Here is a 57,671-nt window from a genome sequence, read left to right on the forward strand (position 1 = left end):
AGATATCAATGGAAATTAAATAAGATGACCCCTGTACAATACAGAGATCATCTTAATCAAGCAGCCTAAGCGTCCTTTTTTATAAATGTCCTTTACAAAGGGTACATTTCAATATTGAAGTTCCCTTTTTCTATTTAACCTCCCGTTACGATCGTTAATTCACTCTAACAATTGAGGCAGTAATCTTTGGACACTTATTCAAAATGCAATTTATAATCTTCTGCTTTAACCATATTTAACTTTTTAGAAAAATAATGAATTAAAGTTACATTTAAGATGATTGGCAAAATGAAGAACATACTTAACATGATAGAAATATTTTTTATTGTCCATCCACCTTCAGCTAGATTCATATAATTCAATGGTCCAACCAAACCAGATAAACCAAATCCGGCGCTATATGGCGTACCTTGAATATTTAAAACGCCGGCTAATGCTCCCAGAATTGCTGCTGTAATTAACATTGGTAACGCAATTTTAGGCTTCATGAAGAAGTTTCTCATTTGAATCTTTGGCGAACCTAGTACGTGCGCTAGCGCTGTTCCTAGAGAGTTTGCTTTATAACTAGCGAAGGCTAAACCGACACCGGCTGCTACGACTCCTAAATTTGCAGCGCCCGAACCAACGCCAGAAAGCATAATAACCGTCGCTACTCCCACTGTTGAAATAGGAGATAAAATGATTAGGCAGAATGCGACCGAAATCAGCGCACCCATTATAATCGGCTGTAAAGTTGTCAATTTCGCCACCAATTCCCCTAGTAATCCAGTCGCGTCTTGAACAAAAGGCAAGATTAAATAACCTATCATTCCAGGTATTAAAATGCTTAAAGTTGGCATTAACAGAATTGAATATTCTTTCAGTCTATTCCCGAGAACTTGTACGAATAATACTGCTAATCCTGCTGTCACCCCTGCGTTAACAACAACACCAATTCCGTTCAGAGTGAACAGGCCGTCAGCTGTTTTTTGGACAACTCCACTCCCAATCATTGTTGCAATTCCTACACTGGCTGTTTGGATCGATGACAATTTGAACGTTATACCGACCATAACCCCAATCATAACAGGTAGCATACTCATTACGATTACCGTCATATCTAAAATACTTTGTAACATAGGATAATGAGGAATAAATAATTTTAAGATTTCCCCTAATAGCGCATTCGGAATTAATGAAACAACAATCCCAATACTCATCCCCGTCAATAGCTTGCTGAAAAAATCCCTCATAAGTTAAAACTCCCATCCATACATATTCAATATCCTTATATAGTTTTATAGTATAGTGAAAATTCAGAAATTAATCAACTTAGATGCTTTATTACTTTAAAGCGAATCCGCGTTAAAACTTTCAATTATTCTTTGATCAGAAAAGGAACATCCAAAATTTTTCCGATTGAACACGTGAAAAAAGGTTAGGATTTATATTGTTCACCCTAACCTTAAGTATTCTTTTCAGTCATTTCTTACCATATAAAAATCAACTAATTTTAAAAACACTCGACCTAAATTCAGCAATGCCCGCTCATCAAAATCAAAGCGCGGGTGATGGTGCGGAAATTGCGTTTCTACTTGTTCATTGCTTGCTCCTACGAAAAAGAATGCGCCCGGCCGCTGTTCTAAGTAGTAAGCAAAGTCTTCTGCTCCAAGGGCAATGCCTTTTTCTATAAAAGCATCGGGTGAGAATGTTTCTGTTACAATCTTCTCAATCAGTAAAGCTTCCTCTTTATGATTCACTAAAACAGGATAACCATGAAGATAATCCAACGAATAATCGATGTGATCGGCTACTTTTATCCCTTCCAAAATGGCCCGGATTTCCGACTCGATTTGCTTTCGTACTTCTGCATTTAAAGAACGAACGGTTCCTTCGAGCACTGCTGTATCGGCGATGATATTAAAGGCTGTTCCGGCATGGAAGCTTCCGATTGTCACGACAGCCGGTTCAACAGGACTGATTCTTCTGCTCACAATCTGCTGCAGATGCCCGACCAGTTGACTGCCGATTGCGACCGTGTCAATGGTTTGATGCGGTCTTGCTCCGTGTCCTCCACGGCCTTGCAACGTAATTTTAAACGCGTCAACCGATGCCATGACAGCTCCGGATCTTGTTGCAATCTTCCCGATTTGATATTCTGTTGCAAGATGACCTCCGAATACATAATCCACACCATCCAAAACGCCATCTTCAATCATAAATTTTGCTCCGCCTGGAGGTTTCTCTTCAGCAGGCTGAAAAATGAAAACAACTTTACCGTTTAATTGCTGTTGTTTGCTGCTTAACACTTTCGCTACCGCAAGCAAACTCGATGTGTGGCCATCATGGCCGCAAGCGTGCATCACACCTTGCACTTGAGATTTATAGTCCGCAGTTTTCTCATCTTGAATCGGCAAGGCATCAAAATCTGCTCGAAAAGCAATCGTTTTGCCAGGCCTGCCGCCTTCTATCACACCAACAACACCATTTCCCCCGACTTTCTCTTTAACTTCAATACCAAATCTCTTTAGCTGATCGGCAATGAATTTCGCTGTATTCGTTTCTTGGAACGATAACTCAGGATTTTGATGTAGGTATCTTCTCCACGCAACCATTTTACCGTAATATTCTTTAAATTCCTCGTAAAAGCTTTCTGCCAAACTATTTCACCTCTTTTATAATTTTAAGGACGCACTCAAAAAGAAATCATCGCTCCACGTTCATCAAATACTGAATCCGGATTCCAAGCAACTTCCCAAAGATTGTTTTCCGGGTCTGAAAAATAAGCGGTTCTCCCTCCCCAAAAGGCATCACTCGCCTGCTTTTCTAATCTCATCAATTGTTGTATCAACTTCTTCAGGTTTATTTACGTTAATAGCAAACGTTACTCCTCGAAAGCTATCTACGTTTTGACTGATTTCAACTCCCGCATCCTTTGCCAATTCCTCAATCGGAAATATGGATAGAATAACACCCGCCGTTTTAAAGGCAGCGTAATGATCAGAACTTATCTCTGTTTCTTCCCATCCTAATTTTTTATAAAACGAACGTAAAACCGGCAAATTGAATGCACCAATCGTAATTAAACTGACTCTCTGCAATACCATTACTATTCCTCCCCATCTTGGATAAGAAATAATTTCAACAAAATGATTTAATAATCCTGCTGTCAGTTCGGATAAGAAACGAAAGACTGCCTTAAAAGACATGACGCCTCCTGCGTGTTCTTCCTTTTTATCATTTCATTGCTTGTAACGTTTCCTTTGTCCAATGATAAATTAATGTTGTATTGTATCTTGTTGAACTTTAGAAATTAAAAAACATCATTTCGCACTATTTTGGCACGAAATGATGTTTTTCTATTGTGGAATTTATTCTACTCCAGAAAGTCTTTTAAACGTTTGCTTCTGGATGGATGACGAAGCTTTCTAAGAGCTTTCGCTTCAATTTGGCGAATACGTTCTCTTGTAACACCAAACACTTTGCCAACCTCTTCTAGAGTTCTTGTTCTTCCATCGTCTAGCCCGAATCTTAAACGTAAAACATTTTCTTCACGGTCAGTTAGTGTATCAAACACATCTGCCAACTGCTCTTTTAACGATTCAAAAGCAATATGTTCTGAAGGCGATGTCGCATCTTGGTCTTCTATAAAATCACCTAAATTTGAATCATTTTCGTCACCAACCGGCGTTTCTAATGATATCGGCTCTTGTGCAATTTTTAAAACCTCACGAACCTTTTCGGGCTCTAAATCCATTACCTTGCCAATTTCTTCAGGTGATGGTTCTCGTCCTAGTTCCTGTAATAATTGACGTTGTACGCGGGTTAATTTATTGATTGTTTCAATCATATGAACTGGAACACGAATGGTACGAGCTTGGTCTGCAATTGAACGCGTTATCGCTTGACGAATCCACCACGTTGCATACGTACTGAATTTGTATCCTTTTTGATAATCAAATTTTTCAACCGCTTTAATTAAACCCATGTTACCTTCTTGGATCAAATCAAGGAATGACATGCCTCGTCCAACATAGCGTCTTGCAATAGATACAACTAGACGCAAGTTGGCTTCAGCTAACCGATTCTTCGCTTCTTCATCTCCTTGTTCAATACGTTTAGCCAGTTCGATTTCTTCTTTTGCAGATAATAAATCTACGCGTCCGATTTCTTTTAAATACATATGAACAGGATCATTAATTTTAACACCTGGAGGAACACTTAAATCATTAAGATTAAGTTCCTCCTCCCTTTGAAACCCTTTATTATCATCATCTTCACCAGATTGATTCATTACTTGAATCCCTTGTTCCGTAAAGAACTCATAATATTCATCCATTTCATCTGATTCGATTTCAAAATTACCAAGTTTCTCAGCAATCTCCTCATATGTTAGAACTCCATTTTTTTTACCTTTTTCTATAAGCTGTTCTTTTGCTTGTTCTAGTGTAATTTCCAATTCTGCGCTTTTAATTCTTGTTGTATTTTCAGCCATAGAACGCCGTCCTTTCAAAATTCACAATAACTTTTATAACTTCTATTTATTTACAGCATGAATATAGTGTACCGTTTCAAATGCTTTTAAATAATCTTCGCGATCATTGAAAAATTGCGATTGAATAGTTTCCGGAGATAAATGTTCAAAAATTAACAAGCCAACTTCTTCTAACAATGATTCCATTTCCTTGTATGTGAAATGAGATTTCATCGGCTCACCACTGGCAGCGGCCAATTTGACCATATTTTCTACACGATTTGATAAACCTTTTTCCTTAAAGAGGTTTTCATTCGCATAATCGAATACAATCGAGCTGCCTTCTGGCATTTCTCGGAAAAGAGAAGTGAGTGTTTGTTTGAGTTCAGTTTTCGATAAATAATAGGACACACCGAGCAAACTAAAGAAAGTTTTTTCTCTTTTTACTCCGTTTTCAAATAAAAAATCGGTTGAAATATTTTTTGTAAAATCGCAAGGAATAAAACGCAAATTAGATGGCAAAGTTAAATCAGATTCTTGTAACCTATCTATTTTAAATTGTTGTGTTGTTGGAAAATCAACCTCATAAATGGATAGTTTATCTTCGAGTTGAGGGTAGCGTAGAGCAAACGTATCCATGCCCGCACCTAAAATAATATATTGAGAAACACCTAATGAAACTTCTTGAAGGAGCACTTTTTCACAAAATGCTGCGCGTGCTAAAGGTGTAGGAGAAAGCTGTACTTGAGTAACCCATTTTAAGATTTCATCCGGCTGATCTTTTAACTTTATAGCCACATCAGCATTAAAAAAGCTAATGCCTTTTGTCATATTCTTTTTTACAGTTTCAAATTCCTGTTCAGATAAAAGTTTAGGGGCAATAAAATCGTCAAAAATAATAGGGGTATCAAAAAGGTGATGATAAGCTCGACCAAAGGCAGAGATTAAGGATGTTAAACTTGCTTCATTTGATTTCATAAATAAAACCCTCCGTTTATTTTTCCACAGAACGATTCTATTATATCACAGCAATTTTTTATTATAACACAAAAATATTTTTTTGTCAATCAAACAAACTTAAATGTTTTCTCCACTTCCTATTATAAATACTCGCATTTATAACATTCCACAAAACTCTTTACACTATATCTCATTAACAGAATAGATAGAGCCAATGTTCTGTGAATTCCTCATCAGTCCATCGGCTCTCCATTTCGTTTTTATATCATTATTTCTTTCACAAGATTCATTAGAGTTCTTGCGTTTTCTTTTTAAAGACAAATATTGAAACAACCACGATTATAATTGCATAGCCTATTACCCACCATAGATGGGGAAACATGCCTTCATAATATCCGTTTAATACAGCTTTTCCGACTTCAACCGCATGGACAAACGGCAATGCATTAGCAATGTTCTTGAAAACTCCTCCTACTAACTCCAAATCAAACCATACACCTGATAACCATGCTGATAGATTAGTAAGGAGAGCGCCACAAATTCCTACTGCGGCTTTTTCACTAAACAATGTTCCACAAATTAGACCAATCCCAATATAAATCAATGCCATAGGTATCAATATGAGAATCACCGCAAAAATTGTTAAGGAAAAATCAAGTCCCAGAAATAAGGAAGCAAACAGACAAAGCGCTACTTGTATGACTGACATTATAACCAAAGGCAGCATGTACCCTAAAATAAAGTTTTGAGATGTCATCGGTGTTGTAAATAATCTCGTTAAAAAAGAACTAGCACGATCTTTTGCTACTACTTGTGCCGTAAATGTTGCCATAAAAGAAAGACCGAACACTGCAATCCCTGGTGCTAATGAAGAAATATTAAATAAGTCTACAGGGATACTACGGTTAATCACTGTTAAAAGTAAAAGTAGAATAAGAGGAAAGGCTAAACCAAAAAATAATGAAATAGGATCTCTAATAATTTCCTTCATTACTCGTTTAGCAAAAATGAGTGTTTTCATACTAGCCCCTCCCTTGTGACAATATTCACGAAGGCATCCTCGAATGTTTCAGTGTTTGCTATGTGCTTCAGTTCTTCAACTGTTCCAATTGCCTTTATTTGTCCATCTTTCATGATACAAATACGATCACATAAAGCTTCTGCTTCTTCTAAATAATGGGTTGTTAAAACAATGGTTGTTTTTTCTTTCAATCTATTAATGAGTGCCCATAATTCCCGGCGTCCTAATATATCTAAACCTAATGTAGGCTCATCCAGAAACAATATTTTCGGTTCTGAGATAAGTGCAAGAGCAATACTGAGCTTCCGCTGCCACCCACCGGACAAAGTTTTACTTTTCTGATTTTCATATGGTTGTAATGAGAAAGCATCAATCATGCTGGCTGTTTTATCTTTCACCTCTGATTTTGAGTATCCATGAATGCCAGCCATTAACTCCAAGTTTTCACGAACTGTTAAATTAGGAGCAATCGCAGTTTCTTGCGGGGAAACTGCGATAATTTCCTTTACTTGTTCTTGATTATTTTTAATATCATATCCAAGTATGGAAGCTTGACCGCTTGCAGGGGTTGTTAAACCGCACAGCATTTTAATTAACGTTGTTTTCCCAGCTCCATTTACACCTAATAAACCAAACAATTCTCCCTTTTTGATTGAAAATGATACATGATCAACAGCCATTTTTTCATTAAATTTTTTGGTTAAATGATCAATTGAAATGGCATATTCCATCATTCATCCCCCTTTTCAAACGGTGTTTTCACGAAATTTAAGAATGCATTCAGCATTTCTTCCGGTACAATGGCCAGGCCTCGGTCTTCATCCCCTAAAATAACGAGAGAATCACCCGGTTTTATTTGAAATAAATCACGCGCTTTTTTAGGTACAACAATTTGCCCGCGTTCTCCCATTTTAGCAACACCAAAAAAATGCTTCCCTTTCGGTGGTACAATTAAGCTGGTATCTTCACCATCAAAGTTCACTAAATTATCAAGAGTCACGTCATACAATTTAGCTAACGCCTGACAATGTCCGAGGTCAGGTGTTGATTCGCCTTTTTCCCATTTCGCAATCACCTGTCTTGAAACATTGATCTCTAAAGCTACCTCTTCCTGTGTCAATTTATGATGCAATCTCAAGTTTTTCAAATTCGTACTTATCATACTTTTCATACCTCCTATTTTTTAGTATGAACCATTTTCACAATACCCTCAACCAACAATCGATAACAGTGATGTTACTATTCGTGGCATAACTTGTTGAAATGAATTAAGTTAATACTATTCATTCCCAATCTATATAGATTTTGCAGTTGTTTTTTTTAATAAGTCTTGGCTTACACAATCGACATAGCGGTATGACATTCCAGTCTTTCACGGAACAACAGCCTTTCTGTCATCCTAATCCTATATACTATAAGCTTTTACTTGAAGCTAACACCACCCTTAGACATTAACAATAAAATAAAGCCCAAACCCTTGATACTGCTAGGTTTGAGCTTTATATAAAAACCATCTGAGATGGATTGTCCCCGACCCCATCCCTGTCAATTTTAAGAATTGTCTTTTATTCAGTACTTTTGCATAAATGCTTTCCATTAAGTCTGTTAAATCAGGGCCGTTATGAGTATTTATGCAAATGGAATCTCTTAATTCCATCGTTTCTAGAAATTCTGTGCAATTTTTGTGCAGTCTGTATAAATGAATTTTCGAGAGATGCGGTAGGGTGTAACTTATATTTAGCTACTCATTCCTTGTATGCGGACTGTATTTAACAATGTGCTATGTATAACTAAGTGGATACGAAGGAAATCAAGGGCCTTTAATAACTTTAGATATTCACATAAAAATTACTTTTTCTGTTAAATTATGAAACTCAAAAATTGCATTTTCACTTGCTTCTACCGTTCTCTTTTGTTTAATCATATGTGATGTGTTATCTGTAAAAAAAGTTGAATAATCAAAGTCATAAATATAAATAGGTGTACTATCTTTTGCACTTCCGGTTTGTTGAATACCATTCAAATAATCCCTAGATATAATACCGCCTTCTTTTCTGTACCATATGTTATGTATTCCCTAAAAGTTCCGTTTTTAGAAGGTAAATAATCTAGTAAATTATAATCTGACATTTTATCTAACTTAATTTCAGAAGTCTTACCACATCCCATTAAAAATACACTTAAAGATGCAATAACAATCAAAATATTTTTCACAAATTCCCCTCACAATACTTTAAAATCTCGGAATATATTCTTTTAGATAAAATCCATTTGCTAATCGTGAAACATGAACAGGTGGTGTTCGATTTGAATTATCCTCAAAATAATATACAGCCTTATTCTTTAAAAACCGATTCCAAATATCCTTTTTTCTGGTCTTATATTCCTTATCGCTTCCCCATGCAACAATAATAGTATCAGCACTCTCTATTGCCGACTGTATAGAGCTGTCGTTCTCCTTACCAATAAAATCAGGTTTTGCAGACAGTTTCTTTGAGTCAGTTTCTATAAAGGCAAATAGATTCACAACTTCTAATGAACCGTAATTATTATCAATACAGAAGTTAAGACAACGGTTAATAGATAAATCATTTTTCAGGACATTTGCTATACTTGGATTAAGCATAACAATAGTTGCTTTCTTTAAGTTCCTATCCCAAATTCTAGTTAATGAATATCTAAAAGTAGGATTTTTATAATTATCAAAAGTTGCATCAAACTCCATTAACATTCCCATATAATCACTCTCCTAGCCTATGAATATAAACTTTCTGTTTCTACACCTTCAAAAGTTGTTTATTCATTTTCTAATGTTTCAAACACCACATTAATTTTGGATTTCTTCCTAACTAGCCGCTTCCAGTACATAAAACTGATATTGATTAGGATCATCCGCTAACAATTTAACAATTCCTTCTCCATGTTCTCAAATCTTTGTTCTTCCAACCCGGCAATCAAGCGCTTAAAAAAATCGACCAAAAATATAGGTCTTATAACTGCTTAAATTAACAGACCAACGTATGAAGTCGGTTGATTTTCATAAAATACGATTCTAATTCATGTAGTATCGAAATACTCATTCAATCAACTATTTTCCTTCAAACTCATCCTTCGCTTCTTTTTTTGATTTTTCTAAAACACCTTTTGCTTCATAAGTTGTTTTTCCATCAATATAATATGCTATTGCAGCTTGTCCAATTGCATAGGTTCCAGAATATGCTATTGCACTGCTAATAACCGATCCTGAAGATGGCACTACAAAATTTAATAATTTGGCCCCTTGTTGTGCAACAAAGCGAAGCGCTACACCTAAAGCAGCTACTCCCCCTACGGCAACAATGAATTCTCTGGCGGCTTTCCCATTAATTTGTTTACCGTTTATATATGCAATTATCGTAACTTCTATAATTTGTATAGGCAATAAAATAGCGATATCACTAAGCGGTATAGGGGTTACAGCAACTGCTGCACTAGCCATAGAGAAGGATTTCACCATTCTATTGGCAATTTTTTTTATCGCTACTTCAATTTTATTGGTAAGTATTAGATATACCGCTGCCCGAAAATCCATATTCTCTTCTAGAAAATTTACTAGTTTATCGATATTATAACGCCCATCAAATTCAATAGTTAATTGACTCTGTTCTTCCCGACTTAATATTTCAGGTTCTTCATGACTCCATTCAATATAAGATGAAACCGGAATGATAAATGAATCATTTATTCCTACTTCATTAAGGACTTTACGTACTTGTTCCTCTTTAATTTTTATATTAGCTTTTTTCTTCTCTGTATAACGGTCAGGCTCTTTTATTCGAGATGGCTCAATATCATCAATTCTAGTGATTACAGTAACTAATGGAACTTCTATTTCAAGGTCTTCGTAAAATTCCTTTAAATAAAGAGAATCTTCTTTTAGAGTAGATCTATCTGCACCATTAGTTAATAATAAAAATGCATCTGGTTCAAACTCTTCTATAACCTTTTTAAAGTCATCTTCTGCTGAAGAGTCTTTGACTTGCAGCGATTCTTTAATCCCTCGAGTATCAATAATTTCAAAAATCACTTCACCGTTTGATTCATAATTATAAGATTCATAAACTTTTGTCCCCACTTCTATCGCACTTGTTTTGGCAAGATACTTACCGAAAATTGCATTGATAAGACTACTTTTTCCAACACCTGTACGCCCTGTCAATACCAATCTTGGTGGTCTTTTTTCTTTAATACCTGTTATGATTTCATTTATTTCTTCTGATTTCATCATCTTTAAAACAGTTTCTTTAACTTTCTTAGGAATTGCAAAATCTAAATTATCTATTAAGGTTTCAACTGATTCTAGTGTTTTAACTATTTGATTTAATCTTGCTTCTAATATTTCTTTATTTTTCATGGCATATCATTCCCTTATAATAGTTTTCAGCTACACAATATTCCTAATACTAGCAATTCCCTATAAAGCTAGTTATATTATACTATATATACCATACCCAGTTTATAATATTCAGGAAACTAAGGATAAAACAACATAAACAGCTGACAACGATGCCAGAAATATATTAAGACCAAATCAATCAGTAAGTCGTAGACAATTACCTGATTCCTAATTGTTTAGCAAGTTAAATACTGTAATCTGTTATCACTTTATAACAAGTTAATATGCATCATTTTTTATTATAGTTCCCTTTCCAAATAGTGGATGTTCAACAATATCTCCTTGAAAATAAGTGAATATTAACAAACACCAAACAGGCGAATGACCTTTTTTAATAAAGATACAAAAAAGCCCCAATCCCTTGCAGTACAAGAAATTAGAACTTCCTAAAAAGTGAAGGTTCCGGCGGGGCTCGAACCAGCGACCTCTACCCTGTCAATCTCAAGAGTTGTCTCTCTTACTTCTATTGTTTCTAGAACCTTTAATGATTGTTGGATTTTTTGGGTCTTCCACTAGTTTTCTTCTAATTTCAGAAAGGGCGCACACCATCCGCTCGTTGCTCAGCTATTTTTCGTTCAACAGCTTCCTTTGAATCATAATTTTTTAAATCCCCTAAAAAGTCCCAACCAAGTGCAATTAGATCCTCTTTTCCCTACTCCCTCATCAAACTATAAGCAGAAATCTTCCTAATCCCTAAAGATACAATCATCGAAACAACATAGCCTAAAACAAGAAGCGCCGCACAAACGATTAGAATATTCGGTAAATGAACGATAAAGTCTAAACGGTTAATACCGGCGCTTGAAAAAACTACAGAAAGCATAGGATTGATGAGAAAATACCCTAATGCCCCGCCGATGGCCACTCCTGCCGTAATTACTGGCAAAAAACTGATGGAAATTTGGTACATAAGTTGAATCGTTGAGTAGCCTATTGCTTTCATGACACCAAATTCTTTTTTGCTTTTAATAATCATCGTTTTGATAACCAAGTATAGGATCATCACGACAACTATAACGGTAATAATCAGAACCATTAACATAACTGCAAACACTGCTGTTGTATACATCGTAATTTGACTCTCAAGCGTTTCATGTAAATCTATTGTATCAACGATATAATCTCCGTATTGTTTCTGAACGTTTTCGATGAAGTTTTTGTTTGATATACCATTCAAATAGACATAAAGGGTCGAGCCTTGATAATCTGAATACATTCGCTGCATGCCGTCCCTCGTTAAGGAGGCTACTTGCCCTGAATGACTCATTGACTGGCTGATACCTGTTACTAGAAAACGCTCTGTTTCCGCTCCATAGTCTACTTCGACTGTATCTCCGAGCCCTTTATTGATTTGATTTGAAACAACCCAAGAAATCGATATTTCATTTTCGTATTTTGGCTGACGACCTTCAAATACTATATTGTTTTCCAATTGGTTAAAGTTATCTGTAATATTTGTCTCTACATTTTGACCATCAACCATTGTTGCAATCGAATCAAGTATAATCACTTTCCTAACATCGTCCATTTTTTCAAGGTTGCTTCGAAGTTCCCGTACATCCGCATCCGGCTTAACGTAGATCATCACATTGGAATATTCCACACCGAATAGGTTCACGAAAGCCGTTTTGTCAGAAGCAATATTGTAATAAAGCACCACTGAAAAAACAGAAGCAAACGTTAATGCGATAATAATGAGCAGGATCATGAAATTTTGTTTAACATTTGACAGCATCGACTTAATAGCAAGCAAAACATGGAGCCCGCCACCCTCTTTCTCCAATGGAAAGTGATTTTTTCTGAAGCTGTGCGTTTGAATACCACCTCGAAGCGCTGCAATAGGCAAAATACTCCGGATCCGGAAAGCAGATAGTAAGGTCACAATAACAACACTTATAACAACTAAAGCAATACAGATAAGATTGATGAGCATATCGAAGCCTACAATCCATATCAATCCGGATAAGGAGGTAATGATTCCGCCAATCATAGGCATTAAGGCGTAGGACAATGCCACTCCTACGACACTTGCACTAAAAGTAATGAACACAAACTGCAAAATAATGGACGATATAATTTGCCTGCTCGTATAGCCGATTGCCTTAAGTATTCCGATATTCGCCATCCCATCTTCAATGCTATTCGATATACGATACTTAATGACAATGAGTGAAACAAGCACGATCATGACGGCGAAAGCCACTAAAATCATGGTCACAATATTAACAGTCATCGTGTTCACACTTTTCACCGTTTCAATGTCTAATCTCCAAATATTTGAAGTCAGTTCATCTACCGGCAAAGGAAACTCCTTCTTAAAGTCATTCATTAGCTTTGTGGATTGTGTTTTGTCTTCCATCACAGCAGATATAATCCAGCCTTTTGATCCATTATCTAGTTCGTCTGCTAATGTTCGATATGAAGCTTCTGGTAACGCAAATTTCATCACGCCAAAATTGGTCATTCCCATCATCGTCGTTTCAAAGAAGCCGGCAATTCGATACTCATAAACTATATCTTGATAAGTAATGTTCAAGTCATCACCTAACTCATATCCGCCATTCGTTTTAAAACTGTAAGGAACAAAAATGTCTTGACCACTTGAATCATTTAATTTTTCTACCAATTTCATCGTTCCGATACTACGATTATAATCTGCATTTAAAATAGAAATCTCATTACTTAATTCACTATTGCCATAAGCAAACTTGGCAAATTCCATGTTGATCATTTCTTCCTTTTCTGTCGATGTTACCCCGGGATAGTTCTTAATAAATGCTTCATAGTCTGATTGAAAACTGGCGTGATCCATGCTGAGAATTACGTGAGGATCTTTTAATTGTTCAACTTTATCATCAAAGAAAGCATTCACTTGAGTCATAACCATTAAACCTACGTTCAACAGCAAAGCAGCAACTAAAATAAAGATAAATAGAGACCCTGTTGCCAATTTACTTTTTCTAATATTAGCAAGAGCTAATTTAATGATTTTCATATTACCACCCCATCTCTGCGAGGAAATGTTTTAACTTTTCATGGCGTTCGACATGCGCTTCCTCACTATACGTACCTAACTGCAAATCACCGCAAATGACGCCATCTCGCAAATATAAAATTCGATTTCCACGTAAAGCGGTTTTCAGATCGTGAGTAACCATGACTATGCTTTGCCCGTTTCGATTGACATCTGTTAAAACATTTAACACATTATCACTCGATGCCGAGTTTAAGGCACCAGTTGGTTCGTCTGCAAAAACGATTTTGGGACGGTTAATCACAGCGCGCACAATGCCGACTCGTTGGGCCTCACCACCAGAAAGCTGCGACGGAAACTTAGACCATGCGTTTTCATTAATCCCTACTTGCAATAATAATTCTTTCGCTCTTTTTACGAGTTCACGCTTATTTTTATTGACTAAAAGCCCGCTTGCCAACACATTGTCGAGCACACTCATATTGTCGAGTAAATAAATTTGTTGGAAAATGAATCCGCAGTTATTTCTTCGGAAAACAGCCAGTTGATCATTGTTTAATTTGCATATATTTTTACCAGCAAAATCAATTTCACCTAATGTCGGTTTATCCATCCCGCTTAATGCATAAAGTAAAGTCGATTTCCCTGATCCTGAACTCCCCATGATGACTGTAAAGTCCCCTTCTGTTAAACTAATATCTAAATTTTTCAAAACGTGCTGTTGCATCCCACCACTTGAAAAGGTTTTACACAGCTTCTCCGTCTTAATAATTATCTTTGTCATGATTTTGCACTCTCCCTTTATTTTTCCTCAAAAAAAAAGACCGTAATAATGTTCACAGTCTTATCATACAAAATCAATTCTTGTTAAATCTTTATGCAATTCTTAACCGATTCTTAATTATGCGAGCTTGATTTTCAAGACTACTGTAAAACCATCTTTTCGGTTGTAACAGTGTATTTCACCGTCCATGTTTTCCATAAAAAACTTCGATATATAGAGGCCCAGTCCTGAACCGTTCTTGCCTTCAACATTTTTGCCACGAAAATATTTGTTGAACAGCAACGGTAATTCCTCTTCGCTAATTCCTGCTCCGAAGTCTGATATGAGGAGTTCAAGATAGCCTTGATTGATGTGTGAATTAATGTTAATCTTTGTTCCCGCATATTTATAAGAATTACTAATAACATTGTCTATCACCTGCTGCATCCGTACTGAATCGATCAATATAATGCATGGCGGAATTGGTTCATAATGTATTTGCTGATCATAGTTGACGTTTTCAATCATACCGGCCAGTACTTCGCTCGATTGTTCACTGACAGTTATTTTTAACTGCTGTAGTTCTTCTAAAGTGGCATGAAACATATCGGTAACAAGTAAATTGATTTGCTCTGCTTTCGAGTAAATCGTATTCACTTGCTTCATGACCTTTTCATCTTTTACTTGCACGAGCATCAATTCACTAATCGACTTTATGGAAGCGACAGGTGTCTTAATATCATGACTTAATGTAGCTACAAGCTCCTTCTTGCTGAGATTTAATTCATATTCCCTTTGCCGGGCGGCATCAAGTTCTTCACGTAATAAATCGAAGCTTTCTGTAAATGCGCCGAAATAATTATTGTTGTCCATTTTTAAGGGTATATCAAGATTTCCTCTCGCCACATTCGCAGCAAAAGTCTGCAGCTGCTGAAATGGTTTTAGGATTATTCTGTTAATATAAAGGATAAAAAGAAGCGTAATACTCATAATTAAGACAAAAATGACACTGATGGAAATAATCAGTTCACTTTTCATTTGCTCGAACATCTCTTGTTCATTATGACGGATAACGAGTTTCCCGATAATCTCATTATCTTTCTTCAAATCTATGATGGTATCTTTATTTTTAATGGAATCGTATAAATTGTTAAATTGATTGTACGGTGTTTGATAAATAACATTTTCGTTACGATCGATAATTGAAAATGGTTGCTCTATATCAGTAAAAGTTTCGCTATTGATTTGTCCCCAATGCTGCTCGGCAGTTTTAGCTATTTCATTAATTGCTACAATGTCCATCTCTGCCATGTTTTTATTTTTAATGGTCATTACGGAGAAGACTATACCTGCGCTAAAAACAGCAATAATCAAGATAATAACTAGTTTTAATCTCATGGATTGTTATCCTCTAATACATACCCTGTTCCCCACACCGTTTTTATAAATTGCGGGTCCTTTGGATTTCGTTCGATTTTTTCACGCAGGTGGCGAATATGTACATTTAACGTGCCATCTCCGACAAATGAATCGCCCCACACATTGCGAAATAACTCGTCTTTTGTGATGATACGATTTTTATTTTTCGTCAAATAATAGAGGAGTTTATATTCCATCGTCTTTAGGTGAATATCCTTGCCGTTTACACGAACACGATGAAGTTTCGGATCAATTTGAATTTGCCCGAACTGCAGTACTTCTTCTTGTTTTGCGGAACTGCTGCCATATCGTTTCAGCACTGCTTTCACTTTTGCCAGTAAAATACTTAATGTATACGGCTTTTGTATATAATCGTCACCGCCGATGTTAAGAGCGATTAGAACGTCATCATTACTGGAGCGGGCACTGATAAACAGAATAGGAATTTGCGTCTTTTGGCGAAGTTTTTTACATAAATCAAATCCCGATTCGTTACCAAGATTGATATCAAGCAAGATTACTGACGGTTCAAGTTCCTGCAAGAAGCGTTCGCATGCCTCGGCACTCGTCACAAAGGCCGTTTTCACTTCAAACATATTAAAATATTCACATGTCGTTTCAGCTAAAGCAACTTCATCATCAACAATTAAACAATCTACTTTCATCTTAAACCTCCCTTGGTTAAGAGGATAATTACAGTATACTTTATCTCGGGGTAAAGATGTAAAATTATGGTTAATTTTGCATTTTTCATCTCATTAGAGCAGAAATATCTGCAATTAATATGTTGGCCGTTTTAAACCCACATTTCCTACCTAGTTTAAGCTCAGGGATATCGAGGGAGCATAGGAGACTATTTAGATAATTCAGCGAAACTATTATACTTATGTGAAACCAAATTTTTCTTTAATCGTATAATAATTAACAAGTTTAAATGCCAAGAGGTGTTAGTAATGGATATAAAAACAAAAGAAGCGTTAGATGTAATTGAAAAAATAAAGTCACCAGATGATATAATTTATGAGGTTTTTAGAAGTGAAAAAAGGTCTGGTTGGTTCCATTTTTGGGATACCGTCTTTGATGTAATACCATCTACTACAACAAAGCTATTAAATGACAAGGTTATGTATTTAATTGCTTCTGAAAAAAGCGGGAAAATCATTGAAATCGAAAACAGAACTATTACAAATATAACGGAAATACCTGGTTGGCTAAGTGATAAAAAAGAAAATTTCAAAAAAGTAGTTATAGATAATTACATATATAAGAAGTATAAAAAAATTTCTTAATCGAATAATCAGGAGATGATCAATGAATAGTTTACTTTAGTTTTACAAGGATAGAGGGAAACCCAATGTATCAGGGTTTCCCTCTATTTTATGCCTACTCGATATTCAGCTAAAACATAGCCTCTTCAAAGCAATTTATTTATTAAATCTTTCAATTGTTTCACTGTCAAGAAAGTGCCATCCATGCTTTTCCGGTGGAGCATCGCATGGCAGTTCGGACAGACCGGAATTAAGTCGTTCGCATAGTCCACTTCATATTCATCCCCGATTTCGCTGATTGGCACGATATGATGAACATGAATAAAACCTTTTCCTAAAGGACCGTAAAGCTTTTCAAAATCTAAATCACAAACATGACAATAGCAACCATGATGTTCTATACATTTCTTTCTCGCCAAAGGACTGCGCTCAAACTTATTAACGGTCACTGTTATTTGCTTTCCTTCTACAATAGTATCTTGTGCCGGAATTTCATCCGGATAAACAGGTTTTGAACTATCTTCGTTGAAATTCTTTTCAATATAGTTTAATAAACCCGGTTTTGAATCTAATTTCATCGGACCTTGAATTTGAGCTTTCAATCCATTTTCTTTAAGTTTTTCAAAAGATAGATCATCGGACTCAATTTGTTGTTGCAAGGATAGACGCATAAATATTTTTGCTTTGGAATTCTCGTATTCTTCTTTATCAATCCAAAACTCTTCATCCTTATTCATTTTATCCCATTGCAAATCAATATCTTCCACAATGCATCGAAATTTTATTTTCCTGATTGATTTTGAACAATAAATGTAAACAATATCTCCGACCTCAAACTTAGCGCTTTGTCTCCAATCAATATAATCATAGTAATTAAAAGCTCCTACTACGTCATATTTACTTGGATTTGCTGAAATAAGCCAATTCATCCGCTACTACCTCTTTTTACTTTAACTATAGCAAAAGAATGTTTGTAAGACTATTCCAAATCAATAACCGGGGATATCAATTTACGTGTTTTAGAAACCACTACATTTTCTTTTTCTGTTAAAATGTTTCTATATTATAATAGGAATATAAATAAGAGGTGTTTAACTTTGCCTGTACGCGGTAAAAGTATAAATTTATTTTTAATGGACGGCATTCCAAACGGACGAATTAAGTGCACGCTCGCCAACTGGACTGGCGTGGCTTACAAAATACCAAGGACCGACTTGGAAAAATGTAAAGGAAGAAATGATTTATTACAAAGCGGAGTCTATTTCCTGTTCGGAACTTTCGATAAAACCGGCGAAAATGTCGTCTATATCGGGCAAGCCGGCATTAGAAAAAATGGTGAAGGTATCCTATATAGACTTCAGGAGCATAAGCGAAATGCTAATAAAGATTATTGGACAGAAGCAGTTGTCTTTACAACATCGAATAACTCCTTTGGTCCTACTGAAATTAGCTATCTTGAGAATCGTTTCTATGCTATGGCTTCAGAAGCTAATCGATATGTAGTCAAAAATGAAAACGACCCAAACTCCGGAAACATCACGGAAGAAAAAGAAAGCGAACTGGAAGAGTTTATCGAGAATGCTAAGATTATTATGGGTACGCTTGGTCATAAAGTGTTTGACAAACTAATTGAAATGAAGCCGACAAGCCAAAGTCATGATGACTCGAGCACCGATAAGTTGTTGCTATTTCTAAAACGTAAAAGAAGAAAAAGCGGTATTACAATAGAAGCTCAATGTAAACAAACGAATGAAGGATTCGTCGTACTTAAAGGCAGTAATATTGAAATGGACGAATCAGACAGCATGCCTCCGACTTTAAAAGAGATTAGGAAAAAAGTAAATATTGACGAAAAAGGCACATTGCAAGAAGACGTTCTTTTCCGTAGCCCTTCTTATGCCGCTGCATTTGTAATTGGGGCCAGCGCAAATGGATTAATTGAGTGGAAAACAGCAGACGGTAAAACATTAAAAGAAGTAGAGCATAATGATTAAGGAAGGAAAATGATTGTCAGGTTAGAATCTATGTTTTTCGATTCTAACCTTTTTAATAATACAAAAAGCTGCCTAAAAGTAATCTCTTTCTGGAAGCAGACTGTTTCCTCAAAACTTAACAACAATCCGAATATATTCCCCGGATAATCAACCATCGTATCCTTAATTGATTTCGTCGATTATGATGGTCTTTGACAGGATTTTTTCAATGTTTAATAGACCTTTTTCATATAATTAGCTGGTTCAACTCTTCTGCCGGTTCCCCTAAGCTTTTTACTTTTTGGTCAAGATTTTGAGTCATTAAATCCCCTTCTTCTATTCCTCCTCAATAATCATGACAACATCGCCTTCTGTGACAAAGTCGCCTTCTGCAACTAAAATTTCTTTTACAGTTCCTGTTTCCGGTGCTGTAATCGGTATCTCCATTTTCATCGATTCCAAAATTAATACTTCTTGATCCTCTTCTACTTTCTGTTCTACTTCGGCAGTAATTTTCCATATAGAACCTGTCATTTGCGCTCTCACTTCAATACTCATAACACAATCCACCTCACTATTTATTTTTTCATCTCTTCTTTCATTCTTTTCACCAATATTTCCGCTAGTTTTGTTGAAACTTTTCCTTTTTTAAATTCCTCTGATTTTAAAGCGTAAATAAGAAACGGGATGTTTGTTTTCAATCCGGTAATCTCGACTATCTGCAAATAATTAACTAGTTCTTCAATTGCTGTATCCCGGGAATCTGTATGAACAATGATTTTGGCTATCATTGGGTCATAAAATGGCGAAATTTTGTTCCCTTCTGTAAAACCTGTTTCAATTCGGATATTTTTCGCTTCCGGCAATCTGAATTTTTCAAGTGTGCCAGGTGAAGGATAAAATGTTTGAGGATCTTCTGCATAGATCCGCACTTCGATGGAATGTCCTTTTTGTTGCAGTTTTTCCGGCAAGATGTTTTGCAAAGTTTCCCCATAAGCAGATCGGATTTGCGCCTTTATTAAATCCGTATTCACGACTTCTTCTGTCACCGCATGCTCTACTTGCAGGCGGGTATTCATTTCCAGAAAGCTGTATTGACCGCTTTCGCTGCGTAACAGTTCAACTGTTCCAATGTTGTCATAGCCTAAAGATTGAATGGATTCTGTCACCTGCTTCAAAATTGGATTAAGTTCTTCTCGCGATATATTCGGAGCAGGCGATTCTTCGATAATCTTTTGATGCCTTCTTTGAATGGAACAATCCCTCTCATACAGATGGACGACATTCCCATGTCGATCTGCGATAATTTGTATTTCTATATGTCTCGGATTCTCCAAGTAACTTTCAAGATACACACTGTTATCAGAAAAATATTTCTCGGCAGCTGTTTTTGCCTTACGAACGTTTGCTATCAGATTTTCCGCATTATAAACGGGCTGCATCCCAATTCCTCCTCCGCCATTGCAAGGCTTTATAAGAACGGGATAGCCAATCTCATCAGCTATCGCCAATATTTCTTCATCATTGTCCGGCAGATTACTTGAGCCTTTGCCAATCGGCATAGTATATTTAGACATCGTTTGTCTTGCACGATTTTTATCTGCCATTAAATCAATCCATTTCGAGTTCGGACCGATAAAAGTAACGCCTAATTTTTCTACTTTTCTTGCAAACTCGGTATTCTCCGCTAAAAATCCGTAACCGGGATGAACCGCATCCGAACCTGATTCTTTAATGATTTCCAATATCCGTTGCTGGTTTAAGTAAGTATCCCTCGGAAAATTACCGTAAATTTCGTATGCGACTGAAGCTTCTTTTATATAAGGAAGGTCTCTGTCGGCTGTAGAATATATGATAGCTGCTTCAATCTCCATATCTTTTAATGTTTTGAGAATACGCGCTGCAATAGCACCGCGATTTGCGATAAGTACTCTTCTGAACACGCTTCCCCCTACTTTCGTTTTATGAGTTCTTCCAAGATGGTCAATCGTTGAAAAAATAAGATTTTCGCCATCGTTTTTTATCATTGTATGTCAACAAGCAATTTAAAGACCTTCTGATTAATGCTAAGACCTTTTCACATAGCAAGGTCTAAACAATCTGCAAATCTTGTCGAAATAATTATTATAAAACGAGCTGAAAATATACGCATTTTCCGCTCACACCGATCACAACGGAGAGGATGATGGCTTATAAAACGTTTTAAAAATTGGTATACGGCTACGATTAGGAGACAAATACTAGTACCATTTATTACATTGATTATCATAAGTACCTTAGGTTCTAACACTACAAACTACTTTAACATCAAGGAATCCATGGAATCAGAGAAGATGAAATTGACATCAGAGGAAGTAGTTCTTATGAATGATTCTATTGATCTCCTACTACAAAATATGGAGAAGACGATAGAGCGAGTTGCTGCAGAACCTGGAATGAATGATCCAATTACCTTTGAAGATGAACTTCTGAAGGAATTTGAACAGACGACATCGCACGATTCGACTATTTACAGTTTATACATGGGTCTTGAAGAAAATGGTTCGATGATTATGTATCCGACTGCCGAATTGGATGCTGATTATGATCCACGGGAACGCGATTGGTATAATCTAGCGATGGAAACACCGGATAAGCCGGTTTGGACAGACCCTTATTTAGATGCAGACACAGAAAAAATGGTTGTGACAGTCGCTAAAGCCCTTCCAGGTCAAGGTGTTGTAGCTATTGATATATTCTTGGATACATTAACGAGTATAATCAATGAAATTAAGCTAAGTGATACTGGCTATCTTTTTCTAGTAGACAATAATGGCTTTTACATCACACATCCTACTGTTGAAAAAGTAGCTACTGATTTTTCAAAGGAAAATTTATATGGTCAGGTAAATGAGAGTTCCGGTTCTTTAATAGCTTCTTACGAAGACAAAAAGCAAGTAGTCAGCTATACAACAAATGGATCAACCGGCTGGAAAGTGATTGGAGTAATTGACACAGCAGAAATTAATTCAACAGTAAATAAAATGACCATACCAATGCTGATTAACTTGGTAGTTATCATTGTTATTGTAGTCCTTATTTCTATCTTTGTTGCCTTATACATCATCAAGCCTATAAAAGGACTGCGAAATGCTGTTCAAAAAATGGCTCAGGGCGATTTTACCGTGCAAGCAACTAATTATCGTAATGATGAAGTCGGACAATTGGCGGAAGGCTTTAATCAAATGGTGACAGAGATGAACCATACACTGCAAAAAGTACAGCATATATCAGCAGAGGTTTCTGATGCGTCTAGCACACTATCAGCTAGTGCAGAAGAAAATAGTGCCGCTTCCAATGAAGTTGCCACAACAATTGAGCAAATCGCTAACGGTGCCGCGTATCAATCCGAATTGTCGCAAACAAACAGTAGCGAACTGCTTAGAGTTTCTGAGCAAATTGATAATGTAGAACTTCTATCTGTAAAGATTTCAGAGGATTCCATCAAGATGAATGAAGCATCGGAAGTTGGAATTAAGACCGTTCAGCAACTGAAAAAGCAATTTGATTCTACTGTTCAAAATGCACAAACGATGAGCCAGGCGGTCAATCAATTGGATGCTCGCTCTCGTGAAATCAATGATATTGTCCGGACAATTGATGATATTGCCGGACAAACTAACCTTTTGGCGCTTAATGCAGCAATTGAAGCGGCAAGAGCCGGAGAACATGGCAAAGGCTTTGCTGTCGTAGCCGATGAAGTACGAAAACTGGCTGAGCAGACAAATGAATCAACGAAAAAGATCGCTCATATTATACAATCGATGCAAAACGATACTGTTCTGACGGTTCAATTAATTGAAGAAACAAATGAACAAATTAACAATCAGGAACAAGTTGTTGGAAACACAGAGACTGCTTTCGTATCAATTGCCGAATCGATTCAAAAGTTAATGGCTGAATTCAGCGATATGAAAACAAACCTGAATGAGGCTAAAAATAAGCTGCAAGATGTTCTTCAACATTCCGAACATGTTAGCAGCATCAGCGAAGACACAGCCGCTGGCACAGAGGAAATATCTGCTTCAATCGAAGAGACAACCGCTTCAATGGAACAGCTCAACAAGCTGGCCTCTGATTTGGAGCAATTGTCGAAGGGATTATCGGAAGAGATTAACAAATTTACGATTTAATTGCTATGAGGCTGCTCCGATTTTCGGACAGCTTCTTTTTCGTAAGTAAGGAGCTAATTTTATTAAAAGCCAGCCACTTGTTTGGAGAAAATGGTTTACTTTAACCTTAAACTTGAGATTTTTCACAAAAATCACAGTCAAGATAGAGCGCGTGGTAGCTTAATAGAGCTTTGACTAGGAAGATTGAGCTTTCGTGCATGGGGATAGAGCGCGATTGGCTGAAGATAGAGCGCGAAATGAAATTATAGAGCGCGAGCGACCAATAATCGAGCGCGAAATGAAATTATAGAGCGCGAGCGACCAATAATCGAGCGCGAAACAAAATTATAGAGCGCGAGTAGCCAAAGATAGAGCGCCTGACCTTGAAGAAGATTACTAGAACAGTAGAATGGGCAGTTTTCAAACTAAAACTGGGCCCTTCGTTCACTAAAAGTCTGTAAATCTGACAAAAAATGAAGATTTTTATAGAAAACGGGCTATTTCTCGAGATATTTAAACAAAAATTTCGTGCTTGTAAGCGTTATTGCGCTGTCTCAAGATTTATAGCGTTGTCACAGACAATGATTGCGCTCTCACGAAAATTATAGTGTCGTCACGGGCGATGATTGCGCTCTCACAGAAATTATAGCGTCGTCACGGGCAATGATTGCGCCATGGCTCCCAGGATTGCGCCCTCTCATAAATCATTGCGCTTTCACTCCGGATTGCGCCATCAAAACATACGAGGCTGTCCGAGGTGGACAGCCTCGTATAAATTTTCTCAATCCAACTCAAAAGCTCCAGTATACAGCTGATAATACTTCCCTTTCTCCGCAATCAATTTCTCATGGTTGCCGCGTTCGATAATACGGCCTTGATCGAGCACCATAATATCATCGGAGTTGCGTACTGTAGACAGTCGGTGAGCGATGACGAAGACGGTTCTTCCCTTCATTAGCGCATCCATGCCATGCTGCACAATTGCTTCGGTGCGCGTATCAATGGATGAAGTTGCTTCGTCAAGGATCATCACCGGAGGGTCAGCGACTGCCGCGCGGGCAATTGAAATAAGCTGGCGTTGACCTTGCGATAAGCCGCTTCCATCCCCTGACAAAACAGTATTATAGCCGTCAGGAAGCATGCGGATAAATCCATCGGCATTGACTAGCTTAGCCGCTGCGATACAGTCTTCGTCACTTGCCTTCAAATTGCCGTAACGCAAGTTCTCCATGACTGTGCCGGTGAACAAATTGACATCCTGCAAAACCATGCCAAGCGAGCGTCGTAAATCCGCTTTTTTAATCTTATTGATATTAATGCCGTCATAACGGATTTTTCCGTCGGCGATATCGTAAAATCGATTGATTAAGTTAGTAATTGTCGTTTTTCCGGCACCCGTCGCACCGACAAAGGCGATTTTTTCTCCCGGTTCGGCATTAAGCGAAATGTTACGGAGAACGATTTTATTTTCCTCATAACCGAAGTCAACATCGTCAAACACGACATTGCCTTCCACCTTCGTATATGTCACCGTTCCGTCGCTATGCGGATACTTCCATGCCCATATGCCGGTATGACTTGGCGCCTCTGTCAGTTTGCCATTTTCATATTTCGCATCAACAAGCGTCACATAGCCTTCATCTGCTTCCTGCTGTTCAGACAAAAATTGAAAAATTCGTTCGGCTCCGGCCATTGCCATTGCAATCGCATTTACTTGCTGCGACATTTGCGAAATCGGTTGCACGAAATTACGGGACAATTGCAGGAATGATGCAATCATACCGAGCGTCAGCACATTAATGCTGAACAGACTGACATTCGTCACTTCCATAATCGCCAGTGTGCCTCCAAGGATCGCAATGAATACGTACAGCATGTATCCAAATGAATTCATTACCGGCATTAAAATGTTGGCATACGCATTGGCTTTTGTCGCATTTGTGCACAGCTCATCATTTTTCTTATCAAAATCAGCTTTCACGTCTTCTTCATGACAAAACACTTTGACGACCTTCTGACCATTGACCATTTCTTCAATATAGCCGTTTACATCACCGAGTGATTTTTGCTGTTTAACGAAAAAGCTGCCTGATTTGCCGCCGATATATTTCGTTACTCTCAAAACAATAAATAAAAACACGACAACAAATAGTGTCAACCAAATGCTCAAGTACATCATCCCGCAAAAAACCGCAATAACAGTAATCAGCGAAGAAAACATTTGTGGAATACTTTGTGAAAGCATTTGCCGCAATGTGTCAGTATCATTTGTATAGTAACTCATCACATCACCATGCGTGTGCGAATCGAAATATTTTATCGGCAGTTTTTGCATGTGTGCAAACATTTGGTCGCGGATTGTTTTTAAAATACTTTGCGAAACAACCGCCATTGTTCTGTTAAAAAATAATGCTGACAGTACTCCGACGAAATAAATGCATGCCATTATCATAATGACTTCAAGCAGGCCGGTAAAAACCGGATTTGCATCAATAAGTAGCGGCTGAATGTAATCATCAATTAATCTTTGTATGAACAAGGATGAAGAGACATTGGCGACTGCACTTAAGACAATACAGATACAAACGAAGATTACCTGTGCTTTATACGGCTTCATATATTGCAGCAGTTGCTTAATCGTATCCCGGTTCATTTCCCCCTTGGCCGGAGGGCCCGTTTTCCCTGAATGACTCACAGGACTACTCATGCTATCACCCTCCTTTTACTTGTGACTGATATACTTCCTGATAAATCGCGCAACTTTCAAGCAGTTCATCATGTGTGCCGACCGCGTTGATTTTCCCGTCATCGAGAACAATAATTTGGTCTGCTTCCTGAACAGAGGAAACACGCTGGGCAATGATGATTTTTGTCGTTTCGGGAATCACTTCCCTGAATGCCCGACGAATATTCGCTTCTGTTCTCGTGTCAACCGCACTTGTCGAATCATCCAAAATTAAAATTTTCGGCTTTTTCAGCAAGGCGCGGGCAATACATAATCTTTGCTTTTGACCACCGGAAACGTTGGAACCGCCTTGCTCAATGTAAGTATTATATTTATCAGGGAACGTTTCGATAAATTCATCGGCACAAGCAAGCTTACATACATGTTTTAATTCTTCATCTGTAGCTGCTGCGTCTCCCCAGCGTAAATTTTCTTTAATTGTGCCGGAAAACAGTACGTTCTTTTGCAGCACCATTGCGACTTCATTTCGAAGCGTATGCAAATCATAATCGCGGACATCAACGCCACCGACTTGCACACTGCCGCTCTTAACGTCATATAGACGAGGAATCAGTTGTACTAACGTTGATTTCGATGAACCCGTCCCTCCAAGAATGCCGACTGTCTGCCCTGATTGAATCTTCAAGTTAACGTTGTCGAGACACAGTTTGCCCGCATTTTTCGAATAAGAAAAATCAACATTTTTAAATTCGATGGAGCCGTCTGCCACTTTATGTACCGGATTTTCACCGTCCGTTATATCACTTTTTTTATCTAAGATTTCAACAATTCGCTCAGCGCTTGCTCTTGAGATTGTGATCATCACGAAGATCATCGAAAGAACCATTAAGCTCATTAAAATTTGCATTGTATATGTAAATAAGCTCATCAGCTCTCCGGTCGATAGCCCTAATGTGGCATCATTTCCGCTTGCGACAATCGCTCTCGCTCCGAACCAAGAAATAAGCAATAACGTCGAATAAACGCACGTCTGCATGAGAGGCGCGTTGAAAGCGAGTATTTTTTCAGCAGTAGAAAAATCTTTATAAATGCTTTCCGAAACTTCCCCGAACTTTTTATTTTCATATTCTTCACGAATGAACGATTTGACAACGCGAATACCACGGACATCTTCCTGCACGACATTGTTTAATTTGTCATATGTCCGAAAAACTCGGCGAAACAAAGGATGTGCCTTTCTTATAATTAAAAAAAGCCCAATCGCCAAAAACGGAATGACCCCAAGGAAAATCGTCGATAATCCGGCATCAATGCGGTATGACGCAAAAAATGCGAAAAATAGCATCATCGGTGCCCGAATCGCAGCCCTTACAATCATTTGATAAGCATTTTGTACGTTAGTCACATCGGTTGTCAGCCGTGTCACAATACTCGCTGTCGAAAATTTATCGATATTCGAGAACGAAAAATTTTGCACATTGTAAAACATATCTTGCCGTAAATTGCGCGCTAAACCTGCACTCGCTGCCGCAGCATATTTTCCAGCAAAATAGCCGAACATGATGGTGAATAACGCTGCGACAAACAGCCCTGTTCCCATTTTCAGTATGTAAGGCATATCTCCCTTGTCGATTCCGTAGTCAATTAGCTTTGCCATCAAAAGTGGAATCATAACTTCCAAGATGACCTCGCAAATGACAAACAGCGGTGACAAGATCGAAGCCTTTTTAAATTGTCGAATACTGGCGGCTAATTTCTTTATCATAGCAAACCTCCTATCCAGGTCACCCTCGTAAACTATTACACTTCTAGTTCATTTACCCTTTTTTATTTATTTCAAAAACATCGGAACAGTCCAGGCTATTAAAAACAACTTGCATGAACTCGTTTATATATGGATTTAGTATTTTATTTGAGTAACGAACTTAATAAATCATTATAAAAAAAGAATTTTAAGAAAACCGATATTATATTTTGATAATTTTTTGACAAAGCTACGAAATTCACTGTAAGGAGCACTCTATTTGTGCCATTGCTCCTCCACTATTTCATAGGACTAAAAGGCATCTGGTTTGAAATTACGATTAATAGCGTTGCATTAATCACACTTACTTTCCTGCGTTTTGAAATGACAGCAAACATTTATTGCCGAGGCTGAAATCGCATGTTTTGCTTGGTGTTTTTTTGTCAGCAACAACGGGTATAGTTCATTACGCCATCATTTTGGCAAGTTTATTATTTGAGGAGGAAATCATCATGAAACCACTAGACAGTTATTCCGTACATATGTATCAAAAAATGTTGCCTGTTGTTGCAAAAATTGCTTATAAAGATCTGCATTTAAGCACTCACGATATTAGTGATGAGGATTTGAAAAACATCACGACTCAAATTTGTGAAGGTCCTCTAGAAAACAACATTCACTTCTGGGGCTATCTATCCGTCGTTAACCAAATGCAGAACAATGCAGACTGGCCTGATATTACCGAAAACATTAAAGAGATTATCGAAACCTATTCGAGCGTGAGAGTTTCTTGAGTTCAAAAAGCTGCTGATTCGCAGCTTTTTTGTATATTTTTTTGTGTATTCTTTTTTGTATTCTTTGGTATTGCTTTGCTCACAGAGAGCTGTTACATGGGCTCCTTTTGAAACAATGGACAGCTTACTTGTGGATCGGTGGAAATCTCATTTAGAAACAATCCAATAACCGTTTTCATTACTCTTTTTTATTTGTGTTGAATTGTTTATTTTTTTTATAAAGTTTGGCGTAGAAAAAGGAATAAGTGTAATTCTGAAAATTTTGAGTCTTTTTCGCTAGTTTATTAGAGTACGAATAACCAGTCTTTAATTGCTGGGTTAATGCCCGCAAGTTGAACTTAATAAAGGCGCTGTCAAGCGGGCGAGAGCGCTATCGTGCTTCTGATGGCGCTATCACGGAAGCGAGCGCTCTATTCTAAAATTCACCGCGCAATCATTGCGTGCGATGACGCTATCTTTTCTCTCACCGCGCTATCTTTACCGGCGACGACGCTATAATTTTTCTGACGGCGCTATTATCTTTTTCACCGCGCAATCCTCACTGCCACGACGCTATTTTTTCTCTTAAACTACATAATCCAGCTAAAATTGAGCTGCTCTTTTTGTATAATCCCTCAAATTGGCTGGATTATCGTTAAATCTCGGACTTTTCTTTCAGATTATCTGTATTTTAGTGAATGAAAAGCTATTTTCAGGTTTCATTTACTGCTCATAAATCGACTCCTCACCCGAAAACAAAAAAGAGTCAACCCCCAACAAAAGCAGAGAGATCGACCCTTTTATCATCATCTATCGTTTCCAAACTGAGCTGCCGCTTTGGCTGACGTTTGATGTCACGCCTAGTTCGTCCAGCCATTTTTTTACTTCTCGATGTACATGAATAACATCCATGCTTAAGACAGACAAGCCTTTCGTAATATTTGCACCTGGGCATAGATTGGCAATGGTGCTTAAGCTAGTGCCGAAGCCGCTGCCGCTACTTGTACAAAATGGGATAATCGTTTTATCGGAAAAATTGTATTCCTACAAGAATGAGCACACGGCTTTTGGCATTGTCCCCCACCAATTCGGAAATCCCAGAAATATAACATCATAACCTTCCATGTTTCGCACATGAGTCAAAAGCTTTGAATCGGCCGTCTCAAATAAGTCTCCGCCTTCGTTCGACTCAATTTGATCCGCAATAGCTTTTGTTTTTCCAGTACATGATAAATAGACAATCAAGACATTTGTTTCGGAATTTATTTTCCATTCATCATCTTGATTAAGTTAATGCTCATTTTTGATCATTAAACTTTAAGCTGTCATTAAGTCAACGTTATTTAAGAAGATTTCGAATATTTTTCACGAAAAATCCACCCAATATATTACAATAGCATTTTCACTGGAACACATAACTCGCAATATCCGTTCGTAACCATCTCTTCTTTATATCGCTCTATTATCGGCCGGTCCGCTATTTGATAACCGATAGCATTTAATGCAGGAAAAATCTCTGCCCATGCCCTTTGAATATCTTGTGAAGTATGCTTCACTTTACAAACTGCATATTCACCTCCGGCAAGCTCGGCCTCGCAAAAGGAATCATCTGCTGCAAAATTATAAGGAATGACCACGCACGCATCATATCTGCAATTCTCCGGCGCGGTTGTCTCAGGGTTATCTAATGCTATCCCAAGAATGACACCATCGGCCATTAGTTGTTTTTCCCGTGCCCATTTTTTAATTTTCTCCATCGCTTGAACATTCCCCTCTCCGTACGGACCGACTTGGCGCACATAAGCAATTCGGCATTTTGGCATTTTTTCGACTCGCATATTCATCGTTTTCCTCCTCCTCAGTAGTTATATACCATTAAAAAGAGCGATTCAAAAGTCTCATTGACCTTCGAATCGCTCTCATACTTTTTTTATAGTTTAATAACCGCTTCTTTATTATATTTGCGTTCTTTCGCATATTCTGCTGTTGCCGTGAACAGTACGTCAGAAGATGAATTCAGTGCTGTTTCACAAGAGTCTTGCAGAACACCGATGATGAAACCGACTGCCACGACTTGCATTGCGATATCATCGGAAATCCCGAACAAGCTGCACGCAAGCGGAATCAGCAATAGTGAACCGCCCGGAACGCCTGATGCACCAGCCGCTGATACAGCAGCTAGTACAACAAGAATTAGCGCTGTCGGTATATCAACGTCAATTCCAAGTGTATGAACTGTTGCAAGCGATAATACCGAAATCGTTACAGCAGCGCCGGCCATGTTGATTGTCGCACCAAGCGGAACTGATACAGAGTACGTATCCTTGTCCAATCCCAGTTTTTCGCACAATGTCATATTAACCGGAATGTTGGCAGCTGAGCTTCTTGTGAAAAATGCCGTAATGCCGCTTTCTCTTAATACTTTAAATACAAGCGGATACGGATTTTTTCGAGTATAGATGAATACAATCAGCGGATTCATCACCAATGCTACAAAGAACATGCTTCCAAGCAACACTAGCAGCAGCTTTCCGTAAACTAGCAGTGAAGAAAGACCAGTTGTCACAATCGCATCAAAAATCAGACCCATAATACCTAGCGGAGCTAATTTGATTACCCATTTTACGATGACTGATACAGCATCCGAAAAGTTTTCGATAACAGTTTTCGTTGTATCAGAAGCTTTTCTTAATACAATCCCAAGCAAGATGGCCCAAGTTAAAATACCTAAATAATTCGCATTAATAAGTGCATTTACAGGGTTGTCGACTACATTGAACAATATCGTTTCAAGTACTTGCGCAATTCCGCTCGGCGGCGCCACATCCTCAGCACCCGTTGTAAGCGACAGTGTAACCGGAAATAGGAAACTGGCTATAACTCCTACTAAACCGGCAAGAACCGTACCGATTGCATATAAACCTATAATGGATTTCATATTCGTTTTGTGACCGCTTCTATGCTTAGAAATTGCATGCAGCACAATCGCAAAAACTAAAATTGGCGCAACGGCTTTTAACGCACTGACAAATAAAGATCCGAATATCGGCACCCACCTAGCCGCATCGGGGATCGTTAAAGCTAAAATAATGCCAATAATCATGCCGATTAAAATCTGCTTGACCAAACTGATGCGGTCCCATTTTAATAATAAACTTTTCATAATACCCCTCCGTCATACCCAATAAGCACACTCATAAAATACAAATGTATCTCTGGAATGGACTTTTGATGTTATTGACTATTTTATCATGAAAAATAAGAATTATGAAATAATTTTTATTTTTAAATAATATTTTTTTATTAGTAGAATAGTAGAACTAAAAAAGTACCTCACCTTTTATAAAAAATAAGGTTTTTTTTCGAACCGCAGGGGAATAGATTAACGACTAAATCTAGCGTAATTGAGGAGATCGATATGGATAAGGTATTGTTATATAGACGCAAAGATGATGAATTGACGGTTTACATTTACGGCTATTTAAAACAGAGCCAACTCGAAGTGATGGTTGCTTTCATCGAAAAAAAATGGAATGATGAGATTCACGAATACTATTACTTACTGACAGAAGAAGAAACAACTGAGCTTCATGATATGCTGAAAGAAGAAATGCAGTCCGATGAACCTCTTCTAGATCTTGTTCAGGAAATGTTCAAAGGTCCCGAATGCGAGAAAAGATTTATCGAATTTCTAGTCGAGCATAACATCCATTATACATATTACGCTTATTAATCTATAAAAATTGAGCGGCCAAAATCATTGACCGCTCTCTTTATTTAACGTTGCTTTATTCCTGCTTTGCATATGATACATCTTCCATCAATTATCCTGCTTTAAAAAGCGAGCAATTTTTTCATAAATATATTGCAAGTCGTCATCCGCATTCATCATACCGAACAAATTGAAGAATCCATGAATTAGACCAGATGCTCTAAAAAGCTCGACCTCGACACCTGCTTGATGCAGCTTAGCGATATATTGTTCCCCTTCATCACGAAGCGGATCATATTCAGCAGTGATCAGCAACGTTCTCGGAAAGCCGCTGACGTCTTCCACTAACAGCGGAGAAGCGTACTTGTGCTCCGCATCAGCTGGATTTTGAAGGTAAAGCTGACCGTAAAGGCTCATCGTCTGTTCGGTGAGGAAATATCCTTGTCCATTTGCCTTATAAGAAGGATAGAGTTGCTGTTTCACCCCTTTTCGCATATCGGTTGCCGGATAAAGCATAATGAGATTGGAAATTTTCGGCCCTCCATTTTCTTTCGACATAAGTGCGACAGCCGCTGCCAAATTGCCACCGGCGCTGTCCCCACCTACTGTCAGCTTCTTCGCATCTCCATTCCATTTCTTAGCATTTTCACTAATCCAACTTGTCGCATAATACGCATCATTCGGTGCAGCGGGAAACGGATGCTCAGGCGCCAACCGGTAATCAACGGCAATCACAAGTTGACTGGTTTCTCTACAGATGATTCGGCAAATCGTATCATGCGTGTCAAGATTTCCGTATACAAAGCCGCCCCCATGAAAATAAACGAATACCGGAAAAGGCGCACTCCCCTCAGGCGTGTATATGCGAATCGGCAAATCCCCTTCGTCTCTTTTTATTGCAGTAGTTTCTACAAAAGCGACAGATGGTGATGATTGACTCAATAATGCAATATTGCGGCTGCGAATTGCTTCAATATCAGGATTCTCTAAAGGTGGAAAGTTCTTTAAAAAATAATCTAATTTTGGGTGTAGCGGCATAGTTTCATTTTCTCCCTTCACTGATCATAGTAGAGTATATGCACTGAATGAGCATAAAAATGTTTAGCGCTTACAAAGACTTTTGTTAGTAAAAGTAACGCAGGGATTTACCGGAAAAAACAGCCACTTTTTTAGGATATGAAGAAAGTATCGTGAACCATCCGATTAAAAAGGTCCTGGTACGGAAACTAGCATGATTGGAACAACTTCAATGAAAAAATCCGATAAATTGCTGGCTTTTCATTCAATTTCTTTATTTTTCACCTTGAGAGTCGGATATATAGTTTGAGAGCTGTACTGCAATCGTTTCTTCATAAAGCACAGGAACCAGCAGAAATCGAAACGGTCTCCCTATAAAATCCCGGAAATCTGTTGGCAGCCTGGCTTTCCACACCTCCAAAACCACCCATCAAAAAAAGACCCTGAAATCTCAGAGTCTAATCTTGATCCTCGCTATAAAACCGAAACTCATGGTTGCGGTGATATGTTTCGCATAGTTTATTCAGAAAATCGCGGTCTATTGACCGGATGTTTTCTCTTGTGAATCGGAAGTTCCAGTTGTGGAGCGCTTCTCCCGGAATATTGGTGCGCGTGTCAGCGCCAAATCCGCAGAAGTCCTGAAGTGGCGCAATTACGATATTAGCGACGGATTGATACAGTGTCCGCAAAAATGATTGACAGACAGGAGAATGCGGACCGCCCTCTCCCCAATGGCTGATCGGGATGTTGCAATAATTGATGGCGCGTTCACGCTCACCTTGAGATGCTTCCCATATCCAACCGAGTGTCGTGTTGTTATCATGCGTGCCTGTGTAGGCAACTGTATGATGAACATAATTATGCGGCAAATGCATCGTATTCGACCCGTCAAAAGCGAATTGCATCACTCTCATGCCGGGATAGCCACTTTTCGCCATAAACTTGAAAAAGTTCTCATCGACCGTACCTAGATCTTCTGCAATAATCGGAGCCGGACCATACTTTTGCTCATATAATTCGAACAATTTAAGTCCGGGACCTGTTTCCCAGTAACCTTTCTTGGCATTGGGCTCATCAGCCGGAATGTACCAATACTTCTCAAAGCCACGGAAATGATCAATCCGCATCGCATCATTATAATTCAAATGAAAAGCAATGCGATCAATCCACCAACCGTAACCGTCCTCTTCCATTCGGCTCCAATCATAGAGCGGATTGCCCCAGCACTGTCCATCCTCTGAAAAATAATCGGGTGGTGTCCCGGCAATGCCGATTGGTTCGAGATCGTCATCAAGCAAAAATATTTCCGGATTGGCCCATACATCGCAGCTGTCTTGAGACACGTAAATCGGTAAATCACCGACTAAACCAATGCCTTTATCCTCGCAATATTCCTTTAAAAGCGTCCATTCCCGATAAAATTCATATTGCAAAAAGCAGTAATATGAATAGATGTCATCACTTTTTAAGGCCTGAATTTGCGGCTCGGTCAAAAGTGACTTGCTTTTCACTTCCAGTTCCTTTTCCTTGCATGTCATAAACAGCGCATAATCTTCAAGCCAATAGGCATTTTCTTCCTGAAACTGATTGATTTCTGCTCGAATTTCAGGCGTTATGCGGCTGAATGCTCGTTTCCACAAAGCGGGACGGTGAGCATCAAGCCATTCATAATCGACTTTATGAAGCGCCTTCACATAACGCGCTGATGCTAATTCATCTTCCGTAATTAACCCTTGTTCGAAAAGTGCTTCCGGGTCAATATAATTGGGATCGCCGGCAAAGGCGGAAACTCCCGAATATGGAGAGTTCCCTGCCCCGGCATGAACAGTCGGCAACACTTGCCATACATGAAGTCCTGCGGAAACCAGAAAATCGGCAAATGCTTTTGCTTCCTTACCTAAAACGCCAATGCCGTAATCTCCCGGCAATGAGAATATTGGCAATAAAGCGCCGGCTGTTCGTTCAAATCGCTTAGATGCAGATATCATTTTCACTCAACTTCCCTATGAGAGACTTACTTTCCTGCACTAATTGTTCTTTTTTGTTTGTAGCTTCCGGTTTAGATTCAGCTTTAACCATAATATATAGTTTCAGTTTTGGTTCAGTTCCTGATGGACGAACAATAACAGATGATCCGTCTTCTAATTCATAGAACAATACATCTGCATTTGGAAGACCGGTCACAGTCTCTTCACCTGTTTTCACATCCGCTACTTTGCCTGATTGATAGTCCCCTACTTTCGCGATTTCAATACCTGCAAATGCAGTCGGCGGAGTGTTGCGTAGGCTTCTCATAATACCCTTCATTGTTTCAAGACCGTTTAAGCCTCCAATCGTGATCGATACGCATTGTTCTTGGAAGAAGCCGTATTTAGTATATAAAACGTTTAACGCTTCATATAAAGTCATGCCTTTTAATTGATAGTAGCAAGCCATTTCCGCAATCAGCATAGAAGCGACAATCGCATCTTTATCACGTGCGTAAGTACCCGCTAAATAGCCGTTGCTTTCCTCAAAACCGAATAGGAAGCTATATTCATTTGTTGTTTCAAATTCTTTAATTTTTTCACCGATGAATTTGAATCCGGTCAAAACATCCATTAAATGTACACCGTTTTGCTCGGCAATGCTTTTCGCCATGTTTGTTGAAACAATACTTTTAATTACAACAGCATTGTCTTTCAATGTACCGTTCGCTTTGCGGCTTTGGATTAAATAATCAAGCAGCAATACGCCGATTTGGTTACCTGTTAATGGCACATAATCACCGCTGCAGTCTCGTACTGCAATACCAACGCGGTCAGCATCCGGGTCTGTACCAACGATCAAATCAATGTTTTCTTTTTGTGCCAGTTCTATAGCCAGGCGTAGGGCATCTTTTTCCTCTGGGTTAGGAGATTTTGTAGTCGGGAAATTGCCGTCCGGCTGCATTTGCTCTTCAACAGTCAACAAATGCTTGATACCTAAACGTTTCATCACTTCCGGAACTAAACGATAGCCCGTTCCATGAATTGGCGTATAAATCATTCTAACTTTGTCAGCTGCTTGTGCAACATATTGTTTGCCGACAGATTCACCAAGAACTTTCTCGATATATTTTTCATCAAAGTCTTTGCCGACAATTGTTACAAGCTTTTTGTTTAAAGCTTCTTCGCGTGAACATGTTTTTACGTCATCAAAAATGTCGATCTCGCTCAAACGGTCAGAAATTTGTTTCGCATGTTGAGGCGGTAACTGCGCGCCGTCTTCCCAATATACTTTATAGCCGTTGTACTCTTTCGGATTGTGGCTCGCTGTAATATTGATGCCGGCAATTGCGCCGAATTCTCTGATGGCAAAAGAAAGCTCTGGAGTAGGTCTCAGTTCATCGAATAAATAAACAGAAATGCCGTTAGCGCTCAATGTGCATGCAGCTTCCCAAGCAAATTCTTGAGAATTAATACGGCTATCATAAGCGATACAAACCCCTTTTCTTGCTGCTTCTTCACCATTTGCCAAAATTAGATCGCTCAAGCCTTGAGTTGCGTAACGAACTGTGTACACGTTCATTTTATGCAGTCCGGCACCCATTGTTCCACGTAATCCCGCAGTACCGAAATCAAGCATAGAAGAGAATCTGCCTTCGATTTCCGCTTCATTTCCGGCTAAAGTCAATAGCTCCTGTTTTGTTTCTGCATCCACAACTTCACTATTCATCCATTTTTCAAACATTTCTTTATAAAGCTTCATAGCTATTACTCCTATCCCAGAAAAATTTTCTCTATTGTTTAATTAGTTTTATGTACTAACATACATGCGCCATTTGGTTCAATAATATATTTTTTTCTTACCGACTCATGATGCAGCAGATTTTCATAGTTGTTTTCAACTTCTAAACGAAACGGTTTATCAGAACGGTTAACACCTATCACGATTTTTTCTTTTTCATTTCTGCGTTGGAAAATGAAAACCGAATCTTCGCAATGAATGGTTTCATAACTGCCATCTTTGAAAACAGTCCATTTTTTACGTATTTTGCCTAATTTTCTATACCAGCGCAGCAAATACGAATCTTCCTCGCCCCACGGGTAGCAGCGGCGATTGAACGGATCTTCATAGCCTTCCATTCCGGCTTCATCTCCGTAATAAATGCACGGTACGCCCGGTAAAGTCATTTGCAGCAATACAGCCAGCTTCATTAATTGCAGCCCATGTTCTCTTTCTTCCTCCGTCATGCTCGTTCGCGCTTTCACGTCTTTAGAGGCATGATGCAATTCCTTGCCGCCAAGGGCAGTTAAAATCCTTCTTGTATCATGGGTGCCAAGCATATTCATTAAACAGTGCAGCACTTGAGGCGGATAATTATTGACAATTGATGACACAACGTTATGCAAATTTTTGGCGTCTTGATAGCGGATGAACTGGATTATCGCATCCTTGAACGGATAGTTCATAACACTGTCCAATTGCTGTCCATAAAAGTAATTGCGCCTCTTGCCATATGCAACCTTATTCGAAGCATCTTCCCAAACTTCCCCAATGATGAGCGCCTCGGGATCGACTCCCTTCACAGCCTCACGGAACTTCTCCAAAAAACGATCAGGTAATTCATCGACAACATCCAAGCGCCAACCAGAAGCACCTTCTAATAGCCATCTGTTGCCGATTCCTTCCTTGCCGGCTATAAATTCCTCATAGCTCGGATTTTCTTCATTAATGGCCGGCAGCGTATCAATTCCCCACCAGCACTCATATTGATCCGGATAATGAAAAAACTTATACCAATCATAATATGGGGATGCCTTCGATTGGTAAGCACCAACCGAAGGATATTTCCCTTTTTTATTGAAATAAATGCTATCAGAGCCGGTATGGTTGAAAACTCCATCGAGAATGATGCGGATATCATACTTCATCGCTGCCTCGCACAGATTTTGAAAATCTTGCAAATGACCGAACGAAGGATCGATTTTTTTATAATTGCCCGTATCATATTTATGGTTAGAAAAGGCCTCAAAGATTGGGCTCAAATAAATGCATGTAACACCTAACGAGTGAAGGTATGGAAGCTTTGAAATAATGCCCTTCAAATTGCCGCCGAAGAAGTCATTGTTGACTACTTCGCCATGCTCATTCGGTGCATATTCCGGTAACCCGCCCCAATCATGACGAAACTTTTGGTCTTTTCTAACTAAGCCTGGGCCTTCCTTCGCAAAGCGGTCGACGAAAATATGATAGTAAATACCGCCCTTGATCCAATCCGGCGTTTTGAAGTCTTTATCATAAACCGTCAATTGCCATGACGGAGGCTCAACCTCTGTCACCATATGGCCATCTATGCCTTTCCCCACATATAAAATGTGGTTCAGAGTCTTCAACTGGAAGTAATACCAAACTAACCCTTGTTGCTTCACTTTTACTTCCTGCTCATAAATATCCCGGCCTCCACTTATGCCCTTCCACTTCATTCTTATATATTGATATTTATCATCTTCGTCATTAATCCAGACGATTGATGTCTCCTTCAATCCATAAGAACGAGGAACCTGGATTTCAAATACAATGGTTGAATTATTCGGCACTGCTCCTGTCGGTTCTCGGAAGCATCCCTTGCTAAACCGTGAACGAATTGAAATTTCCACCATTCCATCTCCTTATTTAAGCGGCGATATCCCCCAAATACGATCAGCGTATTCTTCTATGCTGCGGTCAGCCGCAAAACGTTCTGCACCCGCAATATTAATGAGTGACATTTTGTTCCACTTCAGTTGATCTTTATAAACTTCCATAGCATTCTGATGAACCTTTAAATAATCCTCGAAATCAGCCAAGCACATATACGGATCGCCGATTCCATATTCCCCTACAATCAAGTAGCGATAAATCGTTTCAAAGGATTCACCGTTAAACCCAATCCGCAGTTGGTCAACAACGCGACGAATTTTAGCGTTATTGTGGTAGTAAGACGATGCGGCATAGCCTTCCTTCCATCTTCGTTCCACCTCATTGGCATGCATACCGAAGATAAAAATATTATCGCGTCCAACCGCCTCTGTGATTTCTACATTGGCGCCATCCATTGTGCCGAGTGTCAATGCGCCGTTAATCATCATTTTCATGTTGCCGGTACCGCTTGCTTCTTTTCCTGCAAGCGAAATTTGCTCACTCAGTTCTGTTGCCGGCATCAAATGTTCTGCCATCGTCACACAATAGTTTTCTAAAAAGACTACACGAATTTTTTCGCGCATAATCGGATCTTTCTCGATTTCTGCACTTAAATGGCAAATCAGTTTAATGACTTCTTTGGCAATGTAATAACCGGGAGCTGCTTTCGCTGCAAAAAGGAATGTTTGCGGCGCGATTTCCATATTCGGATTATCTTTTAAATCTAAATATAAAGAAATGATACGTAGCGCATTCAGAAGCTGACGCTTGTATTCATGGAGCCTTTTTGCCTGAACAACGAACATCGATTGCGGATCGATTGTTACGCCTTTCTTATCCATCAATTCAGCAAATCGCACTTTATTATTGTACTTAATCTTCTCAAGCTGTTGAAGAACTGCTTTGTTGCTATGATAACGGCGGAAATCGCCTAGTCGCTTAGCGTCTTTTTTATAGGCGTCGCCGATGCATTCATCCAACAATTCCGTTAATTCCGGGTTGGATTGGCAAAGCCATCTTCTATGAGCAATACCATTTGTGACATTCGTGAATTTTTCAGGGTTTACTCGATTAAAATCGGCAAATACATCATCTTTTAATATTTCAGAATGTAGCTTGGACACACCATTCACACAATTGGAGCCGGCCACAGCCAGGTTTGCCATGCGCACCTGATTATGCGATATAATGGACATACGTTCAACCATTTCCCAGTTACCTGGATATTTCAGCCACAAACTATGGCAAAAACGTTCGTTCAACTCTTTAATAATTCCATAAATCCGTGGGAGTTGCTGCTGAATTAAGCCAGCCGACCATTTTTCCAAAGCCTCTGCCAATACGGTATGATTTGTATATGTGACAGTTTCTGTGACCATTTTATACGCTTCATCCCAAGTATAATTATGCTCATCCATGAAGATGCGCATTAATTCCGGTATGCAAAGCGTCGGATGCGTATCGTTGATATGGATGGCTACTTTTTCACTGAAATTCGCAAGCGTGCCGTATTGGTTCAAATGCTCGCGAACAATGTTTTGAACTGAAGCCGATACAAGGAAATATTGCTGTCTTAATCGCAATGTTTTCCCTTCAAAGTGATTGTCAGATGGATACAGAACTTTATTAATCAGCTCAGCACTTGTATTCTCCATCATTGCGCGTTCATAGTCACCTTGCGCGAAAGAATTCATATCGAAGTTTTTAATGTCTCGGGCGCGCCATAAACGCAATACTGAAACACCTTCAGAATCTGCACCTGAGATCATCATGTCAAAAGGAACAGCTTCTACTTCATCATAATCAAGATGCTCAATCTTCAAGCCTTTATCAGACCATTTCTCTTCAATTCTGCCCTGAAACTTCACTTGAAAAGTGAGATCGTTCCGTTTATTTAACCATACATCTCCGCCAGGTAACCAAATGTCGGGTAATTCCATTTGCCAGCCATCAACTATTTTCTGCTTGAATAAACCATATTCATAACAAATTGAATATCCCATTGCTGGATATTCCATCGTGGCGAGGGAGTCCATGAAACAAGAAGCTAATCGTCCTAATCCGCCATTCCCTAAGCCTGCATCAGGCTCTTCTTCATACAAGTCTTCGAGCTTAAAGTCCCACTCCGACAGTACATCCTCAAACTCATCCTTCAGTCCTAAATTGTAGACATTGTTCTTTAGAGAACGGCCTACAAGGAATTCCATGCATAAATAATATACTTTCTTACTATGGTTGCGCTTAATTTGTTTATTAAACTTCGCTCGCTTCTCCAAAAGTATATCAAGGACTGTTCTAGCACACGCTTTGTACATTTGTGACGTAGTGGCTTCTTCTGCCGAAATCCCATAATGTCGAGATAGCTTATTAGTGATACCATTCCTTATTTCATCTTTTAATTCCGTTACTTCCATGATGATTCCTCCCAGCATTTAAAGTAAAACTTTCTGACATCCGCATAGTGACACATTGGTCCATCCACGGATGTCAGAATTAATGCCTAGCTTTATTAATAAGGGACTTGAACACAAGCAACTTCCGCATATAATTTTTCATATTCACGCGCTGATTTTTCCCAGCTGAAGTCAAGCGACATAATCCACTCTACCAGCAGGTTCCATTGCTCGCGGTTGTAATATAAGTGCAATCCGCGGTGAATCGCATTTAATAGCTCATGAGTATTGTAGTTCTCAAACGTGAAGCCGTTACCTTCACCGTTTGAGCAGTCATGAATCGTATCATGCAATCCGCCTGTTTGACGCACAATCGGAACTGTACCATAGCGTGAAGCAATCATTTGTGCTAAACCGCAAGGCTCGCTCTTCGAAGGCATTAAGAAAAAGTCTGCGCCGGCATATACTTTGCGGGCCAGGTCAGAGTTGAAGCAAAGCATTGCCGCAACCTTACCTTGGTACTGACTTTGAAGCCAATTGAAGTAGTCTTCATATTGACGTTCACCGATTCCCAATACAACAATTTGGACGCGTTCGTTCAGAAGCTGATCCATAATTTTTGTCACTAAATCAAGACCTTTATGTGTAACAAGACGAGTGATTAGCGCAATGACCGGTACATCTTCCTCAACCGGCAAATTCACAAGTCTTTGCAGTTCCGCTTTGTTGATTTTCTTATTTTCTGTCGCGTCTTTGCTGTAGTTTGCGAAAAGTGCCGCATCTGTTTCAGGATTATAGCTTTCTACATCAATTCCATTCAAGATACCGCGCATTTTGAATTCATTCTTTTGAATAATTTGCGCAAGACCCTTCGCATAATAATTATCTCTTAATTCTCTTGCATATGTTGGGCTAACTGTATTCACTTGATGAGAGCATTCAATCGCGGCTTTCATTAAGTTGACACATCCATGATATTCAAGCAGTTCTCTTGCGTGTGGAGACAGCCCCATTACATCCTCAACAACATCGAAGCCATATTTACCTTGGTATTCGATATTGTGGATTGTGAAGATGGATTTCGCATTTAAATGGTGATAGTGGTAATGCAGATATACCGGTATTAAAGCCGTTTGCCAGTCATGGCTGTGAATGATTTCCGGCTCAAAGTCCATGAAGTATATGCTGTCTAATACCGCCTTGCTGAAAAACGCAAAACGTTCGCCATCATCAAAATAACCGTAAGCATTGCTGCGTTTAAAATAATATTCATTGTCAATGAAATAATATGTTACGCCGTTCTTCTCTGTGCGGAAAAGGCCGCAATATTGTTTGCGCCAACCAAGCCCTACATCAAAATGGCAAATAAACTCCATTTGCTGTCTCTCTTCCCAGCTAATTGATTCATACATCGGCAAAACGACACGCACATCAAAGTGTTCGCTGTTTTCTTTCATGATTGCTTTTGGAAGTGATCCAACAACTTCACCTAATCCGCCTGTTGCTACAAATGGCATACCCTCAGACGCCGCAATTAAAACTTGAAGTTTCTTCTTTTCTTCGACAGCAGGTGTATCTTGCTCTTTATCTAACACCGCAACAGCAGCACTCACTTGCTCCTTTGCAACCAATACTTCCTTTTCCGCTGCTTTTTCTTCAATCTTAGAAGCTGTTACTTTGTCTTCTTCTAGTTTTTCCCACTTTTTAACAACTGCATTCTTATTTTTATTCATCGTTCTTTTTCTTGCCTTTTTTTTCATTTTAAATCCACCCTTCAATCAACCATGGGTTGTCATATGTGTATGTATGATTCAAAGAATCATTTGTATAAGTTAGGCAACCGGACAAACAGAATGACTCTGCTATCACGATTGCCCTTATCTTTCATATATTAGTAATGTGGTTAAATAATGCTTCCTTTTTCAATGTAGAAAGGATGCGTACCATGTCCGCATAATGTGCGGTCATCACCGATAAATACATTTTTATCAGTAACAATATGGCTTAGCGTAGCATTTATGCCAATAATGCTATCCTGCATGATGACACAGTTATTGACATTCGCATCTTTATCGATTTTAACGCCGCGGAAAATGACGGAGTTTTTCACTGTGCCGTTAATGATGCAACCGTCTGCAATAATTGAATTTTCCACTACTGCATCTTCTCCATATGTAGTTGCCGGTGAATCATTAACACTTGTGTAAATAGGACGGTAAGGCTTGCGGAATAATTCTTCGCGCACCTTCAAGTCCAGTAAATCAAGGTTGCTGGCTAAATAGCTTTCTAGAGAGTCGATGTATGCATAGTACTCATTAAACTCATAGCCTTTGATTTTAATATGAGAGGCATTATCCGACCAATATTCAAGCAATGTTTTGTAGCCCTTATTACTTGCAATCAGCATATGATTTTTCAGGAAATCTTTGCGCATAACCATTGTACCTATGTATAGCGCATCTCCTTTTTTCGTATTGTTGGCACGCTTAATCTTGTTGATGCGGCCGTCTTCATCCAGCAGGAAGACTGATCGTTTTGCGTTCCATGTTGCATCTTTATCATGCTTCTTATAAACAATTGTCACATCAGAATCGTTGTTTTTATGCTCTTTTAAAACATCTGCGTAAGAAATGTTATGGATGATGTCGCAATCCGTCAAGATGACATATTCCTCGTCTGCTTTGTCCAAATAATACGAAATGCCCTTTAAAGTATTTAAACGGTTATCCATTTGCACAAACTCTTCTGAATCATCCACATACGGTTGCAATACTTGAATACCGCCGCGTTTTCGGGCTAAATCCCATGCCTTACCAGTGCCTAGGTGATCCATTAGGTTTTGGTAATTATGGCGCGTAACAACACCTACTTTTGTAATACCGGAATTGGTCATATTAGAAAGAACAAAGTCAATCAGGCGGTATCTTCCTCCAAATGGAACAGATGACATGATGCGATTTTTTGTGATTTCTGGAACATTCTTATCTCTAATATTTGAAAAAACAATACCTAACGCGTTCATTCTACAACCTCTCTCTCGATTACATTCACTAAAATGCTTTTATCATATTTAATGATAAACGGACTTTCTTTTTGTAACTTTTGTTCTTCTTGGCGTTCTTTTTCACGCTTTTCAATTCTTTTCGCATACGTATCATTATCGATGATTTCACCTGAAGCGATGACTTCTCCATCATGAAGTTTCACACCAGTTCCGAGCACTGCCAATTCGACGCCTTCTGCTCTTTCCTCACCGACAACACAATCCGATCCAACATATACACTAGAATCAACGATGCTATACTGAACTTGAGCACCTTCATTGATGTATGTATTTCTCATCACAACACTGTCTTTAATAACTGCTCCTTTTTCAACCGTTACACCGCTGAATAAGACGGAGTTGATGACTGTTCCTTCAATTTCGCAGCCTTCTGCGATAATGCTGTTTTTGACAGAGCCGTGCTTTCCGATAAAATGCGGGTGGTCCGGATAATGGCGGTAGCTGATTTTCCATTTGTTATCTCGTAGATCAAGCTGAGGTCTTTCACCAAGAAGATCCATGTTTCCTTCCCATAATGACTGAAGTGTTCCTACATCCTTCCAATAACCTTCGAATGGATAAGCGAACATTCTCTCGCCTGCATTCAACATAGCCGGAATGACATTTTTCCCAAAGTCTTTTGAAGAAGTCGGATCCGCTTCATCTTGAGTTAAATAACGGAATAATGCTTCTTTCTTAAAGATATATACACCCATTGACGCTTGGTTGCTCTTAGGATTTTCCGGTTTTTCCTCGAATTCATAAATGCTTCCGTCTTCATTCGTATTCATGATACCGAAACGGCTTGCTTCCTCCATCGGCACAGAAAGGACAGCGATTGTACAATCTGCATCTTTTTCGATATGATATTCGAGCATCTTATTGTAATCCATCTTGTAAATATGGTCGCCTGATAAAATAATTACATAATCAGGTTTGTAACGATCAATGAAATTCATATTTTGATAGATAGCATTAGCCGTACCTTTATACCAGTCGCCTCCTGCTACCCCCTGATATGGAGGCAAAATATGTACGCCACCATATGTACGGTCTAAATCCCATGGCTCACCGTTGTCAATATAATCGTTCAGTTCAAGAGGTTGATATTGCGTAAGTACACCAACTGTATCGATACCGGAGTTAATGCAGTTCGATAGTGTAAAATCTATTATTCTATACTTTCCACCAAAATGAACTGCAGGTTTTGCGATTTGTTTCGTTAAGACGTGCAATCGGCTTCCTTGACCCCCAGCAAGCAACATTGCGACACATTTTTTCTTCCGATACATTCTACTTTCCCCCTCTTTAGTTTATCTTTGTTTTGTAGAATTCTGTGTTGATCTAGATTTCTTGAAGAAATCTTATGCAATAAACAATCGAGTTTTGAATAGAGAGCGGATGTCGGCACAATGCCGACAAGCCGGTTAAGTTCCTCTCTTAAATCTTTGTTACTTTAGGCTTAACATGCTGGAATACCAATGTCGTTAATGGCGGCAAGTTAATAGAAATGTATTGATCAAAATCATGTACATAGCCTTCCTTCGCCTTCAGCAGCTTTCTGTTACGTCTTCCTTCGCCGCCGAATTTTTTCAAGTCGGTGTTGAAAATTTCTTTATACGTTCCTGTTTCCGGTACTCCTACATAGTAATCATCCCATTCAGCAGATGAGAAGTTTACAATTACAATCAATTCATTTTGGTCACGATCCAGTCTGCGGTATGCAAGTACATTTCGCGTATGGTCATTGTGACAAATCCAACTAAATCCATCCGATGAGCAATCCAGCTCCCAAAGCGGTTTATGCTCTAAGTAAAAATGATTGGCATACTGGAAGAATGTTTGTAACTTTTTGTGGGAATCGTATTTCAGCAGGAACCATTCAAGCTCTTTGCTGAAATTCCATTCAGTAAATTGACCGATTTCCGAGCCCATGAACATTAATTTTTTCCCCGGGTGGCTGAGCATATATAAAATGAAGCTGCGGACACCCGCAAATTTATCCACATACTCACCCGGCATTTTGTCCAATAATGAACGCTTGCCATGAACCACTTCATCATGAGAAATCGGTAATATAAAATTTTCGTTGCATGCATACATAATTGGGAAGGTTAATTTTCCGTGGTTGTATTGTCTGCCAATCGGGTCTACTTCTATATAAGAAAGTACATCGTTCATCCAACCCATATTCCATTTAAAATTAAATCCTAATCCGTCATGCTCCGGCGGAAGTGTAACCCCCGGCCAAGCTGTCGATTCTTCCGCAATCATCAGATTCTCAGGAAATTTCGACAAAACTGTTTTATTTAATAGTTTCAGAAATTCAATGGCTTCTAAATTGCCGTCTCCGCCATGTACATTCGGTCTCCATTCACCATGCTGTCTGTTGTAATTCAAGTAAAGCATCGACGCGACCGCATCTACCCGGATTCCATCAATATGGTACTTTTCCATCCAGAAAACCGCATTGGAAATCAGGAAAGATTGCACTTCATTACGGCCATAATCAAATATTCTCGTACCCCATTGTTTATGTTCCTGTTTCAATTCATCCTGATACTCATACAATGGTTGTCCGTCAAATTCATATAGTCCGTGTGCATCCTTTGGAAAGTGCGCAGGTACCCAATCCATAATAATGCCAATTCCGTGTTCATGCGCCAAATTGACCAAATACATGAAATCCTCCGGCATGCCAAAGCGGGATGTAACACTGTAGTATCCGCATACTTGATAGCCCCATGAACCATCGAAAGGATATTCTGACAAAGGAAGCAATTCAATATGCGTATAACCCATTTTCTTCGCATAAGGAATCAGTTCATTTGCAATCGTGCGATAGTTCAAATATTCGCCTTCCTCAGACTTTTTCCAAGATCCCAGGTGGACTTCATAAATATTCATCGGGCTTTCGTAGGCGTTCTGTCCAGCTTTATGGAACTGCCAATCACCGTCTGTCCAAGTGAATTTGTCAGTTAAAGAATAGGTGTATGAAGCTGTACGTTCCTGCGTTTCGCTATGGAAAGCATAAGGATCTGCTTTAAAAAGAATGCGTCCGTCTTTTGTCGTAATCGCATATTTGTATAGCGAATATTCCGCAAGCTCTTCGATAAACAACTCCCATACCCCTTCCTCTGACTCCTTGGCCATTGGATGCGATTGGGGATTCCATTCATTAAAGTCGCCTACAACAGATACAGCAGCAGCATTTGGAGCCCACACCCTAAAAACAAAACCTTCTTTTCCATCCCGAGTACATTGATGAGAACCTAAGTAATCATATGCCTCAAAGTTCTTTCCTTGATGAAATAAGTATTTTGCCAAAGATAAATCTTCCTTATATTGCTGCATCTAATCAACTCCCTTAATTAAACGAGTGTTACCCATTTTTTGTATATAGTTTAAATTGTACCATTAGAATTGCCCTAATAATCACTAAATGTTGAAAAAATTAATATTTTTTACATTTATAACATTTTTTGACAACGTTCGAGCGCACTTATCTCAATTTCTCTCGGGTACAACTTTAAAAGATACAGGAATCTGATTGCAATTCCATCTCCACTAACAACGATTACAGCTAATTGAAGGTTTTCTCCATCTATCATTCTATCTCATAGCATTGATTGCTCATTGTTTAACATATAAAAGAAAATTAAACTTAAAAAATAGTAAATTAATAAAATCGGAAAATTTCACAAACAATAGAACACTTCAAAAACTTTAACGATTGATTAGCTTGTTTTAATAATAAAGCAAAAAAGGCATTTTAAACATATGTGTTCATCAACTGAGATAAAACGTTCAATTATTTCACAATTCTAATTCACATTAATGAATTTTTTCACAATCTCTGTTCACAAATACACATTTGATACCCAATAGATTTTAAGATACATAATAAGAAACATCCGGAAACTGATTCTATTGTCTTGAGTATCCTATTTATCGCAAGAGCAGGTCTATTTTTCAGAACGAATATAAATGACCGATGTTCCGTACCAAATCAATCTATTCGGCATCTACCAACGTACTAGCTTTGACGAATTCAAGAATATTGTTCTCGGAAGAAAATAACTGTTTAATAGAGGCTGTCATTATGACTGCCTCTATTTTTTTAAAAGTTAAAGATAGCATATTTTTTTACCTAGATAGCTGTCTAACCATACACCTGCCATGCTCGGAGGCCTACAGGATGTAGGTCATATCGGCGAAGACATGCGAACGTGGCGTTTTTAGCCGATGTTCCTTTTTATTGCCTCCTCCAAGAAACCAAAGGCGGGTTTCTTGTGTGGGGCTCTCAGGTTGAGAGTTACAGCGATGAAGATATCTGGACGTATCGCTCTTAGTCTCTGTTCCTTGTTAACGGGTCCTCCCGCATGTCTTTTTCATCGAGGTGAATCTAAGTAGCATATTCATAATGAAAAAGGAACGGTAATGGTTTTTCTCATACTAAATATTTGTCCAACTCGGCTGCGAGTTCTTGCGGCATATGAATGGATTCCTGCCTGTCATAGTCAAAGCAGACTAGAACAGTACTCCCCACTGCTACCAGCTCCCTCGTTTTCGCACATTTTATTTCATGTTCCAATACGAAACTTTTCTTTCCGATTTTCGACACACGCGCATTCAAACGAAGCATTTGCCCCGAGTACGCCTGCTTTATAAAATCACATTTCGTCGATGCGACGATAAAATTGAAATTTTGTTTTTTTTTGAACTTATCTATTCCAATCTCTTTGAAGAACTTCATTCTCGCCTCTTCCAAATAAAAAAAGTAACTGGCATTATTCACATGTCCTGCCGCATCCGTTTCACAAAAGCGGACAAAAACATCAATTTCAAAAAAACTCCGCAAAACATTCCCTCCCTTTTTTCTTTTAATTATAAAATTTTAGCCTTCCTGTCTTTCCTGGCTTTTTAAATGAAAAATCACATTTTGGTCATACTATCGGAAACAAATATTTATGGAGGAAAACTGATCATGACTTTTCAAAAAGCATTGAGATTGTTCAATCTGGCACTCATCGGTGGTGTCCTTTATTTAACAATTGAACTATTATGGCGCGGCTACACCCATTGGACGATGGGCGTTGTCGGAGGTATTTGCTTCATCCTCATCGGATTAAATGCCAATATTTTTTCTATTAACGCTCCTTTATTGACACAAGCGTTAATAGGCACGCTATTCGTCACCTTCATAGAGTTAATTTCCGGTTTAATCCTCAATATTTGGCTTAAATTAGGCATTTGGGATTACAGCAGCCTTCCTCTTAACTTTCTCGGACAAATCTGTTTGCCATACATACTGCTCTGGTTTCCGTTGACCTTTTTCGCAATCATTTTATTTAACTGGCTTAGATACTGGCTATACAATGAGGACCGTCCGAGATTTAAATTAATTTAAATATATTGAATCATGTAGACATTTATGTGAAATATAAAAAAATAAGCCTGAGAAGATTACACTTCCCGGGCTTTAATCAACTGTGTCACCAAGATTCCTGGTGCCACTTCTTTTGTATTTCTTTCCGCAAAACCAAACTTTTTGTAAAGGGCGATTGCCGGTAAATTTGCAGTGCCGGTGCTCACCTTTACTATTCCGGTATCACTAACCTCTCTAACCTCTTTTAAGAAAAACTGCAGCAATTCCGTTGCTATACCTCTATTAAAATGGCTAGGATGCACAACTAAACGGCATATTAGCCAATAATCATTTTCTTTACAATAGGAAAGCACTCCTTGCATATTCCCATCAAAAAAGAAGCCTAAGAAAGTCTCTCCGCTCTCAGCAAGCGACTCTTCTGTATCCAAAAGCGATGGAATCTCATCAAATTGAATAAGCTTTGCTTCAACTTCATACGCTGGAATTTGAATCCTCAACACTTGTCTAGCAGTTTCTTGATCACTAATATCTAGTACCTTAATCATATAATCACCTCTACTTAAAACAGCAGCTTGCTTACTATATAGGCAAGACACAATATAACGGCTGCCAGTATCGTAAAAATCCAGGCTGTTTTTTGCTTCGCCCTGTAATAATCCGGATGCTCTTCATATCGCTTGCCAATTGGGTTAGCTAGCAATATTTTATCCCATGCTCCGTTAATCCAAATGCTGATAAAAAAGCAAAACAAAACACCGACTGCTGCCTTTAAAATAGGAGGCAATAAAATAACCGCACCTGCTGTTACGGCAACAAGACGAAAATATCCTCCTACGAATGTAAAATTCCGAATAAATATTTTGAAGAACAATTCATTAAATCCGTTTTGTGCATTTCGTTTTCGAAATATTTTACTACGAAACATTAATGGCCGCCTACGTTTAATCACTCTTGGTTTTTCTACAGAATTGGACACTCCAAAAATCATTGATACAAAACGCAATTTTTGCTCATTCTCAAGTAAGCACTCTTCCTCAAAAAAGCGAAGTGTTGATATAATCGGTCGCATAAACAAAAGCGTAATCCCCGTCAACATTACGCCTGCCACTCCCAAAAAGACAAATGTCATCTCCATAATCAATAAATTACCGATAAAAAACAAAACAAACATGAAAATCGCCATCAGATTTTGTATCCAACCATTAATAGAAAAGCGAAGTTTCATGTGCAGCGCTCTAATAAATAAAGCGACTCCTTTCCAGTAAAACAGCAACGAAACAAATTCTAGCAAATCAATCCTTTGAACCTTCATCAGAAAAGGCAATAAAACGACTACAAGCAATATGATCTCAAGCACTATTTTTACGATTGCATACGAAAACGCCCATCTCTTCATTTCTATAAAGCTTGAGCGGTGCTTTAAATAAAAAATCCCATCCGCTTCCTTTACAAAAAGACGGAAAGTGCCGACCCATGACAAAATGTACACTGCGCTTGCAATTAGCGGCAGTGAAACGAAGCTGCTCCAAGCAGGCAAATCAAGCCACCATGAACGGTATATGATCACTGCCGCAACCAAAGCCGGAATCAATATATACAGCATGACGGTCCAATCAATTATATTTTTCCAAATCCGAAATTGATAGATGTAATCCTTCCTGACGCGAGCGAATAGCACATGAAGACTACTCATCCCCTTCGTCCTCCACGAGATGGTGATAGCAATCAAACAAGGAAAGATTACTATTACCGCATTGTTCCTGCAGTTGCGCAAGCGTTCCAGTAGCGATCTGTCTGCCTGAATCGATCAGCACAAACGAGTCACATACCTTTTCCGCTGTATCTAATACGTGCGTGCTCATCAATATGCCTGTACCTTTCTCTCTTTCTTTCGTAATCAGCTCAAGCAATGACCTTGTCGCAATAGGATCTAAGCCAATAAACGGCTCATCTATAATCAAAATATTCGGCTTTGTCATAAACGCCAATATAATCATCGCCTTTTGCTGCATTCCCTTTGAATATGTATGAGGTAATTGATGCACGTGCTTATCCATTTTGAACAGCTTCAAAAGCGGATTCACCTGCTCCTCGACTTGAAGATCAGACATTTGCTCGACACTGACAATAAAGTCAATATGTTCCTGTAACGTTAGTTCATCATAAAATACCGGGCTCTCCGGCAAATATGAAATCGCAATTCCTTCTTCTTTGCTAATCTTGCCTTCCATATACGGCATCAATCCAAGAATGCTCTTAATCGTCGTGCTTTTACCCGCTCCGTTCGCACCAATCAGCCCGACGAGCGCACCCTTCTCTATTGTAAAATCAATTTCCGAGAGTTTTATCTCATTTGCTGTATAACCCGCTTGTTCAATATGTACAGTCAGTAACGGCACCTTATCTCCTCCATTCCCATTAAGTTGTTACTCTATTTACGATTCAATGTAAAAAAAGTTCCCTCGGTCTAGCCAGTGAGAACCGCACAATCATAACAAAATGTTTATATTAGCATATGCGGAGCGCTACAGATTTTCTCCATCAGCACATCCGCATGTTATTGCCATCAGATTCTTAGTTAGCGGTTATAGTTTATTTTATAAAACCCTCTAAAAATCCCATCCATAGATTCTTGATTTTCTCTAGCTTTCCTTGACTTTGAATGTCAGATTCCCCTGAAACACCTATATAAAATTTAATTTTCGGTTCAGTACCCGATGGTCGAATGCAAACCCAAGACCCATCAGCTAATAAAAATTTTAAGACATTGGATTTAGGGAAAGAAAGAACATTTTCAGACCCCTCATCATTCATCCAAAATCCTTTGAAATAATCTTCAATAGCAGTAATCGTTAGTTCTTCAAAGCTTCTTCTTTTCCATTAATAAATAATGAAGCATGATTGCTCCTACTTGATTTCCCGTCAACACGCTATATTCTTGGGTACTGGTTTTCACCGCTACTCCTAAGCAATCTCCATCAGGATCCGTGCCAAAACGGTCGTTTCGAAGGAAAAACAATCATAATCTCTATTACATGCTTCTATCACTGCCTCATTTCCTTGCATCCGCCTATTTTATCGCTATAATAAGGAATGAAAGGATGTTGATTATGTTAAACATTACAGAATTTGAAGTTCAACTTATTAATGATGCATTCGGAATTCTCCCTGGAGATCGCTATGAATTTCTTATATATTTAGATGTTCCTGAGGAAGATGAGCTATATAATGAAAACGGTGTATACATACGAGCTCTTTACGTAGTCGATGGTGAAGAGAAGAAACTTTTGAAGTACGATTTAGTTGAAAGCGGAGAAAATACTGTTCTTGACTTTGACTTAGAAGATGACGAAATTCAAGTGGTTACTGAATTTTGTGAGCAGCATTATATTGAAGCAGAATAAGCTCTATTAAGACAGAATATTTGGTTCTGTCTTTTTTGTGCGAATAAAAACAGCAACAAATAGAGGAGCCACTAAAAACTGCGGCTCCCCTATAAAAATAATTGACCAATTCTATGTCGGTCATAATCTAATATCCAGTCATTATATTGTTCATAAATCTCTCTAATTGAATCGGCAGAAGCAGCAATTAAATCACAGCCCCTATCATCATAAATATGAAAAATAGTTTTTCTGTTTATATTTATGAAATAAGCATCCAACTAACTCACCCCCTATCTATTTACAAATCAGCAGAAACCCCCTTCTCAACTGCCACTCTTCTGCGCGCAGCCAAGCCGTTCACTGTTATAATCCCTAATGCGACAAGTACTAGACCTGCAATTGCTGACAGACCGATTTCTTCTCCAAGGAAAAGGCCGCTCAGCAATACGCCGAAAACCGGAATCAAGAAGTTAAAAATCGACACTTTACCGACAGAATTATATTTCAATACATTGTTCCACAGCAAAAAGCCGGCTGCCGATAAAAATGCCAAATAAATCAGCATGAAAACTTCCGTCAGTGAAAACGAAAAAAAAGTGAAGTCCGTCATAAACATGCCAAGCAGAAGCAGCATGGATGAGCCGAGAATCATTCCGTAGCTCGTTAAATAATGAACGCTATAATTTGAAAAAGCCTTCTTTGTGACAATATTGCCGTATGCTCCGACAATTGTCGACGTTAATACGAATAATTCCCCGACACCGATTACAATTCCGCCCGCTCCTTGCGGTATGTATGCAAGCAGTACTCCTGAAAATCCGATGCTTAGCCCAATGACCTTTTGCATCGATAAACGGTCATTTTTCAACAGGAAGTGAGCAAAAATGATTTGAAAAAACGATGCCGTACCGGCAATGATGCTGCCTTGTACGCCACTTGCTCTGCTCAAACCGATATAAAAGAAGAAATATTGCAGAAACGTCATTAACACTGCCAATGTCACAATTGTAGACAGCGATGATTTTTGAATTTTAAAATCTGCTTTTTTGCCGATTAACGCATAAAAAGCCATTATAAAAAGTCCTGCCAAAAAGAAGCGATAGCCTGCAAACAGTATTTGCTCTCCCACCTCATTCGGGCCGATTTGTAAATGTTGATAACTAAGCTTAATGACAGGAAAGGCGCTTCCCCACAAAAAAGCAGCTGTTATAGCTGATAAAGCCATACCGAGCGGATGGCGAAAAAAAGCTTCTGTCTTCACGTAAAACTTTCACTCCTCAAATGTTTCGTTCTAAGTTGCCTTCCTATCATACACTAAAACTGTTATCTAAAGGAACCATAGGCCACTGTTCATGGATTTATTTCTACATGTATGGATTCAATATATAAGTCACAGCATTCCTGTTCCTTTTTCAATTTACTTGCAAGTTTCTATACCAAACAACATTTCCGTAAAAACGGAAAAGCCGTTGAGAAGTCCTGTCTCAACGGCCTGACAAAAAGACTCCGTATTCTGTTCGTCTATATTTTATTCCTATCCAAGATCCGTGCCGACACCAGTTGAATGGCCGCTATTAAAATAACTGTTAAAGCAATACTTCCCCAAAGCCCCGACTCTATTTCTGTTCCTTGCACCATCGAAGACGCATAACTGCTGAGCTGTGTCGGACTCCATGCAAGCTGATCTTTAAAATAGCTTCCGGCAAGCGATAAAGCGGTAAAGAATATCACATTGATGATAGCAATCGCTCCGTTCCCACTGAAAACCGCACTTGTAAGCACGACAACTGAAACTATAAAAACGATATAAAGACTATAAGTTGCCATACTAGCAAGCACATCAGCAACCGGCAATTTTGAGAATAATAGAATTGTATAATAAAAGGAAAGCAAATAACCGCATATAAACGATACGACCAGCAGCAGGCTATGCGCCAACGTCTTACTTGCGACGATTTGGATTGAAGTAACCGGCTTGGTAAATACCATCATCAGTGCCCCGCTCTTTCGTTCATCGCTAATCGTGCCCATTACCGCAACGACGATGAGCAATAGACCGATTGAATTCAGCTGCGAAAGCACACTGGCCATAACCTCTCCGCTTGATGGCAATGGCATTTCAAACACCGCACCTTCCGGAAAGTTGCCCCCCATCTTCAAAATATCATCCATAAAATAATACGTGACCGGCTGCATCACTGACAGCAACATAAACACGACCGGCAACCAGATGATCTTGCTGCTTCTTTTCAGCCCTAAAAATTCTTTTGATAACAGTGTCATAAAGCTGCTCATGATTTCACCACCTCCATAAACACGCTTTCCAACGTTTGCTTACCTTGATGGAAGTGAACAATGTCGACATTATGATCCAAACACCAGCGTAACAGCTCTTCCTTTGTGCTATCAGACCGTAGAATGATATCGGCGCTATATTCACCCACCATATATATTTCTTTGATAAACTCGCAATCTGCCAATTCTTTCGGAAGCGGATTGGCAGCTCGCAATGAATAGTTTTGTGCAGCTTGCGAAAGCAGTTCTTCAAGTGTTCCGTGGGCGACAATTTCACCGTTTCTCATCAGTAAAATATCATCGCTGATTTCCTCAGCATCATGCAAAATATGTGTTGAGTAAATAATCGTCGTCGTTTTTTTCAATTCATTCAATATATTCATTACATCTCTGCGCCCGACCGGATCGAGCGCTGACACCGGTTCATCCAATATTAAAAACGAAGGCTGATGCAAAAGCGCCTGCGCCAGTCCGAGCCGCTGCTTCATCCCGCCGCTGAACCCCTGTATTTTACGATTAGCCGCATCACTAATTCCGGTCAACTGCAAAACAAATGGTATTCTCTCCTTCAGCTTTGATTTATCCATGTGTGCCAGTTTTCCGGTAAAATGCAGAAATTCTTTCGGCGTCATCCATCCGTAAAATGACGGAATTTGCGGCAAAAATCCGATTTCATTGCGCCAATTTTTATCATGATGATACGAAATTGTTCCGCCGTCACTATCTATTAATCCGACCAACATGTGAAGCAAAGTTGTTTTTCCGGCGCCATTTGGACCGATTAGCGCGACACAGCGCCCCTGCTCAATCGTAAAACTGACATCATTGACAACCTTTCTGCCTGTAAATGATTTGCTGAGATGTTCTGCTTTAATATTCATAAGCGATTACCTCTGCTTTCTGCCGATTATAAAATATACAATCGGTCCAATAATGTTAAAGAATACGATAATAATTGCCCACATCCATTTCGGTCCTTGCGTTTCCTCCTGTTTAACCAAGCTCACAAGCGCCGTCACCAATAAAATCAGCTGCAGCACAAAAATCGGCAATAAAATCATCATTAATTTTGAAGTTTCCATATCCATTTACTTCACCCTCCTTCTTTTTTCAGGCCAAATAACAAACAAATAATAAAGAATTGCTCCTGAAGGAATATTCAGAAGACCAAGCAAACCCCAAAACCAGGCATTCGCTCCCCGTTTTTTAGCAGATAGAAAAATAAGCGTGCCTTGTGTCAGCAGCACTGCCACAACCAGCACATAAATCATAATCTGTAGCGGCAATGATAAACTTTGGATATCCAATGTCATATGTGCGAGTCCTCTCTATTTCTCAATCTTGTCCGAACAACCACATAAATCAACATGGTTGCCACCCCAGCTATTTGAATAGTCAAATATAGTGCCGGACTGTTTGTCAATATTAATAGTGAAAGTACTGTAATTACGGAAGCCGCTCCAAGAAACATAAACAATTCACGAAGCATCATTTTTTTATAAATGGCCTTTTTTTCTTGAACAAGCATTGTGATTGCATGAGCAGAAGGTGCCGAAACATCGATTGCCTCATCTAATTCATAAAATGCCCGTTCGACCCTTTTTTCTGTATCATCCTTCATACTTGTTTATCTCCTTTCTAACCAACGTTAAACTTTTATGGACACGGGATTTCACTGTTCCGTCTTTAATGAACATCATTTCTCCAATTTCCTCATAAGAAAAGCCGTAATAATGCTTCAGCAACAGCGGAATCCGATATTTGGCATCCAGCTTCTGAATGATCTCCATCACTTCGTCAAACTGTTGATTGTTATTTTCAACCTGCCACTTCAGCAGTTGATTGCTTTCTTTTGCCGCTTTCTTGAAAAGCCATCTGTCACGCTTCTTTTTCCTGAGCAAGTCGACATATGTCCGGGTCGCAATCGTTATGAGCCACGTTGTGAATTTGCTTATACCGTTAAATTGCTTCCTGTGCAAATATGCCTTCAACATCGTATCTTGGACAATTTCTTCAGTAGTGACGGTGTCCATCGTCATTTTCAACACATATTTATAAAGAAAGGAATAATGCATGTGCAGGAGTTCAGCTAATGCTTCATCATCCCCATTTTGCATCTTTGCAATCAACTGCTCCTCTATTGTTTCTGACTCCAACACTTTCCCACCTTTTC

53 protein-coding genes and 2 pseudogenes are annotated in these 57,671 nt (G+C 38.8%); 8 read left to right on the forward strand and 47 right to left on the reverse strand.

Translation table 11 applies throughout. The features are described from left to right. Positions 1 to 69 (forward strand): IS3 family transposase (locus tag IEO70_RS20445; protein ID WP_407948906.1); only part of this gene is annotated, 69 nt, incomplete at its 5' end. 125 nt (positions 70 to 194) lie between these two features. On the opposite strand, the gene IEO70_RS11015 is transcribed toward IEO70_RS20445, so the two are convergent. The 17 genes from IEO70_RS11015 to IEO70_RS11090 all read right to left on the reverse strand — a co-directional run bounded on the left by IEO70_RS11015 (position 195) and on the right by IEO70_RS11090 (position 16,690). Continuing rightward, positions 195 to 1,232, reverse strand: a complete 1,038-nt coding sequence (locus IEO70_RS11015) for a PTS transporter subunit IIC (protein WP_190998433.1) — start codon at positions 1,230 to 1,232, stop codon at positions 195 to 197. A gap of 225 nt (positions 1,233 to 1,457) precedes the next feature. Continuing rightward, entirely contained in the window at positions 1,458 to 2,639 is a 1,182-nt protein-coding gene (locus IEO70_RS11020) for a M20 metallopeptidase family protein (protein ID WP_407949119.1), read from the reverse strand. Positions 2,640 to 2,674: 35 nt separating this feature from the next. Beyond that, entirely contained in the window at positions 2,675 to 2,818 is a 144-nt protein-coding gene (locus tag IEO70_RS20025) for a VOC family protein (RefSeq protein WP_235973585.1), read from the reverse strand. Beyond that, positions 2,790 to 3,188 (reverse strand): VOC family protein, encoded by a 399-nt coding sequence (locus IEO70_RS20030; RefSeq protein WP_235973586.1) that lies wholly within the window; start codon positions 3,186 to 3,188, stop codon positions 2,790 to 2,792. Before IEO70_RS20030 ends, IEO70_RS20025 begins: the two co-directional genes overlap by 29 nt. 167 nt (positions 3,189 to 3,355) lie before the next feature. Next, on the reverse strand, positions 3,356 to 4,474 hold the full coding sequence (gene rpoD / locus IEO70_RS11030; RefSeq protein ID WP_190998434.1) for an RNA polymerase sigma factor RpoD: 1,119 nt from the start codon (positions 4,472 to 4,474) through the stop codon (positions 3,356 to 3,358). A gap of 42 nt (positions 4,475 to 4,516) precedes the next feature. After that, the gene (locus IEO70_RS11035) at positions 4,517 to 5,431 is read right to left on the reverse strand and encodes a class I SAM-dependent methyltransferase (protein WP_190998435.1); all 915 of its coding nucleotides are present in this window, start codon (positions 5,429 to 5,431) and stop codon (positions 4,517 to 4,519) included. A 271-nt stretch (positions 5,432 to 5,702) separates the two neighbouring features. Beyond that, complete coding sequence (locus tag IEO70_RS11040; protein WP_190998436.1) at positions 5,703 to 6,434, reverse strand: ABC transporter permease; 732 nt, start codon at positions 6,432 to 6,434, stop codon at positions 5,703 to 5,705. After that, positions 6,431 to 7,165, reverse strand: a complete 735-nt coding sequence (locus tag IEO70_RS11045) for an ABC transporter ATP-binding protein (RefSeq protein ID WP_190998478.1) — start codon at positions 7,163 to 7,165, stop codon at positions 6,431 to 6,433. The genes IEO70_RS11040 and IEO70_RS11045 overlap by 4 nt, the downstream gene beginning before the upstream one ends. Beyond that, the gene (locus tag IEO70_RS11050; RefSeq protein WP_190998437.1) at positions 7,165 to 7,596 is read right to left on the reverse strand and encodes a helix-turn-helix domain-containing protein; all 432 of its coding nucleotides are present in this window, start codon (positions 7,594 to 7,596) and stop codon (positions 7,165 to 7,167) included. The genes IEO70_RS11045 and IEO70_RS11050 overlap by 1 nt, the downstream gene beginning before the upstream one ends. Before the next feature lie 675 nt (positions 7,597 to 8,271). Further along, positions 8,272 to 8,457 carry a hypothetical protein gene (locus IEO70_RS11055; RefSeq protein ID WP_190998438.1) on the reverse strand — a complete coding sequence of 62 codons (186 nt, stop codon included), beginning with the start codon at positions 8,455 to 8,457 and terminating at the stop codon, positions 8,272 to 8,274. Then, on the reverse strand, positions 8,454 to 8,648 hold the full coding sequence (locus tag IEO70_RS11060) for a hypothetical protein (RefSeq protein WP_190998439.1): 195 nt from the start codon (positions 8,646 to 8,648) through the stop codon (positions 8,454 to 8,456). Before IEO70_RS11060 ends, IEO70_RS11055 begins: the two co-directional genes overlap by 4 nt. A gap of 19 nt (positions 8,649 to 8,667) precedes the next feature. Then, positions 8,668 to 9,171: a DUF1643 domain-containing protein gene (locus IEO70_RS11065; RefSeq protein ID WP_190998440.1), complete on the reverse strand. Its 504-nt coding sequence runs from the start codon at positions 9,169 to 9,171 to the stop codon at positions 8,668 to 8,670. 351 nt (positions 9,172 to 9,522) lie between these two features. Beyond that, a complete protein-coding gene (locus IEO70_RS11070; protein ID WP_190998441.1) occupies positions 9,523 to 10,827 on the reverse strand; it encodes a GTPase family protein in 1,305 nt (434 codons plus the stop codon). A gap of 694 nt (positions 10,828 to 11,521) precedes the next feature. Beyond that, positions 11,522 to 13,864 (reverse strand): ABC transporter permease, encoded by a 2,343-nt coding sequence (locus IEO70_RS11075; RefSeq protein WP_190998442.1) that lies wholly within the window; start codon positions 13,862 to 13,864, stop codon positions 11,522 to 11,524. 1 nt (position 13,865) lies between these two features. Continuing rightward, positions 13,866 to 14,627, reverse strand: a complete 762-nt coding sequence (locus IEO70_RS11080) for an ABC transporter ATP-binding protein (protein WP_190998443.1) — start codon at positions 14,625 to 14,627, stop codon at positions 13,866 to 13,868. A gap of 117 nt (positions 14,628 to 14,744) precedes the next feature. Then, entirely contained in the window at positions 14,745 to 16,004 is a 1,260-nt protein-coding gene (locus tag IEO70_RS11085; protein WP_190998444.1) for a sensor histidine kinase, read from the reverse strand. After that, on the reverse strand, positions 16,001 to 16,690 hold the full coding sequence (locus tag IEO70_RS11090; protein ID WP_190998445.1) for a response regulator transcription factor: 690 nt from the start codon (positions 16,688 to 16,690) through the stop codon (positions 16,001 to 16,003). The genes IEO70_RS11085 and IEO70_RS11090 overlap by 4 nt, the downstream gene beginning before the upstream one ends. Positions 16,691 to 16,978: 288 nt before the next feature. Here IEO70_RS11090 and IEO70_RS11095 point away from each other — a divergent pair, with 288 nt between their 5' ends. Beyond that, positions 16,979 to 17,314 (forward strand): hypothetical protein, encoded by a 336-nt coding sequence (locus IEO70_RS11095; protein WP_190998446.1) that lies wholly within the window; start codon positions 16,979 to 16,981, stop codon positions 17,312 to 17,314. 125 nt (positions 17,315 to 17,439) lie between these two features. Here the strand turns inward: IEO70_RS11095 and IEO70_RS11100 are convergent, their stop codons facing one another. Beyond that, positions 17,440 to 18,222, reverse strand: a complete 783-nt coding sequence (locus IEO70_RS11100; protein WP_190998447.1) for an HNH endonuclease — start codon at positions 18,220 to 18,222, stop codon at positions 17,440 to 17,442. A gap of 168 nt (positions 18,223 to 18,390) precedes the next feature. Here IEO70_RS11100 and IEO70_RS11105 point away from each other — a divergent pair, with 168 nt between their 5' ends. Beyond that, positions 18,391 to 19,287, forward strand: a complete 897-nt coding sequence (locus IEO70_RS11105; protein ID WP_190998448.1) for a GIY-YIG nuclease family protein — start codon at positions 18,391 to 18,393, stop codon at positions 19,285 to 19,287. A 315-nt stretch (positions 19,288 to 19,602) separates the two neighbouring features. Here IEO70_RS11105 and IEO70_RS11110 read toward each other — a convergent pair whose 3' ends face one another. Further along, positions 19,603 to 19,824: an acetyl-CoA carboxylase biotin carboxyl carrier protein subunit gene (locus tag IEO70_RS11110; RefSeq protein WP_190998449.1), complete on the reverse strand. Its 222-nt coding sequence runs from the start codon at positions 19,822 to 19,824 to the stop codon at positions 19,603 to 19,605. A 20-nt stretch (positions 19,825 to 19,844) separates the two neighbouring features. Next, the gene (locus tag IEO70_RS11115) at positions 19,845 to 21,293 is read right to left on the reverse strand and encodes an acetyl-CoA carboxylase biotin carboxylase subunit (protein WP_190998450.1); all 1,449 of its coding nucleotides are present in this window, start codon (positions 21,291 to 21,293) and stop codon (positions 19,845 to 19,847) included. Positions 21,294 to 21,629: 336 nt separating this feature from the next. Here IEO70_RS11115 and IEO70_RS11120 point away from each other — a divergent pair, with 336 nt between their 5' ends. Next, positions 21,630 to 23,438, forward strand: a complete 1,809-nt coding sequence (locus tag IEO70_RS11120; RefSeq protein ID WP_235973587.1) for a methyl-accepting chemotaxis protein — start codon at positions 21,630 to 21,632, stop codon at positions 23,436 to 23,438. A 760-nt stretch (positions 23,439 to 24,198) separates the two neighbouring features. Here the strand turns inward: IEO70_RS11120 and IEO70_RS11125 are convergent. Further along, positions 24,199 to 26,124: an ABC transporter ATP-binding protein gene (locus tag IEO70_RS11125; protein WP_190998452.1), complete on the reverse strand. Its 1,926-nt coding sequence runs from the start codon at positions 26,122 to 26,124 to the stop codon at positions 24,199 to 24,201. A gap of 4 nt (positions 26,125 to 26,128) precedes the next feature. After that, positions 26,129 to 27,868, reverse strand: coding sequence for an ABC transporter ATP-binding protein (locus IEO70_RS11130; protein ID WP_190998453.1), 1,740 nt, complete (start codon positions 27,866 to 27,868; stop codon positions 26,129 to 26,131). 491 nt (positions 27,869 to 28,359) lie between these two features. On the opposite strand from IEO70_RS11130, the gene IEO70_RS11135 reads away from it, so the two are divergent. Further along, positions 28,360 to 28,641 carry a hypothetical protein gene (locus IEO70_RS11135; protein ID WP_190998454.1) on the forward strand — a complete coding sequence of 94 codons (282 nt, stop codon included), beginning with the start codon at positions 28,360 to 28,362 and terminating at the stop codon, positions 28,639 to 28,641. Between the two features lie 789 nt (positions 28,642 to 29,430). On the opposite strand, the pseudogene IEO70_RS20450 reads toward IEO70_RS11135, so the two are convergent. The 3 genes and pseudogenes from IEO70_RS20450 to sstT form a co-directional block, all read right to left on the reverse strand. Continuing rightward, positions 29,431 to 29,754: pseudogene (locus IEO70_RS20450) on the reverse strand (flavodoxin). Between the two features lie 254 nt (positions 29,755 to 30,008). Beyond that, positions 30,009 to 30,464, reverse strand: coding sequence for an AraC family transcriptional regulator (locus IEO70_RS11140; protein WP_190998455.1), 456 nt, complete (start codon positions 30,462 to 30,464; stop codon positions 30,009 to 30,011). Positions 30,465 to 30,550: 86 nt separating this feature from the next. Then, a complete protein-coding gene (gene sstT, locus IEO70_RS11145) occupies positions 30,551 to 31,783 on the reverse strand; it encodes a serine/threonine transporter SstT (RefSeq protein ID WP_190998456.1) in 1,233 nt (410 codons plus the stop codon). Positions 31,784 to 32,038: 255 nt separating this feature from the next. On the opposite strand from sstT, the gene IEO70_RS11150 reads away from it, so the two are divergent. Further along, positions 32,039 to 32,353 carry a hypothetical protein gene (locus IEO70_RS11150; RefSeq protein ID WP_190998457.1) on the forward strand — a complete coding sequence of 105 codons (315 nt, stop codon included), beginning with the start codon at positions 32,039 to 32,041 and terminating at the stop codon, positions 32,351 to 32,353. 87 nt (positions 32,354 to 32,440) lie between these two features. Here IEO70_RS11150 and IEO70_RS11155 read toward each other — a convergent pair whose 3' ends face one another. The 10 genes from IEO70_RS11155 to IEO70_RS11200 all read right to left on the reverse strand — a co-directional run bounded on the left by IEO70_RS11155 (position 32,441) and on the right by IEO70_RS11200 (position 49,289). Continuing rightward, positions 32,441 to 33,370, reverse strand: coding sequence for an alpha/beta hydrolase (locus IEO70_RS11155; protein ID WP_190998458.1), 930 nt, complete (start codon positions 33,368 to 33,370; stop codon positions 32,441 to 32,443). A 437-nt stretch (positions 33,371 to 33,807) separates the two neighbouring features. Continuing rightward, positions 33,808 to 35,337 (reverse strand): 4-alpha-glucanotransferase, encoded by a 1,530-nt coding sequence (malQ, locus tag IEO70_RS11160; RefSeq protein WP_235973591.1) that lies wholly within the window; start codon positions 35,335 to 35,337, stop codon positions 33,808 to 33,810. Next, positions 35,321 to 37,078: a phospho-sugar mutase gene (locus tag IEO70_RS11165; protein WP_206711563.1), complete on the reverse strand. Its 1,758-nt coding sequence runs from the start codon at positions 37,076 to 37,078 to the stop codon at positions 35,321 to 35,323. Before IEO70_RS11165 ends, malQ begins: the two co-directional genes overlap by 17 nt. 38 nt (positions 37,079 to 37,116) lie before the next feature. Continuing rightward, positions 37,117 to 38,973 carry a glycoside hydrolase family 13 protein gene (locus IEO70_RS11170; protein WP_190998460.1) on the reverse strand — a complete coding sequence of 619 codons (1,857 nt, stop codon included), beginning with the start codon at positions 38,971 to 38,973 and terminating at the stop codon, positions 37,117 to 37,119. A 9-nt stretch (positions 38,974 to 38,982) separates the two neighbouring features. Beyond that, positions 38,983 to 41,406 (reverse strand): glycogen/starch/alpha-glucan phosphorylase, encoded by a 2,424-nt coding sequence (locus IEO70_RS11175; protein ID WP_190998461.1) that lies wholly within the window; start codon positions 41,404 to 41,406, stop codon positions 38,983 to 38,985. 95 nt (positions 41,407 to 41,501) lie between these two features. After that, the gene (gene glgA / locus IEO70_RS11180) at positions 41,502 to 43,145 is read right to left on the reverse strand and encodes a glycogen synthase GlgA (protein WP_235973588.1); all 1,644 of its coding nucleotides are present in this window, start codon (positions 43,143 to 43,145) and stop codon (positions 41,502 to 41,504) included. Positions 43,146 to 43,288: 143 nt separating this feature from the next. Next, entirely contained in the window at positions 43,289 to 44,407 is a 1,119-nt protein-coding gene (gene glgD, locus IEO70_RS11185) for a glucose-1-phosphate adenylyltransferase subunit GlgD (RefSeq protein ID WP_190998462.1), read from the reverse strand. Then, positions 44,404 to 45,720 carry a glucose-1-phosphate adenylyltransferase gene (locus IEO70_RS11190; protein ID WP_190998463.1) on the reverse strand — a complete coding sequence of 439 codons (1,317 nt, stop codon included), beginning with the start codon at positions 45,718 to 45,720 and terminating at the stop codon, positions 44,404 to 44,406. Before IEO70_RS11190 ends, glgD begins: the two co-directional genes overlap by 4 nt. Positions 45,721 to 45,868: 148 nt before the next feature. Continuing rightward, the gene (glgB, locus tag IEO70_RS11195; RefSeq protein WP_190998464.1) at positions 45,869 to 47,782 is read right to left on the reverse strand and encodes a 1,4-alpha-glucan branching protein GlgB; all 1,914 of its coding nucleotides are present in this window, start codon (positions 47,780 to 47,782) and stop codon (positions 45,869 to 45,871) included. A gap of 1,096 nt (positions 47,783 to 48,878) precedes the next feature. Further along, the gene (locus IEO70_RS11200) at positions 48,879 to 49,289 is read right to left on the reverse strand and encodes an acyl-CoA thioesterase (RefSeq protein WP_190998465.1); all 411 of its coding nucleotides are present in this window, start codon (positions 49,287 to 49,289) and stop codon (positions 48,879 to 48,881) included. Between the two features lie 126 nt (positions 49,290 to 49,415). On the opposite strand from IEO70_RS11200, the gene IEO70_RS11205 reads away from it, so the two are divergent. Continuing rightward, positions 49,416 to 49,838, forward strand: a complete 423-nt coding sequence (locus IEO70_RS11205; RefSeq protein WP_190998466.1) for a putative ABC transporter permease — start codon at positions 49,416 to 49,418, stop codon at positions 49,836 to 49,838. A 56-nt stretch (positions 49,839 to 49,894) separates the two neighbouring features. Here IEO70_RS11205 and IEO70_RS11210 read toward each other — a convergent pair whose 3' ends face one another. The 4 genes from IEO70_RS11210 to IEO70_RS20455 form a co-directional block, all read right to left on the reverse strand. Next, a complete protein-coding gene (locus IEO70_RS11210) occupies positions 49,895 to 50,362 on the reverse strand; it encodes a GNAT family N-acetyltransferase (RefSeq protein ID WP_190998467.1) in 468 nt (155 codons plus the stop codon). 14 nt (positions 50,363 to 50,376) lie between these two features. Next, on the reverse strand, positions 50,377 to 51,510 hold the full coding sequence (locus IEO70_RS11215) for an ABC transporter permease (RefSeq protein ID WP_190998468.1): 1,134 nt from the start codon (positions 51,508 to 51,510) through the stop codon (positions 50,377 to 50,379). Next, positions 51,503 to 52,216, reverse strand: a complete 714-nt coding sequence (locus IEO70_RS11220) for an ABC transporter ATP-binding protein (RefSeq protein ID WP_190998469.1) — start codon at positions 52,214 to 52,216, stop codon at positions 51,503 to 51,505. The genes IEO70_RS11215 and IEO70_RS11220 overlap by 8 nt, the downstream gene beginning before the upstream one ends. A gap of 193 nt (positions 52,217 to 52,409) precedes the next feature. Then, positions 52,410 to 52,631 carry a hypothetical protein gene (locus IEO70_RS20455; protein ID WP_407949137.1) on the reverse strand — a complete coding sequence of 74 codons (222 nt, stop codon included), beginning with the start codon at positions 52,629 to 52,631 and terminating at the stop codon, positions 52,410 to 52,412. Positions 52,632 to 52,927: 296 nt separating this feature from the next. On the opposite strand from IEO70_RS20455, the gene IEO70_RS11230 reads away from it, so the two are divergent. Continuing rightward, the gene (locus tag IEO70_RS11230; RefSeq protein ID WP_190998470.1) at positions 52,928 to 53,221 is read left to right on the forward strand and encodes a DUF6509 family protein; all 294 of its coding nucleotides are present in this window, start codon (positions 52,928 to 52,930) and stop codon (positions 53,219 to 53,221) included. 89 nt (positions 53,222 to 53,310) lie between these two features. Here the strand turns inward: IEO70_RS11230 and IEO70_RS11235 are convergent. The 8 genes and pseudogenes from IEO70_RS11235 to sigY all read right to left on the reverse strand — a co-directional run. Next, a pseudogene (locus tag IEO70_RS11235) lies at positions 53,311 to 53,472 on the reverse strand (DUF3885 domain-containing protein); the annotation flags it as partial. Between the two features lie 29 nt (positions 53,473 to 53,501). Continuing rightward, positions 53,502 to 54,464 (reverse strand): DMT family transporter, encoded by a 963-nt coding sequence (locus IEO70_RS11240; protein ID WP_190998472.1) that lies wholly within the window; start codon positions 54,462 to 54,464, stop codon positions 53,502 to 53,504. A gap of 260 nt (positions 54,465 to 54,724) precedes the next feature. After that, positions 54,725 to 55,498 (reverse strand): ABC transporter permease, encoded by a 774-nt coding sequence (locus tag IEO70_RS11245; protein ID WP_190998473.1) that lies wholly within the window; start codon positions 55,496 to 55,498, stop codon positions 54,725 to 54,727. Then, positions 55,495 to 56,379 carry an ABC transporter ATP-binding protein gene (locus tag IEO70_RS11250; RefSeq protein ID WP_190998474.1) on the reverse strand — a complete coding sequence of 295 codons (885 nt, stop codon included), beginning with the start codon at positions 56,377 to 56,379 and terminating at the stop codon, positions 55,495 to 55,497. The genes IEO70_RS11245 and IEO70_RS11250 overlap by 4 nt, the downstream gene beginning before the upstream one ends. 6 nt (positions 56,380 to 56,385) lie before the next feature. Next, positions 56,386 to 56,586, reverse strand: coding sequence for a PLD nuclease N-terminal domain-containing protein (locus IEO70_RS11255; protein ID WP_190998475.1), 201 nt, complete (start codon positions 56,584 to 56,586; stop codon positions 56,386 to 56,388). Next, positions 56,587 to 56,811 carry a transcriptional regulator gene (locus tag IEO70_RS11260; protein ID WP_235973589.1) on the reverse strand — a complete coding sequence of 75 codons (225 nt, stop codon included), beginning with the start codon at positions 56,809 to 56,811 and terminating at the stop codon, positions 56,587 to 56,589. Beyond that, on the reverse strand, positions 56,808 to 57,119 hold the full coding sequence (locus IEO70_RS11265; RefSeq protein WP_190998476.1) for a YxlC family protein: 312 nt from the start codon (positions 57,117 to 57,119) through the stop codon (positions 56,808 to 56,810). Before IEO70_RS11265 ends, IEO70_RS11260 begins: the two co-directional genes overlap by 4 nt. Then, positions 57,109 to 57,654 (reverse strand): RNA polymerase sigma factor SigY, encoded by a 546-nt coding sequence (gene sigY, locus IEO70_RS11270; protein WP_235973590.1) that lies wholly within the window; start codon positions 57,652 to 57,654, stop codon positions 57,109 to 57,111. Before sigY ends, IEO70_RS11265 begins: the two co-directional genes overlap by 11 nt. Positions 57,655 to 57,671: the final 17 nt, after the last annotated feature.

Origin of the sequence: Peribacillus faecalis (assembly GCF_014712675.1) — a bacterium.
GTDB classification, from domain to species: Bacteria; Bacillota; Bacilli; order Bacillales; family DSM-1321; genus Bacillus_AD; species Bacillus_AD faecalis.

Excerpts from the sequence above, each read along its gene's own strand:
- IEO70_RS11130 (WP_190998453.1), bottom strand. The coding sequence starts at position 27,868 with ATGATAAAGAAATTAGCCGCCAGTATTCGACAATTTAAAAAGGCTTCG.
- IEO70_RS11125 (WP_190998452.1), bottom strand. The coding sequence starts at position 26,124 with ATGAGTAGTCCTGTGAGTCATTCAGGGAAAACGGGCCCTCCGGCCAAG.
- IEO70_RS11080 (WP_190998443.1), bottom strand. The coding sequence starts at position 14,627 with ATGACAAAGATAATTATTAAGACGGAGAAGCTGTGTAAAACCTTTTCA.
- IEO70_RS11035 (WP_190998435.1), bottom strand. The coding sequence starts at position 5,431 with ATGAAATCAAATGAAGCAAGTTTAACATCCTTAATCTCTGCCTTTGGT.
- IEO70_RS11190 (WP_190998463.1), bottom strand. The coding sequence starts at position 45,720 with ATGTATCGGAAGAAAAAATGTGTCGCAATGTTGCTTGCTGGGGGTCAA.
- IEO70_RS20030 (WP_235973586.1), bottom strand. The coding sequence starts at position 3,188 with ATGTCTTTTAAGGCAGTCTTTCGTTTCTTATCCGAACTGACAGCAGGA.
- IEO70_RS11070 (WP_190998441.1), bottom strand. The coding sequence starts at position 10,827 with ATGAAAAATAAAGAAATATTAGAAGCAAGATTAAATCAAATAGTTAAA.
- IEO70_RS11150 (WP_190998457.1), top strand. The coding sequence starts at position 32,039 with ATGGATAAGGTATTGTTATATAGACGCAAAGATGATGAATTGACGGTT.
- IEO70_RS11100 (WP_190998447.1), bottom strand. The coding sequence starts at position 18,222 with ATGAATTGGCTTATTTCAGCAAATCCAAGTAAATATGACGTAGTAGGA.
- IEO70_RS11140 (WP_190998455.1), bottom strand. The coding sequence starts at position 30,464 with ATGAATATGCGAGTCGAAAAAATGCCAAAATGCCGAATTGCTTATGTG.
- IEO70_RS11110 (WP_190998449.1), bottom strand. The coding sequence starts at position 19,824 with ATGAGTATTGAAGTGAGAGCGCAAATGACAGGTTCTATATGGAAAATT.
- IEO70_RS11265 (WP_190998476.1), bottom strand. The coding sequence starts at position 57,119 with ATGAAGGATGATACAGAAAAAAGGGTCGAACGGGCATTTTATGAATTA.
- IEO70_RS11095 (WP_190998446.1), top strand. The coding sequence starts at position 16,979 with ATGGATATAAAAACAAAAGAAGCGTTAGATGTAATTGAAAAAATAAAG.
- IEO70_RS11075 (WP_190998442.1), bottom strand. The coding sequence starts at position 13,864 with ATGAAAATCATTAAATTAGCTCTTGCTAATATTAGAAAAAGTAAATTG.
- malQ (WP_235973591.1), bottom strand. The coding sequence starts at position 35,337 with ATGATATCTGCATCTAAGCGATTTGAACGAACAGCCGGCGCTTTATTG.
- IEO70_RS11260 (WP_235973589.1), bottom strand. The coding sequence starts at position 56,811 with ATGACATTGGATATCCAAAGTTTATCATTGCCGCTACAGATTATGATT.
- IEO70_RS11065 (WP_190998440.1), bottom strand. The coding sequence starts at position 9,171 with ATGGGAATGTTAATGGAGTTTGATGCAACTTTTGATAATTATAAAAAT.
- rpoD (WP_190998434.1), bottom strand. The coding sequence starts at position 4,474 with ATGGCTGAAAATACAACAAGAATTAAAAGCGCAGAATTGGAAATTACA.
- glgD (WP_190998462.1), bottom strand. The coding sequence starts at position 44,407 with ATGAACGCGTTAGGTATTGTTTTTTCAAATATTAGAGATAAGAATGTT.
- IEO70_RS11165 (WP_206711563.1), bottom strand. The coding sequence starts at position 37,078 with ATGAAGCTTTATAAAGAAATGTTTGAAAAATGGATGAATAGTGAAGTT.
- glgB (WP_190998464.1), bottom strand. The coding sequence starts at position 47,782 with ATGCAGCAATATAAGGAAGATTTATCTTTGGCAAAATACTTATTTCAT.
- IEO70_RS11050 (WP_190998437.1), bottom strand. The coding sequence starts at position 7,596 with ATGATAAGTACGAATTTGAAAAACTTGAGATTGCATCATAAATTGACA.
- IEO70_RS11250 (WP_190998474.1), bottom strand. The coding sequence starts at position 56,379 with ATGAATATTAAAGCAGAACATCTCAGCAAATCATTTACAGGCAGAAAG.
- glgA (WP_235973588.1), bottom strand. The coding sequence starts at position 43,145 with ATGAAAAAAAAGGCAAGAAAAAGAACGATGAATAAAAATAAGAATGCA.
- IEO70_RS11085 (WP_190998444.1), bottom strand. The coding sequence starts at position 16,004 with ATGAGATTAAAACTAGTTATTATCTTGATTATTGCTGTTTTTAGCGCA.
- IEO70_RS11230 (WP_190998470.1), top strand. The coding sequence starts at position 52,928 with ATGTTAAACATTACAGAATTTGAAGTTCAACTTATTAATGATGCATTC.
- IEO70_RS11245 (WP_190998473.1), bottom strand. The coding sequence starts at position 55,498 with ATGAGCAGCTTTATGACACTGTTATCAAAAGAATTTTTAGGGCTGAAA.
- IEO70_RS20455 (WP_407949137.1), bottom strand. The coding sequence starts at position 52,631 with ATGAATGATGAGGGGTCTGAAAATGTTCTTTCTTTCCCTAAATCCAAT.
- IEO70_RS11045 (WP_190998478.1), bottom strand. The coding sequence starts at position 7,165 with ATGGAATATGCCATTTCAATTGATCATTTAACCAAAAAATTTAATGAA.
- IEO70_RS11170 (WP_190998460.1), bottom strand. The coding sequence starts at position 38,973 with ATGGTGGAAATTTCAATTCGTTCACGGTTTAGCAAGGGATGCTTCCGA.
- IEO70_RS11255 (WP_190998475.1), bottom strand. The coding sequence starts at position 56,586 with ATGGATATGGAAACTTCAAAATTAATGATGATTTTATTGCCGATTTTT.
- IEO70_RS11115 (WP_190998450.1), bottom strand. The coding sequence starts at position 21,293 with ATGATAAAAAACGATGGCGAAAATCTTATTTTTTCAACGATTGACCAT.
- IEO70_RS11175 (WP_190998461.1), bottom strand. The coding sequence starts at position 41,406 with ATGGAAGTAACGGAATTAAAAGATGAAATAAGGAATGGTATCACTAAT.
- IEO70_RS11135 (WP_190998454.1), top strand. The coding sequence starts at position 28,360 with ATGAAACCACTAGACAGTTATTCCGTACATATGTATCAAAAAATGTTG.
- sstT (WP_190998456.1), bottom strand. The coding sequence starts at position 31,783 with ATGAAAAGTTTATTATTAAAATGGGACCGCATCAGTTTGGTCAAGCAG.
- IEO70_RS11215 (WP_190998468.1), bottom strand. The coding sequence starts at position 51,510 with ATGAGTAGTCTTCATGTGCTATTCGCTCGCGTCAGGAAGGATTACATC.
- IEO70_RS11120 (WP_235973587.1), top strand. The coding sequence starts at position 21,630 with ATGAATGATTCTATTGATCTCCTACTACAAAATATGGAGAAGACGATA.
- IEO70_RS11090 (WP_190998445.1), bottom strand. The coding sequence starts at position 16,690 with ATGAAAGTAGATTGTTTAATTGTTGATGATGAAGTTGCTTTAGCTGAA.
- IEO70_RS11205 (WP_190998466.1), top strand. The coding sequence starts at position 49,416 with ATGACTTTTCAAAAAGCATTGAGATTGTTCAATCTGGCACTCATCGGT.
- IEO70_RS11155 (WP_190998458.1), bottom strand. The coding sequence starts at position 33,370 with ATGCCGCTACACCCAAAATTAGATTATTTTTTAAAGAACTTTCCACCT.
- IEO70_RS11015 (WP_190998433.1), bottom strand. The coding sequence starts at position 1,232 with ATGAGGGATTTTTTCAGCAAGCTATTGACGGGGATGAGTATTGGGATT.
- IEO70_RS11210 (WP_190998467.1), bottom strand. The coding sequence starts at position 50,362 with ATGATTAAGGTACTAGATATTAGTGATCAAGAAACTGCTAGACAAGTG.
- IEO70_RS11040 (WP_190998436.1), bottom strand. The coding sequence starts at position 6,434 with ATGAAAACACTCATTTTTGCTAAACGAGTAATGAAGGAAATTATTAGA.